Consider the following 57,671-nt stretch of genomic DNA (forward strand, 5'->3'; position numbering starts at 1 on the left):
TTTAGGAATTCAAAAAGGATCTGGAAATAAAAAAGAAGGCACACAAGATGCTCATGAGGCTATCCGTCCTACTTCTACGATTAGAGATCCAAAATCACTAAAGGAAGTTTTGTCTCGTGATCAATTTCGCTTATATAAATTAATTTATGAACGATTTTTAGCAAGTCAAATGGCTCCAGCAATTATGGATACGATAACAGCCCATTTAGAAAATAATGGAGTTGAATTTCGGGCAACTGGTTCTAAAATTAAATTCAGCGGTTTTATGAAGGTATATGTTGAAGGAACTGATGATAAGAAAAAGGATGAAAATAAATATTTACCTAATTTAGAAGAAGGAGAAATTGTGGATGCGAAAGAGATTACTCCAAACCAGCATTTTACGCAGCCACCACCTCGATATACAGAAGCTCGATTAGTACGAACCATGGAAGAGAAGGGGATTGGGCGTCCTTCAACATACGCACCTACTTTGGACACCATTCAGCGCAGGGGTTATGTAAGTATTGATAATAAACGTTTTATTCCTACTGAATTAGGTACGATTGTAGTCAATATGGTTAATGAATTTTTTCCGGAAATTATTGATGTTGGCTTTACTAGTAAAATGGAGAGTGACTTAGACTCTATTGAAGAAGGAAAATCAGAATGGATTAAAGTAATAGATGATTTTTATCAAGACTTTCAAAAACGTTTGGAAGTTGCTGAAGAGGAAATGGAGAAGGTGGAAATCAGGGACGAACCTGCCGGGATTGATTGTGAGAAATGTGGGCATGAAATGGTTTATAAAATGGGACGATATGGCAAGTTTTTAGCGTGTTCTAACTTTCCAGACTGCAGGAACACAAAGCCTATTTTAAAGGAAATTGGAATAAAATGTCCTAAATGTAAAGAAGGCAATGTAGTTGAAAGAAAGTCAAAAAAGAAACGCAAATTTTATGGGTGTGATCGTTTCCCAGAGTGTGATTTTGTATCATGGGATAAACCAATAGCAAGGTCTTGTCCAAAATGTGAATCATTATTAGTCGAGAAGAAAACTAAAAAAGAATCACAAGTAAAGTGTACGAATTGTGATTATAAAGAAGAAGCCCAAGGTTAACATTGAACTGCTCGTGGTTGGTACGAGCAGTTTTTTAGTGGAAATATTTTATTCTTTCTAAAGTTTTAAAAGGGGAACAAAAGGGAATTAGCTTTTACAGAAGGAGGTTATTATCATGACAGAGAGAAAAAGCTATTTTGTTACTGTTGATAAGGATGATATAAGAGAAACCTCGGTAAAAGATGGGATAGAATATGAAATTTACGCGTCTCCAGAGGAATTGAATGAAATCAAAGAATTGTTTGATGAAAAAGACAATGATGTAAAAAATACTGTGAAATATTTGGCAAAACCTTTTAATGAACGGGGAGCAGATGATGAGCGGAATAACTATGATTATCATCTGTTAACTATATATCGCCGGATTTATGACTTAGGAACCGTAGAAACAAAAGCAGAAATTAAAGCATTAGGAATATTTAATTGAAAAGTTGTCCATAAATAATAAGGATACCAAAATAGGGAAGGAAAGCTTACACAAGAGGTTTTGAAGGAGGAAGTGAAAGTTTTTAAAATAGTTGAACTGTGTTGGTTGACTATTTAATCTATAAAAGATATAATTACGCCTTGGTAAGTATAAAACCTTTACACAGCGATGTTCACCATTTTCTCAATACAATATCAATCCGATGCTTGTTTCTGAATTTTGTTACAATTTTGTTAAATTTATTGATTTACGATTTATTGTATGATATGATTTATTCGCTGTTCAGTGAGGTGTAGATTTGAATAATCGAACTTATCATTATAATTCTTTTGTTGAATACTTGCAAATTGAAAAAAACGCATCGCCATATACCATTAAGTATTATCTGAATGATCTGGAAATAATGTTTGCGTTTTTGGAAAAAGAAGGAATTAGTAATTTAAATGATATTGATCATAATGTTGTACGATTGTTCCTAACAGATCTTTATCATCAACAATTGAGCAGGAGATCTGTATCAAGAAAAATATCTAGTTTGAGAAGTTTTTTTCGATTTTTAGAAAGAGAAAATCAGGTAAATAAAAATCCATTTATGCAAATAACGTTACCAAAATCAGATAAACCAATTCCGGAATTTATATATATGGAAGAGTTGGAGAAACTGTTTAAGGTTAACGACCTAAGTGATCCAATCGGTCAAAGAAATCAAGCTATTTTAGAAATACTATATGCAACAGGTATGAGGGTTAGTGAATGTCAGGGTCTCCTGCTTGAAAATATTGACTTTTCATTAAACATATTAAATGTGCAGGGAAAGGGACGAAAAGAACGCTACATTCCCTTTGGACACTTCGCAGAAGAAGCCTTAAGAGTTTACATAAATGATGGCAGAACGAAGCTATTGAAAAAAGCACATTCGTTGACCAACACAGTCTTTTTAAATGCCAGAGGGAATCCTTTAACAGCAAGAGGAATTCGGTTAATTTTGAATAAAATGGTGGAAAAAGCGGCATTGACAATTCATGTGAATCCACATAAATTACGACACACTTTTGCGACACATATGTTAAATGAGGGTGCAGATATTCGGTCTGTGCAGGAATTATTAGGTCATGAAAACTTGTCATCAACACAAATTTATACACATGTAACAAAGGATCGTTTGAAAAGTGTCTATATGAAAAGTCATCCAAGAGCAACAACTGATGATCATTAAAATCAGGTTAAAAGAGGTGAGAAATGTGGCAAATCAAATGCATGCCACAACTATTTTTGCGATTAGGCATAACGGGCAAGCCGCAATGAGTGGAGATGGCCAGGTTACTTTAGGAAACGCGGTTGTTATGAAACATAAAGCAAAAAAAGTACGGACATTATTTAATGGGCAAGTTCTGGCAGGATTTGCTGGTTCAGTTGCAGATGCATTTACTTTATTTGAAAAGTTTGAAGGGAAATTACAAACATTTAATGGGAATTTAACAAGAGCATCTGTTGAGTTAGCCCAAGAATGGCGTAGTGATAAGGTTTTACGCAAACTGGAAGCGATGCTTATTGTCATGAATAAAGACAATATGTTTTTGGTATCCGGAACAGGCGAAGTAATAGAACCAGATGACGGTATATTAGCGATCGGATCTGGCGGAAATTACGCCTTAAGTGCTGGCAGAGCATTGGTGAAACATTCGAATGATTTAACTGCAAAAGAGATTGCCCAGTCAGCATTAGAAATTGCTGGGGAGATATGTGTGTACACGAATAATCATATAACTTTAGAAGTACTTGAATAAAAGGAGGTTTTTGAATAGGATGGCAATCAATTATACTCCAAAACAAATAGTAGAACAATTGGATCGCTATATCATTGGTCAGCATGATGCAAAAAAATCAGTTGCTGTTGCCCTGCGTAACCGATATCGCCGAATGCAGCTTGATGAATCAATAAAGGACGAGATTGTCCCAAAAAACATTCTAATGATCGGACCAACAGGTGTAGGAAAGACAGAAATAGCAAGAAGGTTAGCGAAATTGGTTGGTGCACCTTTTGTAAAAGTAGAAGCAACAAAATTTACAGAAGTTGGTTATGTTGGCCGTGATGTTGAATCAATGGTTCGTGATCTAGTTGAAATGGCTATGCGAATGGTGAAGGAAGAAAAGATGAGTAAAGTCATGAGCAAGGCTGAAACTGAAGCAAATAAAAAGCTAGTAACATTACTTGTTCCCCAGGCTAAAAAACATCAATCTTCCATTAAAAACCCATTTGAAATGATATTTTCTAGCCAAGACAATGATAAAGATGAAAACAATGATACTGAAAAAGATGAAGAGATAAAAAATAAACGAAAGCGGACGGAACATTTATTAGCTCTTGGGGAATTAGAAGATCATACAGTCACTGTAGAAATAGAAGAATCTCCACCTTCGATGTTTGATATGCTCCAAGGGTCGGGCATGGAACAAATGGGTATGAATATGCAGGATGCCTTAGGTCAGTTTATGCCTAAAAAGAAAAAAAAGCGTAAACTTCCAGTATCTGAAGCAAGAAAAGTTATAACTCAACAAGAAGCACAAAAATTAATAGATATGGAAGAAGTAGTACAAGAAGCTGTAGAACGCTCAGAACAATCAGGAATTATCTTTATTGATGAGATTGATAAAGTTGCAGCAAAGCAAGAAAATGCAGCGAATGTTTCACGAGAAGGTGTGCAACGCGATGTTTTACCGATTGTTGAAGGTTCAACAATCGTTACAAAACATGGTCCAGTAAAAACTGATCATATGCTATTTATAGCGGCTGGTGCTTTTCATATGGCAAAGCCCTCTGATTTAATACCAGAATTACAGGGACGGTTTCCAATTCGTGTAGAACTTGAAAAACTAGTTGTAGAAGATTTTAAACGAATACTAAATGAACCTTCCAATGCATTATTAAAACAATATCAAGCGTTATTAAAGACAGAAGGTATAAATGTTGTTTTTACAGACAAAGCTATAGAAAGACTGGCAGAAATAGCATATGAAGTAAATCAAGATACTGATAATATTGGTGCGCGCAGACTTCACACAATATTAGAAAAGTTATTGGAAGATTTGTCATTTGAAGCAACAGATATAAATATGGAGACAATCGAAATTACTCCAACGTATGTAGATGAAAAATTAAGTACAATTGTAAAAAATAAAGATTTAAGTCAGTTTATACTCTAAGGGAAAAGGAACATTAAAACGTATTATAATCTCGAATATTGAATGGAGGATCATTTATGGAACTATTAAATCGTGCAAGAAAAATTAATGCAATGTTACAAACAACTACAGGTAAATCAGTGAATTTTAACGATATGTCTGCAACACTAAGGGATGTTATCAAAGGAAATATTTTTATTTTAAGCCGTAGGGGAAAACTATTAGGATATGCTATTAATCAGGAAATAGAAAACGAGCGAATGAAAAGCATGCTTGAAGAAAGAAGGTTCCCTGAAGAATACACGAAAGGTTTATTTAGTATTCAAGAAACAACAGCGAATTTAGATATTGACAGTCAATATACTGTTTTTCCTGTTGAAAATCGTGAGCTATTTCAAAATGGTTTAACAACAATCGTGCCAATTATAGGCGGGGGCGAACGTTTAGGAACTCTTATTCTAGGAACGTTAACAGATGAGTTTAATGAAGATGACTTGCTTCTTGCAGAATATGGTGCTACCGTTGTTGGCATGGAAATATTACAAGAAAAATCAGCAGAGATAGAAATGGAAGCAAGAAGTAAGGCTGTTGTTCAAATGGCTATAAGCTCCTTGTCATATAGTGAGCTTGAAGCAATCGATCATATTTTCGAAGAATTAGATGGTAACGAAGGCTTGCTTGTTGCAAGTAAAATTGCTGATCGAGTAGGTATTACAAGATCTGTTATTGTTAATGCATTAAGGAAATTAGAGAGTGCTGGTGTAATCGAATCTCGTTCACTTGGTATGAAGGGGACTTATATCAAGGTGTTAAATGATAAATTCCTAGTAGAATTAGAAAAATTACGTACAAGGTAATATATAAGGAAAAAAAGCTAGCCGATAAGGTTAGCTTTTTTTTGTGTTTTAATGGGTTTAAAGTCCCCTTTTTTTATAAAATATTTGTGAGTAAGGTAATATCTGTCAAATTCAATAGACTTTAATCCTCATATAAATTATAATAATTGGTAGTAAAATACATATTTCGACTTATATAGAATGGGACAAAAAGAGGAGTGATCCATGTGGATTTATTTGGCAGTACCGTACGGATGCTAGAAGGCTCGCTAGACTATTCAGCAGTCAAAAATCAAACAATTTCTAATAACATTGCAAATATCGACACACCAGGATATAAGTCAAAAGATGTTGTTTTTAGGAATGTTTTGAATGATGAATTGAACAGCGCTTCTAAGATGAAAAGGACCCATCCTAAACATATGCCATTCGATAACGGATCTGCAAGTCGCTCGTTTCAAACAATTACTAAAATGAATTCGAATTACAACCATAATGGAAATAACGTGGATATTGATAAAGAGATGGCTGAATTAGCAAAAAACCAAATTTATTATCAAGGATTAGTTGATAGACTTAATGGCAAGTTTCATACAATACAAACAGTGATTAGAGGAGGTAAATAGTTTTGTCTATATTTAATGCTTTCAACTCAAGCGCGAGTGCATTAACAGCAGGAAGATTACGGATGGATATCATTTCTTCTAATATTGCTAATGCTCAGACTACTAGAGCCACTATGAACGAGAATGGAGAATATGAGGCCTATAGACGAAAAATGGCGGTAGTGACACCAAAGAATAAAAGCTTTCAATCATTATTAGACAAAGCTACTAGAACTCACTATAATGCGGGATCTGGTGTTGAAGTATCCAAAATAATGGAAGATGAAACTCCTTTTAAATATGTATATCAGCCTACACATCCTGATGCTGATGAGGAGGGATATGTACAACTCCCTAATGTTGATCCACTAAAAGAAATGGTGGATTTAATGAGTGCAACACGATCATATGAAGCGAATGTAACAGCTTTAAATGCTAGTAAAAATATGTTGATGAAAGCATTGGAAATTGGAAAATAATTAACAAGGAGTAGTATAAAATGAATCTAACAACGAGCAATATATTAGAGCCAATATCACCTCTTTCATCGTCATCAAGACCAAAATACTTGCGTGAGGCATCGCAAAGTTTGGATTTTTCAAATACATTGAAAAAAGCACTAAATAAAGTGAACGATGCTCAAAAAGAGTCGGATAAGAAGACGGAAGCATTAGCTATGGGAGAAATTCATAATTTGCATGATGTAATGATAGCTGCTCAAAAAGCAAGTGTTACTCTTGAGACAACTGTACAAATTCAACGAAAAGTTATTGATGCCTATAATGAAATAATGCGTATGCAAGTTTAAATAATATAAAAGAAAATAAATATGTAGAATGAAGAACGTTTTTGGATTTGGCGGGGGAATTTATGAAGGAAAAAATTAAAAGCTTCCAAAATGCAGCGAAAAATGTGTGGATGGAGCGAACAAAATCTCAGAAGTTAATTTTTATTGGATCATTCTTGATTATTTTGATCATAATACTTGCTATAATTTTTTATCAGTCGAATAAAAAACTCGTTCCCTTATATAATAATTTATCCCTACAAGAGGTCGGACAAATTAAAGATGAACTTGATACGCGAGGAATTACATATGAATTAGAAGAGGCTGGCACTACGATTACTGTACCAGAAGATGATGTAGATACATTGCTTGTTGATCTTGCGGGGCAGGGATTGCCAAACAGTGGTAATATCGATTATTCATCCTTTAGTGAAAATTCCTCTTGGGGGGTTACTGACAATGAATTTAACGTTATGAAACTCGACGCAATGCAGACTGAATTAGCCTATTTAATGAAAGAAATTGATGGTATTGAAGATGCAAAGGTAATGATTAATATGCCTGAAGAACCTGTGTTTGTCAGTGATAATTCAGAGGAAGCTAGTGCTTCAATTGTATTAAATACAAAGCCGGGTTATGAGTTTAAGGGGAACCAAATCGATTCACTTTATCATTTAGTTTCAAAAGCTATTCCTAACTTACCAGCTGAAAATATCGTAATTATGAATCAATACTTTGAGTATTTCGATAAAAACACACGAAATGCTGGTGGTAATGAAGATAAACATTCTTATCAGCAGATGGTAAAAAAAGATATAGAGAAAGATATTCAAAAAAGACTTCAACAAATGCTTGGTGCATTAGTGGGAACAGAAAATGTGATTGTTTCAGTGATAGCAGATGTCGATTTCACGGAAGAAAACCGGACTGAGGAACTTGTTCATCCAGTTGACATGGATAATATGGAAGGACTGCCAGTAAGTATTGAAACAGTTCATGAAACATATTCCGGAACCCCTCCTGTTGGTGGAACAGCCGGTACTGGAGATGAAGATATACCTACATACCAAGGTACGGAAGATGATCCAGAGGGTCAATATGAATTAGATAAAGAAACGGTCAACAATGAATTTAATCGAATTCGAAAAGAAATTATCGAAAGCCCATATAAAGTTCGAGATTTAGGTATACAGGTGGCGGTAGATCGTGTGAAAAATGGGGATGGGAAAGCTATTCAATATTTATCTCAGCAGGATCAGAATGCTGTTAAGGAAGGGATTAATTCTATTTTAAATTCTGTTGTTAGTACCTCAATAGATAAGGATTATGGTGAAATTGATCCTGAAGAAAACATATCTATTGTTTTTCAGGAATTCAGTGATAATCAGCCATTTTCCGAAACCGCTCATCCTTTTATTCCTGTCTGGATGTACGTTATAGGAGCCATTCTGCTAATTATTATTACCATTTTAATCATTTTATTATTGCGAAATAAAAAGAAAAACGCAGAAGATGAACCAGTTTCTGAAACAATTTCAACGGAAACACAACCGGAGATTCCCCGCGTTAATGTTCCGGAACTGGATGAACAACCAGAAAGTGAATTGATCGTCCGCAGAAAACAGTTAGAGAAGATGGCAAAAGAGAAACCAGAAGAATTTGCGAAGCTTTTAAGAAGCTGGATTAGCGAGGAATAGGAGGATTGCATATGACAAAATATAAAAGATTAACAGGAAAACAAAAAGCAGCAATTCTCTTAATTACGCTTGGTCCAGATGTATCTGCACAAATTTATAAGCATTTAAATGAAGAAGAAATCGAGAAATTAAGTTTAGAAATATCCTCCGTGAAAAAAGTAGATTCCAGACAAAAAGAGGATACATTAGAGCAATTTTATCAAATAGCTTTAGCACAAGACTATATTTCGCAAGGGGGAGTTGGATATGCTAAGACGGTTCTAGAGAAGGCTTTTGGCAAACAGGAAGCAACAAATATTATTAATCGTTTAACGTCTTCATTACAGGTAAGACCATTTGAATTTGCCAGAAAAGCCGAACCTCAACAACTATTAAACTTTATTCAAACAGAACACCCGCAAACTATTGCACTCATTTTATCGTATTTGGATTCGGAACAGGCGGGTCAAATATTATCTGATCTGCCACAAGAAATGCAGGCGGATATAGCAAAACGTATTGCAACAATGGATTCTACCTCACCTGAAATTATAAGTCAGGTGGAACAAGTGTTAGAACGAAATGTCGCAACTTCCTTAACAGAAGATTATACACAAACTGGAGGCATTCAAGCAGTAGTTGAAGTATTAAATGGGGTTGATAGAAGTACAGAAAGAACTATTCTTGATGCATTAGAAGTTCAGGATCCTGAATTGTCAAATGAAATTAAAAAACGGATGTTTGTTTTTGAAGATATCGTTATTTTAGACAACCGTGCGATTCAAAAAGTGATACGTGAAGTCGAGGACAAAGATTTACAACTATCTCTTAAGATAGCGAGTGACGAAGTAAAAGAAATTATATTTAAAAATATGTCTGAGCGGATGGCGGAAACATACAAAGAAGATATGAAGTATATGGGTCCAGTTCGATTAAAAGAAGTGGAGGATGCGCAAACAAGTATTGTATCGGTTATCCGAAAACTAGAGGAAACAGGAGAAATTGTAATTGCTCGAGGTGGAGGTGATGACATAATTGTCTAAGCTCTATTCTTCCAGCCCTTTAAAATTAACAGAAAGAGTAATTAAAATAAAACCAATTGAACTTATTAAGGATAAAGCACAGATTCATGAGGGGGAATCCTGCGATAGTGAATACCAAGCGATACAAGAGGAAATGCAAATAGGATATGAAAAGTTACAAAAACTTAGAAAACAACAACAAGATATTTTAAATGAAACAAAGGCTAAGATTGAAAAGGAAAAAGAAATTTGGGAGATCGAAAAACAAAGTTACTTGGAACAAGCAAAAGAAGAAGGATATCGTGCGGGCTTTGAATTAGGCAGGCAAGAAAGTGTCCAACAATATGAGCATTTATTAGAAAAGGCAAATACGATAATAGACGCAGCTATTGTAGATTACCATCATACAGTGGAACAAAATGAAGATATGATTTTAGCAATCGCTATTCAAACTGCGGAAAAAGTGTTGAAACAAAACCTATCGACAAATCCTGAAGCATTTTTAATCATTGTTAAAGAGGCGATCAAAGAATTAAAAGATCAAACAGATATTATTATGTATTTAAATCCCGATGACTACGTAAATGTTTTACAACAAAAAGAGGAATTAGAATATATTTTTGAAAATAAAAAAGATATTACATTGCATATCGATAAGAATGCAGAAAAAGGCCATTGTTTAATTGAACATCCCTTTGGACAAATAGACGCAAGTATTGATACACAATTACAACAAATACGTAATACTCTGCTTGAATTAGTGATGGAGAATAAACAATGAATATAGACCATTTACTTACTGCCATTGACAAAGTAGATCCATATAAGCGGTATGGGAAGGTTTTAAGAGTAGTTGGAATTATGATTGAATCGCATGGACCAAGTGCCAATATTGGAGAAGTATGTCATATACATGTATTAAAAAACTGTAAAGCTCCCGTTCTCGCTGAAGTGGTTGGTTTTGATCGTGAAAAAATTATACTTATGCCGTATACAGAAGTAGTAGAAATTGGACCAGGTTGTTTAGTAGAAGCTACAGGAAGATCGCTCACAGTGAAAATTGGACAAAGACTAATTGGCGAAGTAGTAGATTCATTAGGGCAAATACTTGATCAATCTCCACTTCCTGAAGGTCTATCAAATTACATAACTGAACAATCGCCACCGAACCCAATGTTACGCGCGCCGATATCAGAACCAATTCAAGTAGGGATAAGGGCGATTGATTCATTGTTAACAGTTGGACAAGGACAGCGAATTGGTATTTTTGCGGGAAGTGGGGTAGGAAAGAGTACACTACTTGGAATGATTGCACGTAATAGTAGTGCGGATGTAAATGTAATAGCTTTAATTGGTGAGCGAGGACGGGAAGTTAGAGAGTTTATAGAAAAAGACCTCGGTGAGGATGGTTTGAAAAAAACAATTGTTGTTGTAGCTACTTCAGATCAACCGGCACTTATGCGTATAAGAGGAGCTTATACAGCAACAGCAATTAGTGAATATTTTCGTGATTTAGGTTATCAGGTTAATTTAATGATGGATTCCGTTACTAGGGTAGCTATGGCACAAAGAGAAATTGGGTTGGCAACTGGAGAGCCTCCGACAACAAAAGGATATACACCATCTGTATTTGCTATATTACCAAAATTATTGGAACGTAGTGGTTCTAGTGAAAAGGGAACGATAACGGCCTTTTACACAGTTTTAGTAGATGGGGATGATATGAATGAACCAATAGCAGACACAGTACGGGGGATTTTAGATGGGCATTTTGTGTTAGATCGAAAGTTGGCTGAGCAAGGACAATTTCCAGCGATCAATATATTGAAATCAATTAGTCGTGTAATGAATCACATAACGGATCAAAAGCATCGTGAAATGGCAAAACAAGTACGTACATTAATGGCTACATATGAGGAAAATAGTGAATTAATTCATATTGGTGCTTATAAAAAAGGAACTGATTATGAGATAGACAGATCAATAGCTTACTATCCAAAAATCCAAGCGTTTTTAAAACAAGATATATTTGAACAGGAAACACTAGAAAATGCAATTGAAAAAATGCAGATGTTATTTAGTGAGGGGATGGATTAATGGCTGAAACGATCGCGTTATCTAAAATTTTACGTGTATACGAAAAAGAAAAGACAGATGCACAAAAAGCATTTAATCAATCAATAACCTTATTCGAAGAGGTTGCTAACCAGTTATATACACTATTAAAAAGAAAAGAAGACGCAGAAAGCTTTTATGATAGCAATGTAGAGAAAGAAGTACCGATTGAAAAGATTAGGGAGCAGATGATCTATATTGAAAGATTAAATAAACAAATTATCAATCTACAAGCAGAGGTTAACAAAGCAAGGAATGTAATGAATTTCAAGCAAATGAAACTGAAAGATGCACATATTGAAATGAAAAAATTTCAATCCATTCTAAAGCATCGAGAAATGTCTAAAAAAGAAAAAGAAAAGAAAGATGAAAATTTAGCAATGGATGAAATTTCAATTCAACAACATATTCGAAGTTAATCAGGTGAGGGATATGGCTAAGTCGATGAATAGTAAAAATAATAAAAAGAATACAGTACGATGGTTTTTTTACGCCATCATTATTCCCTTTATTCTTGTTACATTGATAACCATTGTTATCTTATCCGTTGCAGGTTTCAATGTAATTGACTGGGTGGAAAAATCTAGGATTAATTTACCAGTAGTTTCCTCTCTCGTTACTTCCTCTAAAAAGGAGAATGCAATGAATAATACAGAGAGGATAAAAACAAAAATTGCTAATAAAGATAAGGAGATTGAACAGTTAAATAAAAAAATTGATGATCTTGAAAGTACCATTGATCAATTAGAGCAAGATTTGATAAAAGAGAAAAACAAAAATAAAAGCGGAAAAACTGTTAAGGAAGAAGAAAAAACGAAAGAGCTAGAGAAGAGAGATACAATAAAAACCGTTTCAGCCTCTTTTAAAAAGATGGATGAGACACAAGCAGCCCTGATATTTCAAAAATTAGATAAGGAAGTAGGTCTTGCTGTTTTAGAGCAATTACCAAATGATGCGCGTGGTAAAATTTTTGAAGCAATGGATCCTAGCTTAGCAGCGGAATATACACAGCTCTTGATTAACATTAGTGAATAGATACATATTTGAGAGGGGGTGCAGAGATGCATATTCATCCACTAACCCGAGAAAATTATTCTTCAAGTTTTACGAAAGATAATATAAATGAGAATGAAGAGAGAGGTAACTTTTTTCACCAACTATTCAATAACCAGAAAAACGTTGATGATGAAATGAGTAATGAAAAAAGAAGAAAATTTGAAAAAGACTCAAGAAGGACTGTTAATTTTCACCATGATTGGTTCACAAGACCTAAAAAAATCCTAGAAGAAGGGGAAGAACCCCAGTCCTCTATTCCCCTCGTTGTTCAAAAGAAAGGTAAATCTGATTGGGATTCGAATTTAATACCTAGTTTTCAAGAACAGATGTTTTCATTAGATCTCTCGTCAATATCTCCATTTCTTAGAATAAGAGATAAGGAAGGAGAGGAATTAACGCAAGTTTCTAATGAACAAGATTTCAACAAAACGATAAAAGCGGAACTTCTAGCATTGAAGCAATCGGAAACAATGAATAAGGATTATTATAGCGAAAGCGAAATAACAGAAATGAAAATGATAAACGGGGTTCTTAAAGAAAATAAGAATTGGAAGGCATTACATACTGCACATAATAAACGAAACCAATCCACTATGGTCCAGGATAATACTCACGCAGATGTCGCCAAAATAGTTTATAAAATACCAAGTATACCTCTTAATCATTTAAATGACCAGAAAGATATAAAAGTCAATTCTGATCATTTTTTTGAGGGTATAAAATCTTTTATCGGCAGTTATAAAGACGCCAAACCTCAAAAAGTAATACAAGATAATTTAGGAAGAACAGATGTAGAAATCAAAAAGTATTTTACAGAAATAGTACAAAAGGCCGAGAAGTTAATTGCTCAAGTTTCAAGCAACCAAGAAATCAAAAAAATAGCACCAAAGCTTTTAGCATTCATTGAACAATGGATAATGTTAGAAAAGAAGTATGATGCGAAGGAAAACCAAATTAAACCACAAACGAACGAAGATACAATAGAAACGAAAATCTGGAGAAGCTTACTAGACGTCTTTCAAAGAAAGCATCAGTTTGCCCTGCAACAATATGGTGATTTGGATTCTGATGTGACAGAGTCTAACATTGTTAATTTTGTTCAAAAAGTAATGAATAATAATTCCTTTGGGTATAAACCTGCTGGATTAGGTAGTTCTTTTTCAAGCATGTCAATATCTAAGCTGGAGCAATACGCGATTTATGTGAATATGTCACAGATACAAGGTTCTTATCCAGTTGATCAGGATATCATGGATCAATTTCAAAACATAATAAGGAGAAGTAAATTTTTAGCAAAATCTAATGGGATAAACCAACTATCCATTGCACTTCGTCCTGATACTTTAGGAGAAATAAGGCTTCGATTAACACAGGTTGGTGGTGACATGACAGTAAAAATAATTGTTACGTCCCAGGCAACAAAAGAGATATTGCAATCTAATATACATCAGCTTAAAAGTATGTTCTCACCACATCAGATTACCATTGAAAAACTAGATGTGAATTTTCAATCCAACCAAGAATTATATGAAAAAGAGAGAGAACAGGAGCAAGCAAATAAAGAGGATCAAAATCATCCTGGACAATCAAAGCAAAATAAGCAATCAAATGAGGATACAGAGGTCCATTTTCATGAGTTATTAATGAATGAGAAAGTGTAGGTGTTAAAAATGCCCACGATAGATACAACGTTATATTTAAAAAATCAGTCTACATCTAGAAGTCCAGGAAACCAACTTGGAAAAGATGAATTTATGAAAATTTTGATGACACAATTGCAAAACCAAGATCCATTAAATCCAATGGATGATCGTGAATTTGTTTCTCAAATGACTACTTTCTCCTCGCTGGAACAGTTAATGAATATGACGTCTTCCATAGATAATCTAGTGGAGAGTCAGCTAATATCGCCAGTTATTAAATACAGTCATCTGGTGGGTACCAATGTTTCCTATCCAACGTTTGATGAAGAAACTGGAGAAAAATTAGATGTTGAGACTAGTAATGTAATAGCTGTAAGTCAAAAAGATGGCTGGGCTATCTTAGCATTAGAGAATGGGGAAGAAGTATATGCAGACTCTATTTTGCAAATAAACGATACAACTGCTGAAAAAGACTGACAATAAAATGAGTGCATGCCAAAAATCTCAAAGCCATTGATGGTAGAGATAAAATCAAATAAAAATAAGGGGGAAAATAAAATGTTACGTTCCATGTATTCAGGTATATCAGGTATGAAAGGATTTCAAACAAAATTAGACGTAATAGGTAATAATATTGCAAACGTAAATACAACTGGTTTTAAAAAAGGAAGAGCAACTTTTCAAGATGCTATGAGTCAAATGTCATCTGCTGCACAAGGACCTACCCCAAACCGCGGAGGTGTCAATCCAAAACAAGTGGGAACAGGTGCGCAGCTTGGTACGATTGATAACATACATACACAAGGTTCCAAACAAACAACGGATAGAACACTAGACCTACAATTAGAAGGAGACGGAATGTTTGTACTGGACACGGGAGATGGTACGAAGGCATACACACGTGCCGGTAATTTTTATTTAGACAATGATGGTTTCATTGTGAATGCAGATGGACACAAACTTGTTGGAACAAATGGAAATGTTCTTCAAAGTATTCCAGAAAATGCATCAAATTTTAATATACAAACCAATGGTGATGTAACTTATGTTGAAAATGGTAACCAGGAAAGTGCAGGTCAAATCGGTTTAGCTATGTTTTCTAATCCAGGTGGTCTCGAAAAGGCCGGAAATAGTTTGTATTTGGAAACAACTAATGCGGGTTTTGGAGGAATTGTTGCACCAGAAAGTGGGAATGCTGAAACATCAATTGTCAGTGGTGCACTAGAAATGTCAAACGTAGATTTATCAGAGGAGTTTACCGAAATGATAACAGCTCAACGTGGTTTTCAGGCTAATACGAGAATTATTACAACTTCTGATGAGATTTTACAAGAGCTAGTTAATTTAAAGAGATAAACTAAGTAAATAGGAAAAGGGTGATAAGCCATTATTCTACCTAGATACTGATTATCTCATGAAGTAGGTGTGAATGTTGAGTAAGTTAGTTAAAACAATGATTATTTTTCTTTTTTTACTTTTGGTTGGAGTAGTTATATTCGCTGTTTTTATCTACATAAAGGAGAAACCTGAAAAAAGTGAAGCGCAATCGATTGATAAAATGGTTGAATATTCGTATAAAACACCTGAGATAACCACAGATTTAAAGGATGGAAGTTTTGTTCGGATCCAATTCCAAATTTTAACCGATAGCGAAAGTGCGAAGGAAGAAATTACAACACGTGAATTTCAATTGAAAAATATATTAATAAAAGAATTAACTAAAATGGATGAGGGTGATGTGAGGACAAATTTATCCGAATTAGAAAAAGATATTCAATCAAAAGTAAACGATGTAATGTCAGAAGGTAAAATAACAGATGTGTATACAATCAGTAAAATTTTACAATGACTGTATCATTCATCAATAAATGTAAAACTCCAATATGTAGGTGATTTTTTTGGTAGATGAAGTTCTTTCGCAAAATGAAATAGATGCGCTTTTATCTGCAATTACGTCTGGTGAAATGGATGCAGAAGAATTAAAAAAAGAAGAAAATGAAAAAAAAGTGCGTGTCTATGATTTCAAACGAGCCCTAAGATTTTCAAAAGATCAAATTCGAAGTATAAGTCGAATTCATGAAAATTATGCCCGCTTATTGACTACTTTCTTTTCTGCTAAATTACGTACTTATGTTAATATTTCGGTCGCGTCTGTCGATCAAATACCATTTGAGGAATTTATTCGCTCGATACCCAAAATGACAGTGTTAAATATTTATAGCGTGGCACCTCTTGAAGGAAACGTTTTAATGGAAGTAAATCCGAATATTGCCTATGGATTACTTGATCTAATTCTTGGCGGAAAAGGAAACAGTGTCAATAAGATTGATAATTTAACAGAAATAGAAACCATCCTTATGTCACAACTTTTTGAAAAGGCAATTTATAAATTAAAAGAAGCCTGGTCAACGATTGTAGAAATTAATCCTGTTTTAGAAGAATTTGAAGTCAACCCCCAATTTTTACAAATGGTATCACCAAATGAAACAGTAGTTGTTGTCTCATTAAATACGGAAATTGGGGGAACGAGTGGAATGATTAATATTTGTATTCCCCATATCGTATTGGAGCCAATCATATCGAAATTGTCAGTCCATTATTGGATGCAAACAAATACTAAAAAAAGAGATCCGGAAGCTTTTGAAAAGCTATCTAAAAATATTCAACATGCCCAAGTAGAAGCAAAAGCAATTTTAGGGGAAGCAACGATTACGATTCAGGAGTTCATAAACCTAAGTAAAAGTGATGTTATTGCTTTAAAGAATCCAATAGATCATCCGCTTACTCTAACTATAAATAATGAACCGAAGTTTTATATTCAACCGGGAAAATATAATAATAACATGTCTGTACAAATATTGTCAGAAATAAAGGGGGAGAAATAAATGCCGGATAATACGCTTTCCCAAGATGAAATTGATGCTCTTTTAGAAATAAGTTCGGATAAAGATGAGAATGGGTCAGAATCAAATGTTGGTGATTATTTATCAACGATCGAAATAGATACATTAGGTGAAATAGGAAATATTTCTTTTGGCAGTTCCGCTACAACACTTTCAACATTACTGAAACAAAAAGTGGCGATTACGACACCGGTAGTTTCAATAATTAATAAGGAAGAAATCTATGAGGAGTTTTCTTTTGAATATGTAAGCATTCGGGTGAACTATATAGAAGGATTTAAAGGAAAAAACATATTCGTTATTAAATCAGAAGATGCAGCAATTATTTCAGATATTATGCTTGGTGGAGATGGTACTTCTCCAACTAAAGAGTTAAATGATATACATCTAAGTGCTGTACAAGAAGTAATGAATCAAATGATGGGAGCGGCTGCGACTAGTATGTCCACTGTTTTTGATAAACGTGTTGATATATCACCACCTTCTATTAAACTAGTAAGTTCAGAGGAGACAGAAGAGGGCATGAGGCCTGATGCACAGGAAGAAGTTTTTGTAAAGGTTTCTTTTCAATTAAAAGTTGGTGAATTAATAGATTCCAATATTATGCAGCTTATACCGATTCCATTTGCAAATGAATTGGTGAGTCATTTGTTACATGGACCGACGATGGATACTAACAATGAAGCCGCATTAACAGTGGAACAATTTGAAAAACCAGCTCATGAAAAACCAATCAATATCCAAGAGCCGATGCAGGATCAGGAAAAAAGTCATACAGCACCGCAATATATCGGAAATGCTATTGATAGGGAACATGCCACAATTCAACAAGCTTCATTTTCCGAATTTAATCATGTAGAGCTAGATCAAAATGCACAGAAAAATTTGGATATGCTTTTAGACATTCCTTTAAATATCACAGTAGAGCTCGGTAGAACAAAGAGGACCATTAGGGAGATTTTGAATGTATCATCAGGCTCGGTCATTGAACTTGATAAGTTAGCTGGTGAACCAGTGGATATATTAGTTAATGGTAAACTAATTGCTCAAGGAGAAGTTGTTGTTATTGATGAAAACTTTGGTGTCAGAGTAACAGATATCATAAGTCAAACAGATCGTATTATGAAACTTAAATAGAAAGCAGGGGAAAGATAGAATGGGAAAAAGTATTTTGATTGTAGATGATGCAGCATTTATGAGGATGATGATCAAAGACATACTCGTAAAAAATGGTTTTACTATTGCAGGAGAAGCGCAGGATGGTTTACAAGCAGTTGAGAAATATAAGGAACTTATGCCCGATCTTGTGACAATGGATATTACCATGCCAGAAATGGACGGGATAGCCGCTTTAAAACAAATTAAAGAAATTAATCCAAATGCAAAAGTACTTATGTGTTCAGCGATGGGCCAACAGGCAATGGTTATTGATGCCATTCAAGCGGGTGCTAAAGATTTTATTGTGAAACCTTTTCAGGTTGATCGTGTCCTGGAAGCTATACAAAAAGCCTTAGGTTAAGAATCGAGTGGGTATTAATGAAAAAAGTTTGTTTAAGCACCTTATTTTTAAGTATCTTCTTTTTGATTAACTTTTCTGAATATGCTGCAGCAAAAGAATCCAATGTGGCTGATTGTTTGGAAAATCACGCTAATTGTTCAGAAGAGGAAAAAGAAAGCTTAAATAATTCAGAAATGGAACAAGAGGGAACTGGATTTAAAGAAAGAAGTACCGGAACAATCATCATTGATTTGTTAAAAATGGTACTTGCTTTATTTTTAGTTTTGGCACTAATTTATCTGTTCGTTAAGTTTTTAAATAAAAGAAATAAATTATTTCAACAAGTAAAGTCTCTTGAAAACCTTGGTGGTGTTTCTGTAGGCCAAAATAAATCAGTTCAAATCGTACGTATTGGAACAAAATTATATTTAATCGGGGTTGGTGATAACGTTGAAATGCTGCATGAAATTACAGATGAAGAAGTAAAAAAGGATTTGATTCGGAAAGAAGAACGAACGGATCTACAAACATCGTCTTGGCTTTTGTCCATATTTCCAACATTAAATAAAGACACGAATAAAGAAAAACAATCAGAAAAAGAGTTTAAAAAGCTATTTTCTACGGAACTTTCTAAACTTAAACAAACCAAAGATCAATTTATAAGAAACAAAACTCAAGAGGAAGATAAGTATGAATGAGTTCGTAGATATGTTTTCTAATTCTGATCCTTCATCTGTTTCCACGTCAGTAAAATTATTATTATTGTTTACGGTGTTATCGCTCGCACCTGGCATTTTAATTTTAATGACTAGTTTTACACGAATTATTATCGTTCTATCTTTTGTGCGTACATCACTTGCGACACAACAAATGCCACCTAATCAAGTTTTGATTGGGATAGCTTTATTTTTAACGTTTTTTATTATGTCCCCTGTTTTTGGAAAAGTTTATGACGATGCATTACAACCGCTTTTTAGTGAGGATATCACACTAGATGAAGCATACGATAAAGCGAGTGTCCCAATGAAAGAATTCATGGCAAAACATACTAGGCAAAAAGATTTGGCATTATTTATGAACTACCGGAAGATGGACGAACCTCAGAGTATTCAGGATATTCCAATTACGACTCTAGTGCCAGCTTTTGCTATCAGTGAATTAAAAACCGCTTTTCAAATGGGTTTTATGATTTTTATACCTTTTTTAATTATTGATATGGCAGTGGCAAGTGTTTTGATGTCAATGGGGATGATGATGCTGCCACCAGTTATGATCTCATTGCCATTTAAAATTTTACTATTTGTTTTAGTTGATGGCTGGTATTTAATAACACACTCATTATTAGATGGGTTCCAATAAATGAAGTTGCTCTTTGAACAAGGGAAGGTGTATGTGCTTGAGTAGTGAATTTGTCTTAACGTTAGCGGAAAAAGGGATTTATACGATTTTACTAATTTCGGGGCCATTGCTTATTTTAGCACTTGTCGTAGGTCTGATTGTAAGTATTATTCAAGCAACAACACAAATCCAAGAACAGACCCTTGCCTTTATTCCGAAAATTGTAGCTGTTTTAGTTGGTTTGGTTTTCTTTGGACCTTGGATGTTAACAAAAATGGTTGAATTTACGGCAGAAGTATTCCAAAACTTAAATCGATTTGTAGGTTAAAACGATGTTACTCAATATGACTAACTTAGCTAATATTCCTGTTTTCCTGCTTTTATTTATACGTATTACTTCCTTTTTTGTTACATTACCACTATTTTCATATCGTACGATTCCTATGCCCTTTAAAATTGGCTTTAGTTTTTTTCTGGCTATAGTAATGTTCCCTGCTATCAATGCAGCGGGAATACAGGTAGATGAATTATATTTCTTATTGCTTATGAAAGAGGTTTTTGTCGGGGTTTTAATAGGATTAACTGCTTCTATGATCCTTTCAGCAGTCCAAATCGCAGGTGGATTCATTGATTTTCAAATGGGTTTTGTAATTGCTAATGTAATTGATCCCCAGACGGGTGTACAGAGCCCATTAACAGGTCAATATTTCTACATTATCGCACTCTTATTTCTTTTATCGGTCAATGGGCATTATTTATTAATAGATGGAATCTATTATAGTTACCAATTCATTCCGGCAGATGCTTTTATTCCATTTAAAGATGGTAACATTGCTGAATTTATCATTACTATTTTTAATAAAGCTTTTCTTATCGCATTTCAAATGGCAATACCAATTGTCGGTTGCTTGTTTTTAGTGGATGTGGCGCTTGGAATAATCGCCAGGGCGGTTCCGCAACTAAATGTATTTGTTGTAGGTTTACCATTAAAAATATTCGTGAGTTTTGTAGTTATTTTATTTTTTCTTAGTCTGTATATCGTATTAGCAAAAAGTTTATTTGAAACAATGTTTGATACGATGCAAGGATTGATGAAACTATTTGGAGGTGCTTAGCTTGCAGTTAAAATTAGATTTGCAGTTTTTCGCAGGTGAAAAAACAGAAAAAGCTACTCCGAAAAAAAGACAAGATGAACGAAAAAAAGGAAAAGTTGCAAAAAGTCAGGACATAAATACGGCGATTATTTTATTATTTTCATTTACAACGTTAATTTTCTTTGGAAATTTTATGAAAAGCAAAATGATAAGATTATATGAACATTCCTTCACAGAGTATATTCATTGGGAGATCACAGAAAACGCAGTACACCAGTTATTTATAGAGGTAACATTAGTAGCGGCACAAATGATTATTCCGATTATGGTAGTGGTAGCAGTCGCAGGGGTGGCGGCTAACATGATTCAAATTGGTTTTTTGTTTACAGCAGAGTCAGTGAAAGTCGACTTAAAGAGAATTAGCCCAATTCAAGGTGCAAAAAAGATATTTTCGCTGCGTGCTGTCGTAGAATTGCTAAAATCACTATTAAAAATAGCATTTATAGGAACAATTACTTTTATGTCCATCTGGTTTTATAAGGATGACATACTGATGTTATCTTTTAAAGATATTGACAATGCTTTGACATTTTTTGGCAATGTCACTATCAACATGGGGATTATGGCCACGATAGCATTATTATTTTTAGCTGTATTTGATTATGCTTATCAACGATATGACTTCGAGAAAAATATGAAAATGTCTAAGCAAGACATAAAAGATGAGCATAAAAACATGGAGGGAGACCCTCTGATAAAGTCAAAAATGAAAGAAAAACAAAGACAGATAGCAATGCAGCGGATGATGAGTGAGGTTCCAAAAGCAGATGTAGTAATTACAAATCCAACACATTATGCAATTGCAATAAAATATGATGAAAAAAAAGCAAACGCCCCTTATATCCTAGCGAAAGGAGTGGACTACACAGCATTAAAAATAAAAGAAATCGCAAAAGAAAATGATGTAGTCACAGTTGAAAATAAGCGGCTTGCAAGATCCCTATATCCTGTAATTGATATTGGTGATGTAATACCTGAACATTTTTATCAAGCTATCGCTGAGGTGCTAGCTTATGTTTATCGCTTAGCAGACAACGAGAAAGGTGTTACATAATTTTAAAGTTATGCAATAAGGAGAAAAATGATGAAGGCACGCGATCTTTCTGTACTTTTAGGTGTTATATTAATTATTATTATGCTAGTTATTCCCTTACCTGGATGGTTATTAAGTATATTAATTTTGTGCAATATATCCCTTGCACTTATTGTTATATTAGTTTCGATGAATACGCAAGAAGCCTTGCAATTTTCTATATTTCCTTCTCTTTTATTGCTTTTAACATTATTTCGTTTAGGGCTTAATGTCTCAACAACGAGATCGATCCTATCAGAAGCAGATGCAGGAGGGGTGGTAGAAACATTTGGAACATTTGTTATTGGAAACAGCCCGCTAGTCGGTTTTGTTGTATTTATTATTCTTGTCATTATTCAATTTATTGTAATTACAAAAGGATCAGAACGTGTTTCTGAGGTTGGGGCACGTTTCACGCTTGATGCAATGCCGGGAAAACAAATGAGTGTGGATGCAGATTTAAACGCTGGTCTAATTTCAGAACAGCAAGCGAAGGAAAGGCGCGAAAAGATAGAAAACGAGGCAGACTTTTATGGAGCAATGGATGGAGCTAGTAAATTTGTAAAAGGTGACGCAATTGCAGGAATAGTGATTGTCCTTATCAATATTATCTTTGGTCTTCTTATCGGTATCGTCCAAATGGATTTCACATTTCAAGAGGCGATTGATATATATATGCGACTAACGATAGGAGATGGACTGGTTAGTCAGATTCCCGCATTATTAATCTCTACTGCAACCGGAATTGTTGTTACTAGAGTATCTACGAATGGTAATTTAGGCAGTGATGTAACTGGTCAGTTATTACAATTCCCTAAACTATTATTTATTGCAGCAGGAACTATTTTTTTACTTGGATTAACACCGATCAACTTTTTTTTGACTACGATTCTATCAAGCCTACTTGCACTTAGTGGATATCTATTATTAAAACAGACACAAGAGAAAGAAGAAATGAATGATGAAGATGAGGTAGAAGCCGAAGGTTCAGCTATGAATACTCCAGAAAATGTAGTTAATTTATTAAACATGGACCCAATTGAATTCGAATTTGGTTATGGACTCATCCCAATAGTAGATGCAAATCAGGGAGGAGATTTACTTGAGAGGATCGTTATGATTCGCCGTCAATTAGCAATCGAATTAGGAGTTGTTATCCCCGTTGTTCGAATAAGGGATAATATCCAATTAAATCCGAACGAATACCGATTGAGAATAAAAGGAAATGAAATTACTTCTGGAGAACTTTTGTTGGATCATTTTTTAGCAATGGCACCAGATATAGATAATGATGATTTAGATGGGATTGATACAAAGGAACCAGCATTTGGGTTGCCGGCAAAATGGATTAGTGAAAATAATAAGGATGAAGCTGAATTGTCTGGATATACAGTTGTTGATCCCCCGTCTGTTGTATCTACACATATTACCGAGGCAATTAAGCAGCACGCTCATATATTACTCGGACGTGAGGAAACAAAACAACTGATTGACCATTTAAGAGAAAGCTATCCAATTTTAACAGAAGAAGTTACACCGGAGCCGTTATCAATTGGTGAAATTCAAAAAGTGCTTTCAAAATTACTGAAGGAGAATATATCCATACGTAATTTACCGATTATCTTTGAAACACTAGCCGACTTCTCGAAGTTAACAAACGATACCGAATTACTTGCTGAATACGTTCGGCAGTCCTTGTCTTCCCAAATAACAAAACAATATGCCAATGAAAAAATGTCTTTAAAGGTTATTACTGTATCAGGAAAAATCGAAAAAATGATTGCTGAAAATGTACAGCAATCGGAACATGGGAATTATTTATCGTTAGATCCGGATACACAGGAGGCAATTATCAAAAACATCCATGCTGAGGTAGAAAAGCTAACAATTCAAGAAGAAATATCTGTTATATTGTGTTCCCCAGCTATTAGAATGTATTTAAAACAGTTGCTAGACCGCTTTTTACCTCAGGTTGTGGTATTATCCTATAATGAATTAGAGCCAGATGTTCATGTTCAAAGCGTGGGAGTGGTGAATGTAGCATGAAAGTAAAAAAGTATGTAGGGCCAAGCATGCCACAAATAATGAATACAATTCGTAAAGAACTAGGATCCAGAGCGATTATATTAAATTCCAGGGAGGTAAAACGAAGAAGCATTTTGGGATTGTTCAAGAAAAATAAAATAGAAGTTATTGCTGCCCTTGACCCTGATCCTTTACCTACAACAAGGAAGAAAATATTGAAAACCCCCTCCGTATCTGGGGAAACCAAAACAGCCAGTACGCACACAAATCAGGATGTGTTAATGGAGGTGAAGCAGCTTAGAAACTTAATTGTGCAAGATACAGCACGAAATAATAGTAGGTTTTTATCGAATTATCAATTAATATATCAATATTTATTAGATCAAGAAATAGATGCTGATCTTTCAGAAGATCTCCTGGATTCAGCAATTGAACAACAAGAAGAGGGAAAAGAGAATTTATCTGCTAATCTGATTATGCACAGCATTAAAAAAGAAATCGAAAAAAGATTATGTGCTTGTTCTTTTCAAGACGTAACTGAAGAAAGTAAAATTATTCATTTTGTTGGACCTACAGGAGTAGGGAAAACGACAACAATAGCTAAAATAGCAGCAAAAGATGTACTAAAATCCCATAAGAAGGTTGCTTTTATCACCACTGATACGTATCGTATAGCAGCGGTAGATCAACTAAAAACGTACGCACGAATATTAGATATTCCACTTGAGGTGGCCTATACAGCAGAAGACTATCGAAAAGCAATTAAAAAATTTGAAAACTATGATATTATCCTTGTCGATACAGCTGGTCGTAATTTCCGGGACGATAAATATATCAGTGAACTAAAAAACATGATTGATTTTGATAGTCATGTAGAAACTTTCCTTGTTTTATCTCTAACCTCAAAAGCTAAAGATATAACGGAACTAAAAGAACGGTTTAATGATTTTCCTATTAATAGGGCCATCTTTACTAAACTCGATGAAACAAAGCAATATGGGAGCATATTAAACATGGTTTTAAATTATAATATCGAGATTGCTTATTTGACCAATGGACAGGAAGTGCCAGAGGATATTATTCATCCTGCGCCTGAAGAAATTAGTGGGTTAATTTTAGATGGTTATCCGTATGAATGATCGAGTAGCAGGCGCATGCAGTTTGAAAGGTAAGTATTTCTATGACCACAAAATAGCTAGTTAAAAATGATTTAGCCAATTCAACGAGGGAGAGTTTCTTATGGAAAAAAACAGTACGAAAAGAAAAATTATTGTCTTTCAATTAAAAGATGAAGAGTATGCTATTTCCATTGATCAAGTTGGTTCGATCGAACGAATGCAACCAATTACCAGGATCCCGCGAGTAGCAGACTTTATAAAAGGCGTTATTAACCTTAAAGGTGTAGTGATTCCAATTATTGATTTACGGGTTCGTTTTGGTATAGAACCAGCAATTAATAATGAAGCAACTCGAATTATTATTGTCTACATGGATGATGTGGAAGTAGGGCTGATCGTAGATAGTGCCAATGATGTGATTGATATACCCGAAGATGCAATTGAGCCAACACCAGAAGTGGTAGGTGCTATCGGAGTTGATTATATTGAAGGAGTTGTAAATTTGGAAAGTCGACTACTTATTTTACTTTATTTACAAAAGATACTAACACATGATGAGATGGATGAGTTAAAAATGGCGGAAGGATAATAAAATGCAAGTTACTAATCTATCTAGTATACAAAAGGATGCCTTACAGGAAATAGGTAATATCGGGGCAGGAAATGCTATAACATCTATGGCTAAAATAATGAACAAAAAAATCAATATGCAAGTGCCTTCAGTTAAAATCATTACTTTTGATGAAATGATGGATATGATAGGGGGACATGAAAATGTAATTGTTGCTATTCTTTTTCGTATTCATGGGGAGATTTCTGGGACAATGTATTTTATTTTTTCAATTGAGGAAGCGGAGCACTTAGTAAGTCAAATGGTTTCAGATATTGAAATAGATTTTTTAAATACGAAATCGCCGAATGAACTAGCAATATCAGTTTTGCAAGAATTAGGAAATATTTTGGTCGGATCATATCTAACCGCTTTATCGGATTTTACAAATACCAACATGAAGCCTTCTATTCCTTATCTAAGTATAGATATGGCTGGGTCAATCGTAACGATTGGTTTACTTGAACTATCACAAGTTGCTGATTATGCGATTACTATTGATACAAAAATAAATGAAGACGGTACAAATAATGGCATTACTGGATACTTATTTTTATTACCAGAAGTAGAGGCAATCCAAAAACTATTTTCTTCACTAGGAATAAAAAATGATGAATAATTCGCAAGGCATAGTTAAAGTGGGTATAGCAGATTTAAATTTTGCTAAAGCTCCAAATATCATTCGAACATCCGGCTTAGGTTCATGTGTTGGCGTTGTGATATATGATTTATCAAAACAAATAGCTGGCTTAGCGCATATCATGCTTCCTGATTCCAATCAAAACAAACAAAAAAAACGTAATGAGTACAAATATGCAGATACAGCAATAGATATATTAATTTCGCTGTTATGTATAAATGGAGCAAGGAAATATACATTACAAGCAAAGCTAGCTGGTGGAGCGCAAATGTTTTATTTCTCCAAGGGTTCTGATTTTATGCGGATAGGCCCCCGAAATGTTGAAGCGGTAAAGGTGAAGTTAAAAACGCTTCAAATTCCTATAGTTTCAATGGATGTAGGTGGAAGCAGCGGAAGAACGATTGAATTTGATCCATCCACAGGAAAATTGAAAATACGGACAGTGAATAAAGGGGAAGTATTTATATAGAACAGATAAGGAGGAGCATGGATGAAAACAAACAACTCTCCTCTAATGAAAAAGTTATGGAAGAATTGGATGGATAAAGAGGATAATAACGCAGCGAATGAATTAATTCAACACTATATGTATTTAGTCAGCTTTCATGTGGAGCGAATAGCCACGCATTTACCCAATAAAATTAATAAAGATGATTTGAAAAGTTTCGGTTTAATGGGACTGTACGATGCTTTAAATAAATTTGAAACCAAACGTAATTTGAAATTTGATACGTATGCTTCATTTCGTATTCGTGGAGCAATTATAGATGGACTACGCAAAGAGGATTGGCTACCTAGATCGCTCAGAGAAAAAACCAAAAAGATTGAAAATGCTTCGGAAAAGTTAGAACAAAAATATCAAAGGGAGCCTACTTCAGAGGAAATTGCAAAACAGTTAGGAATCACTTCTCAGGAGGTTGAAAAACTTATAAACGCTTCTCTATTTGCTAATGTTTTGTCCATTGATGAAACCCCAAAGGGTTCCACCGCTGAGGGAATTGGTTATTCAATTCCAGATAATATCTCAGTTTCACCCGATGAACGTCTCGTAAAAAATGAAAAGATAAAGGAATTAATAGCAGGAGTGAAAGAATTAAACAAAAATGAACAAATGATAATAAGCCTTTTTTATCATGACGAATTAACATTTACAGAAATCGGTCAAGTATTAGGTTTAACAACTTCGAGAATCTCCCAAATTCATAAAAAAGCAATATTCAAACTGAGAAAAATACTAAAGGAAATATAATAAATAGAAGGGATTATATGACAATACTCTTACTTATAGTAAGCTTCATGTTACATTTAATGGCTTTGATTGCGATTTATCAACTATCCAAGCAAATACAAATGAAAAAACAGGTGAGCACAGGTGATATTTTTGCTCTATTTGAAACGTATCTAAATGAAATTAAAGATGAAAATAGACGTTTACAACAAGCATTAAATGCACATACACCAAAAAGTGAGGGCGCCCCTCCCGCTTCTTCAGATAATATAGCTATACAGAATCAAAATGCTACCAAACCGAAAGAAGTATTATGTGATAATAAACTTGATAGCTATGAGCCATCCTTAAAAGTTCAAGTCCTTCATCGCTACCACCAAGGCTCTACAATAGAAGATATAGCTAGGGAATTGAATTGTGGAAAAACAGAAGTAGCCCTGATGATAAAGTTACATAAAAAAAATAACAGATATACTTGCTAGGTCTTAACGCATATGATATATTTATTTATGGTGTAAACGCAATGTTCGTTATCATATGAGCATTAACAACACACGTTTAGTGATTTATATTTGTGGTGCCATGGAAATGGTCGTAGTATAAAAAGGATCTAAACGGAGGTAAAAAACCATTTAGGAGGAAAAGTATATGTCAGTAATTTCAATGAAGCAATTATTAGAAGCTGGTGTACATTTCGGACATCAAACTCGCCGCTGGAATCCAAAGATGAAAAAATACATCTTTACTGAGCGTAATGGTATTTATATCATCGACTTGCAAAAAACAGTTAAAAAGGTTGACGAAGCATACAAGTATGTAAAAGAAATTGCAGCAAATGGCGGTACGGTTCTGTTCGTAGGTACAAAGAAACAGGCGCAGGATTCTGTCCGTGACGAAGCTACACGTTCAGGTATGTTTTATGTTAATCAACGTTGGTTGGGTGGTACGTTAACAAACTTCCAAACAATCCGTAAACGTATTAATCGCCTTAAAGATATTGAACGTATGGAAGAAGATGGCACATTTGATGTGCTACCGAAAAAAGAAGTAGTTAATTTATTAAAAGAAAAAGATCGTTTAGTGAAGTTCTTAGGTGGAATTAAAGAGATGAATAAGCTACCAGATGCTTTATTTGTTATCGATCCACGTAAAGAACGAATTGCGATCGCTGAAGCACATAAATTAAACATTCCGATCATCGCGATGGTTGATACAAACTGTGACCCTGATGAGATCGATTATGTTATCCCCGCAAACGATGATGCAATCCGTGCAGTTAAATTAATGACTTCAAAGATGGCCGATGCTATTTTAGAAGTGAAACAAGGGGAAGAAGTAGAAGAGGTAGAAAAAGAAGAAACAGAAGAAGCTACCCAAGAAGAATCTGGTGAGAAAGTAGAAGCAAGTAAAGAGTAGATTTACAGAAACAGGTGATAAGGGGGATAAGCCTTTTATCACCTTTTTTAAAGGAACATTACGATAAAGGAAGCATTTTATTTAATTAGGAGGATGTATAATGGCTATTACTGCGAAAATGGTTAAAGAATTACGTGAAAAAACAGGTGCAGGAATGATGGACTGTAAAAAAGCTTTACAGGAAACGGATGGGAATATTGACAAAGCAATTGATTTCTTGCGTGAGAAAGGAATTGCAAAAGCTGGAAAAAAGGCTGATCGTATAGCGGCAGAAGGAGCCACATATGTTGAAATAGATAATAACACTGCGGTTCTGTTAGAGGTGAATTGTGAAACAGATTTTGTTACAAAAAACGACCAATTCAAAAAACTATTAGCTGAACTTGGCAAGCATATTGTTAAACAAAAGCCTAACGATGTTGAAGAAGCTCTACAACAACCGTTACATGGTGAAGGAGATACGCTTGAAACATATATTAAATCAGTTGTTGCTACAATTGGAGAAAAAATTTCTCTACGTCGCTTCACTTTATTAAATAAAACAGACAATGATGCTTTTGGTGCATATCTGCATATGGGCGGACGTATCGGTGTACTTACAATGCTTGAAGGAACTACAGATGAAAATGTTGCAAAAGATGTTGCAATGCATACGGCAGCAGTAAATCCACGCTATATCTCACGTGATGATGTACCATCAGAAGAGGTTGATCGTGAGCGTGAAGTATTGAAAACACAAGCCCTAAATGAAGGTAAACCAGAAAACATAGTAGAAAAAATGGTTGAAGGACGTTTAGGTAAATTCTTCGAGGAAATTTGTTTGTTAGAACAAAACTTTGTTAAAGATCCTGATATGAAGGTGAAGAAGTTTGTTGCAGATAAAGGAGCTACAGTAAAATCATTTGCGCGTTATGAAGTTGGAGAAGGAATGGAAAAACGTGAAGATAACTTTGCAGAAGAAGTTATGAACCAGATGAAAAAATAATGCCATAAATAGGGAACGTATTGTTCCCTATTTCTAAACCATTATAGAAATCTCTGTTTTTAAAATTGTCATTTTCAAAAAACAAGATAAAGTTTTTATGGAGGTTATTATGACAGCAGCGCAATACCGTAGAATCGTATTAAAATTAAGCGGAGAAGCTTTGAGTGGTGAACAGGGATATGGTATCGAGCCAGCAATTATTCAATCGATAGCGTCCCAAGTCAAAGAAGTAGCTAAACTAGGAGTAGAAATAGCCATTGTAGTAGGCGGGGGGAATATTTGGCGCGGTAAAGTTGGAAGTGAAATGGGTATGGACCGTGCAACCGCTGATTATATGGGTATGCTGGCAACGGTCATGAATTCACTTGCACTTCAGGATAGCTTGGAAACAATGGGTATCCCGTCCCGTGTCCAGACTTCAATAGAAATGCGTCAAGTCGCTGAACCATATATAAGGAGGAAAGCAATCCGACACCTGGAAAAGAAACGTGTAGTCATTTTTGCTGCAGGCACAGGGAATCCATATTTTTCAACAGATACAACTGCTGCATTAAGAGCTGCAGAGATTGAAGCAGAAGTAATCTTGATGGCGAAAAATAACGTTGATGGTGTATATACGGAGGATCCAAAGATTAATAAGAATGCACAAAAATATAGTAGTCTTTCCTATATGGATATGTTAAACGAAGGACTTGGGGTTATGGATTCAACTGCCTCTTCATTGTGTATGGACAACGACATTCCATTGGTTGTGTTTTCAATTACTGAGAAAGGTAATATAAAAAGAGTCGTGCAAGGTGAATTAATTGGAACAACTATTAGGGGGAAATAAAAAATGTCAGATTCAATTATAAAACAAATGCGTGATAATATGAAGGATGCAGTGCAGGCGTATTCCCGAAATTTAGCTACTGTAAGAGCTGGCCGAGCAAACCCAAATATTTTAGACAGTGTCGTTGTTGAATATTATGGAGCAGCAACACCATTGAATCAATTAGCTACGGTTTCGGCTCCGGAAGCAAGATTACTCGTTATCACACCCTTTGATAAATCCGCAATAAATAATATTGAAAAAGCTATTCAAAAAGCTGATCTTGGATTGGCTCCTTCAAGTGATGGAAATGTCATTCGTATCAATATACCAGCACTAACGGAAGAAAGAAGAAAAGAGTTAGTAAAAGTAGTAGGTAAATACGCAGAAGAAGCACGTGTACAAGTACGTAACCAGCGTCGTGAAGCAAATGATCAGCTGAAGAAGATGGAAAAAGATAGTGAACTCACTGAAGATGAATTACGCAATTCACAAGATATAGTACAAAAGGAAACAGACTATTTCGTTGGCGAAATTGATGATCTGGCTAAAACGAAAGAAAATGAAATCATGGAAGTGTAATTCGAATGAAAATTTTTTTTATACTTTTTATGTTGAATTTATGAATACTAAAAGTGTAAAATAGGAATGAACAGCCCTCTTGTTTAAGGGGGCTTTTATTTCTTATGAGTATAAATGATTTTAATGATTTATCCTAAACAGAAAAAGCAGTTATATAATTTTACTACAATCATAAAAATAGTAAGTGAAGAGAATCGTATATAAGGATAATCAACATATTCGGAGGACAAAATGAAACTTCCATTTTTTAAAAAAAAACAGGTAAAAATAGAAGAATCTCAATTTGATAATATACCAAACCATGTCGCTATTATAATGGACGGGAATGGACGCTGGGCAAAAAAACGAGGACTCCCAAGAATAGCTGGTCACAAAGAGGGTATGGATGTTGTGAAAGAAATTGTGGTAGCTGCATCTACTCTTGGAATTAAAATTCTTACCCTATATGCATTTTCTACAGAGAACTGGAAGAGACCTAAATCAGAAGTTGACTTTCTGATGAAGCTTCCAAAAGAATTTTTACATATCTATTTACCAGAGATGATTGAGAATAATGTGAGAATCGAAACAATTGGTGAATTTAATGCATTACCAACCCATACAAAAGAAGCTATAAACTATGCGAAGGAGAAAACGAAAAATAATAATGGATTATTATTAAACTTTGCTTTAAACTATGGGAGTAGGTTTGAAATAGTACGTGCAATAAAGCATATTATGTCCGATATAAATACATCAGATATTACAGCTGAAACATTAGATGAAGAAACTGTTTCCCGGTACTTATACACGGATGGTTTAACAGATCCGGATTTATTAATTCGGACGAGTGGCGAGCAACGTTTAAGTAATTTTTTATTATGGCAGCTTGCTTATTCTGAATTTTGGTTTACTGAAGTACTATGGCCGGATTTTAATAAAGAAATATTTGAAAAAGCTCTCCATGATTATCAGCAACGCAAACGAAGATATGGAGGCATATAAGGTGTTGAAATTATAGATGAAACAGCGAATTCAAACAGCAATCTTGGCTCTTATTGTGTTTTTACCCTTAGTTATATATGGAGAATGGCCATTTACATTATTTGTTTATTTTTTGTCTACGCTAGCTTTAGTTGAGCTAATACAAATGCGAAAGCTATCTGGCCACGTTATTCCATTTATTTTAGCGACAGCTCTTGTATGGATTATTTTATTACAGATGCCTAGCGGTGCTATACCCGGAGTATGGTTTACAATAATAGAAGCTATCGTCTTAATTGTTGTGCTATTATTAGGGTATACGGTACTTGCAAAAAATACATTTACTTTTGATGATGCCGGTTTTATGCTGCTCGCAGCTATATATGTTGGTATAGGATTTAACTATTTAATTGAAACACGTGCTGCAGGTTTAAATTATATATTCTTTGTATTATTCATTATTTGGGCGACAGATACAGGTGCATATTTTTTTGGTCGTGCATTTGGAAAAAGAAAACTATGGCCAATTATTAGTCCGAATAAAACAATTGAAGGTGCTATTGGCGGCGTCATCAGTGCATGCATTGTTGGTGTTATATTTCATTTAATTTATCCATTTGACTTCTCTATGATCATTATTCTTGGAGTTACAGTGTTTATTTCTGTTTTTGGACAAATAGGCGATTTAGTCGAATCCGCATTTAAACGTCACTACGATGTGAAAGATTCAGGTAAAATATTACCTGGACATGGTGGTATTTTAGATCGGTTGGACAGTTTATTATTTGTTTTACCTTTGATACATTTCATCCATTTTGTAAGCTAAAAAGGAGATATTCTTGAATGAAACTAAATAATAGAGTTAAAATAAAGGAATGGTACATATATTTATCAATCGAAAATGTATAGATAAATAGCAGATGAGAAGAAAATTTTTCCTACACTGAATAAAGGAAGGTGCTTCTTTTGAACACAGTTATTGCATTTGTATTTATGTTTGGGCTACTTGTGTTTATTCATGAGTTCGGCCATTTGATATTTGCAAAACGTGCGGGAATGCTGGCACGAGAATTTGCTATCGGCTTTGGTCCGAAAATATTTTCTTTTACGAAAAATGAGACTGTATATACAATCCGCCTGTTGCCTATTGGAGGATATGTGCGTGTTGCAGGGGAAGACCCTGAAATTGTTGAATTAAAACCTGGACATCATATTGGGCTTGAATTTAATGACGAAGGCAAAGTGAAGAAAATAATAGTAAATAATAAATCCAAACATCCAAATGCGCGAGTAATAGAAGTAGAACACGTAGATCTAGACCATCAATTAGTTATTGAAGGTTACGAAATTGATGAATATGATGAAAAGTTGAGTTTTAAAGTGGATGAGAAGGCCTTTTTTGTAATGGATGAAATGGAGACTCAAATTGCTCCTTATGATCGACAGTTTGCATCAAAAAGTGTAGGAAAAAGGGCGATGCAATTATTTGCAGGTCCAATGATGAATTTTCTGCTAGCGATTGTTATCTTTATTATATTAGGACTCATTCAGGGGGTTCCTGTTGAAAATGCAAAACTTGGTGAGGTACAATCAGGAAGTCCAGCAGAGGAAGCAGGCTTTCAAGATGGTGACGAAATTATTGAAATAGAAGGTAATTCCATTTCCACTTGGGAAGAATTTACTACGATTGTAAGAGAAAGTCCCGAAGAAGAGTTGGATATGACGTTAGAACGCAATGGCGAAGCGATAACAACGACCGTAACACCAAGACTAAATGAAATTGAAGATATGGAAATTGGCCAAATTGGCGTTTATCAAGCCTTTGAAAAGTCATTTTTTAAAACATTTAAGTACGGTTTTGAACAAACATATGAAACAACAAAATTAATATTAACAAATCTCGGTATGCTGATCACTGGCCAGTACTCTCTTGATATGTTATCAGGTCCAGTAGGGATTTATGATGCTACAGACCAAGTTGTTCAAACCGGATTTATGAATTTCTTAATGTGGACAGCAATGTTAAGCATTAATTTAGGAATCGTTAATTTAGTTCCTTTGCCAGCATTAGATGGAGGACGACTGCTGTTTGTTGGATTAGAAGCGGTTCGGGGTAAACCGATCGATCCACAAAAAGAAGGTATTGTCCATTTTATCGGGTTTGCCTTATTAATGCTTTTAATGCTCGTTGTCACATGGAACGATATACAACGGCTATTTTTATAAAGGAAAACTAGAAGGAACCCTTGTCGTTATAAAGACAAGGGTTTTATAATTAATGATGGTTAGAGTAATAAATACAAAAAAATGCTCTTTTATTTTATACTTATTTGTAAGCTGTAACAGGAGGAAAATAAATGGATATAACAAAAAAAGAAAAAATGAATTTGTTGTTAAAACAGCTGCAAGTATCTGAAGAGTTGGTAGAAAAACACTTCAAATCCAGTGAACTTATAAAGCTTGAGGTATATAAGGAAACCAAAACATGGCATTTTCATATTCATATAAAGCAAATACTACCAGCCCATGTTTATCAAATAATTATTTTAAAACTTCAAGAAACATTTCAGCAAATTGCAACAGTGGACTTGTCATTATATACGGAAGACAAATCTTGCGATGAACAAACGATAAGTGATTATTGGCAATGTTTTATTCAATCAATATCCAATTTATCTCCGGCCTACAAAGATTTAGTTCAAAATCAGATCCCGAAAGTTAATAATAATAACATTATGTTAACAGCGAGAAATGAAGCAGAAAGTGCAGCCTTAAAAAAACGATTGGAAAAACCATTTCGTGCTTTTTGTAAAAAAATTGGGGCTTCTAATTATTTGCTGGATATTACGGTGAAAACAGAGGAGATTGATATTCAGAAATTTAGAGAAAAAACCGCATTAGAAGACCAGCAATTAGTGTTAAAAACAGTTCAAGAAAAAGAAAAGCGTGATCAAGAAAAGGCTAAAAATGACAGTAAAACGAAAAATCTTATGCTTGGATATAAAATTAATGATGAACCTTTTCAAATGGAAGAAATTCAAGATGAAGAACGTCGTGTGACTGTGCAAGGGTATGTTTTTGATGTTGATATACGAAAGTTACGCTCAGGCAGAAGTTTATTAATTGTAAAAGCGACTGATTATACAGATTCACTGCAAATTAAAATGTTTTCAAAAGGCGATGAGGATGCGGCCGATTTTGAACTTGTTAAAAAAGGGATGTGGATCAAGGCTAGAGGAAGTATCCAAACGGATATGTACACGAATGAATTAGCAATGATGGCTAATGATATTCATGAAGTAAAGGTGGAACAACGGCAAGATACTGTATCCGAAGATAGTAAAAGAATAGAGTTACACGCTCATACAACAATGAGCCAATTAGACGCAGTTGTTTCACCGACCCGCCTTATTGAACAAGCAGCTCAATGGGGGCATAAAGCAATAGCAATTACAGATCATGCTGCAGTACAAGGTTTTCCTGAAGCACACAATGCAAGTGAAAAAAATAACATAAAGGTAATTTATGGGGTAGAAGCGAATTTGGTCGATGATGGTGTGCCAATTGCTTATAATGAACATGATATTGACTTAAATACAGGCACATATGTCGTTTTTGACGTGGAAACAACAGGACTCTCTGCTGTTTACGATACGATTATTGAACTTGCTGGTGTTAAAATACACCAAGGAGAGGTGATAGATCGTTTTGAGTCATTTGCTAACCCACATCATCCATTATCAGAAACGACAACAGAATTGACAGGAATTACAGATGATATGGTTAGAGATGCGCCAGAGGTTGATGAAGTATTAAAAGATTTTCATGCATGGATGGGAGAAAGTATATTAGTTGCTCATAATGCGAGCTTTGATATTGGCTTTCTAAATCAGGGATTTAAAAAAATAAATTATGAAAAAATAGAAAATCCTGTAATTGATACATTAGAATTAGCTAGGTTTTTAATTCCAGAATTAAAAAATCACAGGTTGAATACGTTGTGTAAACATCTTGATATTGAATTAACACAGCATCACCGTGCTATATATGATGCCGAGGCTACAGGTTATTTATTGTGGAAGTTAGTCCAGCGACTGCTAGAAAAAGAAATAACAAATCATAATCAATTAAATAAACATATAGGTGAAGGAAATGCATACCAGCGCTCACGCCCTCATCATTGCATTTTACTTGCTAAAAATCAGGAAGGTTTAAAAAACCTTTATAAACTTGTTTCTTATTCTCATATTAATTACTTTTACCGTGAACCACGAATCCCACGGTCTTTATTGCAAAAATTACGCAGTGGCATTCTTGTTGGTTCTGCATGTGATAAAGGGGAAGTATTTGAAACAATGATGCAAAAATCAGCTGAAGAGGCAGAAAAAGTAGCTGAATTCTATGATTATATCGAAGTACACCCTCCAGCTAATTATATTCATTTAGTTGAAAAAGATCTTGTACAAAACGAAGCTCAAATTTTAGATATAATTACTAAAATAGTAGCAATGGGCAAACGATTGAATAAAACTGTTGTAGCAACCGGGAATACACATTATATAAATTCTCATGAAAAATTATATCGGAGAATATTAATTGCATCCCAGAAAGGAAATCCGTTAAATAGGCAAACACTTCCTGATACACCATTTTATACGACAAATGAAATGCTGGAATGCTTTAAATTTTTGGGTGAAGCGTTAGCAGAGGAGATCGTTGTAAAAAATACACACCATATAGAAACGCTAATTGATGAGGTATCGCCTGTAAAAGAAGATCTATATACACCGAATATCGAAGGTGCTGATCAAGAAATCCGTGATCTTTGCTATGGAAATGCAAAAGCAATTTACGGGGAAGAAGTGCCGGAAATTGTTACACAGCGTTTGGAAAAGGAATTATCAAGTATTATTGGCCATGGGTTTGCCGTGATTTATTTGATTTCGCATAAATTGGTAAAAAAATCTTTAGATGATGGTTACCTAGTAGGTTCTAGGGGGTCTGTCGGATCTTCTTTAGTAGCTACACTGACGGAAATAACGGAAGTCAATCCTTTACCGGCTCATTATGTTTGTTCACACTGTCATTATAATGAGTTTTTTACAGATGGCTCGGTAGGTAGCGGTTTTGATTTACCTGATAAAAATTGTCCAAATTGTAACCATGCTTTAACAAAAGATGGTCAAAATATTCCATTTGAAACATTTTTAGGGTTTAAAGGGGATAAGGTCCCGGATATTGACCTTAATTTTTCTGGCGAATACCAGCCAAGAGCACATCATTATACAAAAGAATTGTTTGGTGAAGACTATGTGTACCGTGCAGGAACAATAGGCACGATTGCTGAAAAAACGGCTTATGGATATGTGAAAGGGTATGCTTCAGATAAACAACTTGTTTATAAAAATGCTGAAGTTGATCGATTAGTACAAGGATGCACAGGGGTTAAACGGACGACTGGACAGCATCCAGGTGGAATCATCGTTGTTCCGGAAAATAAGGAAATTTATGATTTTACACCGATACAATACCCAGCTGATGATCGCAAGAGCGAGTGGAGAACAACCCATTTTGATTTCCATTCCATTGATAATAATTTATTAAAGTTAGATATCCTTGGGCATGATGATCCTACGGTAATTCGTATGCTTCAAGATTTAAGCGGTATTGATCCGAAAACAATACCAACGGATGATCCAGAAGTAATGAAAATATTTTCCAGCACTGAATCGCTTGGCGTTACGCCAGAACAAATTAATTGTAAAACAGGAACGTTAGGTGTACCTGAATTTGGTACACGATTTGTACGGCAAATGCTTGAAGATACAAAACCGAATACATTTGCAGAGCTAGTCATCATTTCTGGTCTATCACATGGTACGGATGTGTGGCTGGGAAATGCACAGGAATTAATTAATGATGGTATCTGTGAACTGCCAGATGTTATTGGTGTACGTGATGATATTATGGTCTATCTTATGCAAAAAGGATTAGATTCCTCCTTAGCGTTCAAGATTATGGAATTTGTGCGTAAAGGAAGAGGACTGCAAGATGAATGGATTGTTGAAATGAAGAAGCATGATGTTCCAGATTGGTATATCGAATCATGCAAAAAGATAAAATATATGTTCCCAAAAGCCCATGCTGCGGCATACGTTTTAATGGCCGTTCGTATTGCATACTTCAAGGTTCACCATCCGATTCTTTTTTATGCGGCTTATTTTTCTATCAGAGCTGGTGATTTTGAATTAGATACAATGGTGAAAGGTTCAGATGCTATTAGACAGCGAATTGAAAATATCATAGCAAAAGGGAATGACGCACCTCCCAAAGAGAAAAGTTTGCTAACCGTATTAGAGGTTGCATTAGAAATGTGTGAACGCGGTTTTTCTTTTCAGCGTGTGGATTTGTATAAGTCAAAGGCTACAGAATTCATTGTGGAGGGAAATACACTGATTCCACCATTTAACGCTGTTGATGGTTTAGGAACAAATGCAGCAATCAACATTGTGAAGGTTAGAGAGGATGGAGAATTTTTATCGAAAGAAGATTTGCGAGAGCGAAGTAAAATTTCGAAAACAGTTCTTGCGTTTTTAGATAAACATGGATGTTTAGAAGGAATGGCAGAAAAGAACCAGCTGTCTCTATTTTGATCAGCCTTTGCTTATATCTTATTTGATTACTTATCAATTTCAGATAGCTGTAAACTTTCAAACCGTCCGTCTTGCATCTGCCCTTTTCTTATGATATAGTTTTATTGGTAAGTAATGAAACGGATTTATAAGAGTGGGCGGACCCCACTCTTTCTTGATAGGAAGCTTTGAGTCACCCCTTGCCACGAATTACGGCAAGGGTTTTATAATTAAAAAATACTTATATGAAAATTTACTTTGATGTACATAATAGATACTAAACAATTAAATAAAGGAGGATAACAGTTGTCTTCGAAAGTAGTCGAAATTACTGAAGAGTTGGTGCAGCCTATACTAAAGGAACATAATCTTGAGTTAGTGGATATTGAATATGTAAAAGAAGGAAAAGACTGGTTTTTGCGCGTTTTTATTGATAAAGAAGGTGGTATTGATATTGCGGAATGTGGAGCTGTATCAGAATTATTAGGTGAAAAATTAGATGAAAAGGATCCTGTAAAAGATGCTTATTTTTTAGAAGTATCATCTCCTGGTGCAGAACGTCCATTAAAAACGAAGGAAGACCTTGCAATGAATATAAATAAAAACATTCATGTGAAACTATATGCACCAATCAATGGTGAGAAAGAATATGAAGGTTTATTGAAGGAATTTTCAAATAACTTAGCTACAATCGAATATAAAGATAAAGCAAAAAAAAAGCAAGTTGAAATACCGTATGAAAAGATTGCTAAAGCAAGATTAGCTGTAGCATTTTAAAGGGGGAAATTACTGTGAGCAGTCAATTGTTTGAGGCAATAGATTATTTAGAAAAAGAAAAAGGGATTAATAAAGAAATCTTGTTAGAAGCACTGGAAGCAGCTTTGATTTCTGCTTATAAGAAAAATTTTAAATCTGCTACAAATGTTCGAGTTGATCTTGATGAGGAAGCGGGTACGATGCGTGTATACTCAAGAAAAACCATTGTTGAAGAAGTAACAAATTCACAAGAAGAAATCTCCTTGGATGAAGCGAAAAGATTAAATCCGAATTATGAAATTGATGATATCATTGAGGTTGAAGTTACTCCGAAAAATTTCGGAAGAATCGCTGCTCAAGCAGCAAAGCAAGTTGTAACCCAGCGTGTGAGAGAGGCAGAACGGGGAGTTATTTTTAATGAGTATGCTGATCGTGAAGAAGATGTAATGACTGGAATTATTCAACGCAAAGATTCCCGCTTTGTTTATGTTAATCTCGGTAAAATTGAAGCGAAATTAGCCGAGGCCGAACAAATGCCCAATGAAGAATATCATATTCATGACCGTCTAAAAGTTCTTGTTACGAAAGTGGAAAATACTAGCAAAGGTCCACAAATTTATATATCAAGATCACATCCGGGACTATTGAAACGATTATTTGAAATGGAAGTTCCGGAAATTTATGATGGTATTGTAGAAGTTAAGTCAATTACGAGGGAAGCTGGCGACCGATCCAAGATCTCTGTTTATGCACCTGATCCAGAAATTGATCCAGTTGGTTCATGTGTAGGACAAAAAGGACAGCGTGTTGAAGCAATTGTTAATGAACTAAAAGGTGAAAAAATTGATATTGTAGAGTGGTCAGAGGATCCAGTAGTGTATGTGTCCAATGCATTAAGTCCTTCAAAGGTAGTCGAAGTATTAGTTGATGAGGAAGAAAAGGCAACAACCGTTGTTGTACCTGATTATCAATTATCTTTGGCAATAGGTAAACGAGGACAAAATGCTAGACTTGCCGCCAAATTAACAGGTTGGAAAATAGATATAAAAAGCGAATCAGAAGCATTAGAGCAAGGTCTTATTGCGGAAAAAGAAAAGGTTACAGAAGAAGAGGTTTCAAATGATGCAGTTGCAAATGATGTAGAGGATCTATTTGAATAACGGGGGGTTTCATATGGCACGAAAAAAAAAGGTACCTCAAAGAAAATGTATCGTCACAAATGAAATGAAACCGAAGAAAGAATTAATTCGTATTGTACGAAATAAAGAAGGAGAAGTTTATGTAGACCCCACCGGAAAGAAAAATGGGCGTGGGGCTTATTTAACTATTGATCCTAAAGTAATTGATAAAGCACAACAAATGGATATTTTAAGTAAACAGTTAGATGCCCAGATTGATGCATCTATTTATGAAGAATTAAAAGTACTTGCAGATGGTAAACAAAATGAAAAATAACTATCTGAATATAGTCGGGTTAGCCTATCGTGCAAGAAAATGTACTTTAGGTGAAGATGCAATTGTGAAAGATATTCAACAAAAACAAGCAAAGCTAGTCCTTTTAGCAAATGATATAGGGCCACAAACATATAAAAAAATAACGGATAAATGTCATTCATATAAAGTACCATTTTTAATAGCAGATGATAGAGAAACGTTATCTCATGCTGTTGGAAAATCACAAAGAGTAGCTATTGCTATTTTAGATGCAGGATTTGCCGCTAAGATTACAACGTTACTCGGGTAAATAAATTCGGGGGTGGACGTATGAGTAAAATGCGTGTATATGAATATGCAAAACAAAATAACTTAACAAGTAAAGCTGTAATCCAAAGTTTAAAGGAATTAAATATCGAAGTATCAAATCACATGTCAACAATCTCGATCGATACAAAATCAAAGTTAGATGAAAAATTTAATCATAAACAATCTAGCAATACTAAAAAACAAGAACAGACTAAGCCACAATCTTCTTCTAAGAATGAACAAAATAAAGATTCTAATCAGCAGCCGAATAAAGGTAATAATAAAAATAAAAGAAAAGCACAAGGGGAACTAAAGCCTAAAAACAATAAAAAACAGCATAAAAAACAGCAAAAAGGTAAAAAAGGGAAAAACAATAAAAAAAATGCTGATCAGCCACCTGAAGTAAAAGCAACACCAAAAGAAATTGTGTATAGTGGAACATTAAGTGTAAGCGACTTAGCAGAAAAACTGAATAAAGATACATCTGAAATTATTAAAAAGTTAATGTTTTTAGGCGTTATGGCAACGAAGAATCAAGATCTTGATGATGATGCAATAGAATTAATATGTGATGAATTCGGAGTAGAAGTTAAAAAAGAAATCGTATTAGAGGATACTGATTTAGAAAAATACAAAACAGAGGATAAAGAAGAAGAACTTATAGAACGTCCAGCAGTTGTTACCATTATGGGGCATGTTGACCATGGAAAAACAACGTTGCTTGATGCCATTCGTCACACAAAGGTTACTGAAGTAGAAGCAGGAGGAATTACACAGCACATTGGGGCTTATCAAGTTGAAAGCGATGAAAGAAAAGTAACATTTTTAGACACACCCGGCCATGCTGCATTTACAAGTATGCGCTCAAGAGGTGCACAAATAACTGATATTGCTATTTTGGTTGTAGCTGCTGATGATGGAGTTATGCCGCAAACTGTTGAAGCAATTAATCATGCAAAAGCCGCAGAAGTACCAATCATCGTTGCAGTTAATAAAATGGATAAAGAGACTGCAAACCCTGATAGGGTTATGCAAGAATTAACAGAATATGAACTTGTACCAGAAGATTGGGGCGGAAATACAATTTTTGTTAACCTTTCTGCTATGAAACGGGAAGGTATTGATGATTTATTAGAAATGATTTTACTTGTTTCCGAAGTAGAAGAATTAAAAGCAAATCCTGATAAAAGTGCTTTTGGTACAGTAATTGATGCTCAACTTGATAAAGGCCGGGGCTCTGTAGCAAGTTTATTAGTACAAAATGGCACGCTTCGAGTAGGCGATGCACTTGTGGTTGGAAATACTTTTGGCCGTGTCCGTGCAATGCTTAACGACCTTGGTAAGCGGGTCGATGAGGCAGGACCATCTACTCCAGTTGAAATTACGGGATTAAATGATGTGCCTCAAGCAGGAGATCAATTTTTAGTATTTGAAGATGATAAAAAAGCTCGACAAATTGGTGAAGCACGCCAGCAAAAATATATTCAAGAAAATCGTAGTGAACAGACAAAAGTGAGCTTAGATGACTTGTTTGAACAAATAAAACAAGGTGAAATGAAAGATATTAACATTATTATTAAAGCTGACGTTCAAGGTTCTGCAGAAGCTTTAGCTTCATCCTTACAAAAAATTGAAGTAGAGGGCGTTAATATAAAAATCATTCATACAGGCGTTGGTGCAATTACTGAATCAGATGTTATCTTAGCGTCTGCTTCAAATGCAATTATTATTGGCTTCAATGTTCGTCCGGCAGCCAATGCAAAAAAAGCTGCGGAATCGGAAAAAGTTGATATGCGTCTGCATCGTGTTATCTACAAAGCAATTGAGGAAATAGAAGCAGCTATGAAGGGAATGCTTGATCCTGAGTATGAAGAAAAAATTATCGGGCAGGCAGAAGTACGGGAAATCTTCAAAGTTTCTAGAATTGGAACGATTGCAGGCAGTTATGTCACTGATGGTAAAATCACCCGTGATTCAAATGTTCGCTTGATTCGAAACGGCGTTGTTCAATTTGAGGGTGAAATTGATGCATTAAAACGTTTTAAAGATGACGCAAAAGAAGTAGCCCAAAACTATGAATGTGGTATTACAATTAAAAACTTCAATGATATAAAAGAAGGCGACATTATTGAAGCATTTATAATGGTGGAAATTGAAAGAACATGATTATTTATGCTGAAGTAGAGTGTAAATTTTATGAAGGACGGTCATTAAAACAAAAACGTTCTGTCATAAAACGCTTAATTGCTAAACTTCGTAAGGATTTTAATGTATCTGTTACAGAACTTGCTTACCATGACTTATGGCAACGAACAAAATTAGGAATTGTAACGATTTCCAATAATAAAATTCATGCTGAACAAATGATGCAAGAAGTTTTGAAAGTGATAGATACGTACCCAGAATTAGAACGTACGATAACAGAAGTAGAATATTTATAGTTTAACATTTCTGGGGGAAGTGCAGACTTTGTTCTTATAGAGGTGACTTAAATGAGTGATTTACGTGCAAATCGAGTAGCTGAACAAATGAAAAAAGAACTGGGGGATATTCTTACCCGAAAAATAAAAGATCCAAGGGTGGGTTTTGTCACCGTTACAGACGTTGAAGTAACAGGGGACTTGCAACAAGCTAAAATATTTATCTCTGTTCTTGGTAATGAGGAAGAAAAACAGGATTCTCTTTTAGGATTAGCTAAAGCGAAAGGGTTCATTCGTTCTGAAATCGGAAAACGGATCCGCCTAAGGAAAACGCCAGAGTTAATGTTTGAGTATGATGAGGCACAAGAACACGGAACAAGAATCGAAAAACTTTTACGTGATTTAAAAGAATAAATACGTGAAACAATCTGACTCGTTTGATGATTAAACAGGGTCAGATTTTTCCGTATGCGTTAAAGGAATGTACAAAACGTTTTATTTTGGAGGTTACACAGATGAATGGTATATTACCATTGTGGAAGCCAAAAGGATTGACATCACATGATTGTGTGATGAAAATTCGACGCTTATTTCATACGAAAAAGGTGGGGCATACAGGAACCCTGGATCCGCAAGTAGAAGGGGTATTACCAATATGTATCGGTCAAGCAACGAAAATAGTTCCTTACTTAATGGAAACAAAAAAAACGTATATTGCAGAAGTAATGCTAGGAACTTCAACGGAGACGGAAGATAGAGAGGGCAGGGTTATTGAACAAAAAGAGATAACTTCCCCGCCATCGAATCAATCAATTGAAAATACGCTGAAATCTTTTGTAGGAGATATCATACAAATACCTCCTATGTATTCTGCAGTTAAGGTGAAAGGAAAAAGACTATATGAATATGCGAGGGCGAATGAAACAGTAGAACGTCCCTCAAGACAAATCACTATTCATGAAATAAAGAGAATACCATCAAGTAAAGAAACAAATCATTCTTTTCGGATTCAAGTAATTTGTTCGAAAGGAACGTATATACGAACATTATGCGTAGACATAGGCAAACATTTAGGTTACCCAGCTCATATGAGTGATTTAGTCCGGATTCAAACAGGTTCATTTACGAAGGATGAAGCAGTAACCTTTAAAACAATAGAGCGAGCATCTTTAATGGACAAACAAAATCAATTATTATTACCAATCGTTAAAGGTTTGCTGCATTTAAATTGTCTAAATGTTGATGAAACAATGAAAAAAGCTATTCAATTCGGACAAAAACTTCCCAGACCTGAACAAATTGTAGATACTGATCCATTTATCGTTTTGTTCCATAACCAATTGTTAGCAATATATCAAGTACATCCAGAAAAGCCTAACCTAATTAAACCGGTTCGCGTTTTTAATGGATGAAAGAAATGTAGGTGAAATAATATGAGAACGATTGAATTATCTTATCCTCATACATTAGTTTTAGAGGAGCTACCCGAAACAGTAAGCGCTATAGGATTTTTTGATGGAATACATAGAGGACATCAAAGAGTAATTCAAACTGCTGTCACAGAAGCAAGAAAGGTGAATATGGAAAGTGCAGTCATAACGTTTCATCCACATCCTTCTGTTGTCCTGCAAAAAGAAAAAAAACAAATTCAGTATATCACTCCACTGCGTGAGAAAAAGGAAATATTACAGCGTTTGAACGTTGACAGACTTTATATCATTACATTTAATAAAGAGTTGTCTATGTTATCACCGCAAGAATTTATTGATCACTTTATTATTGGGTTGAATATAAAGCATTTAGTTGCAGGGTTTGACTTCTCCTATGGCCATAAAGGGAAAGGTGATATGAATACGATTCAATCACAATCAAGGGATGCATTCATGTTTTCCACAATTGATAAAATAGAAGCAAACGGTGAAAAAATTAGCTCTACCCGAATACGAAAACTTCTTGACGCAGGAAATGTTGAACGTGTTAACGATTTACTTAACAGGCATTTTTCCACTTACGGAATTGTGATTGATGGGGATAAACGTGGAAAAACAATTGGTTTTCCTACAGCCAATCTTAGAGTTAACCCTGAAGCATTATTACCAAAAACAGGTATCTATGCCGTGAAAGTTCTCTATAAAAATGAAGTATACGAGGGAATGGCAAATCTTGGCACAAACCCCACATTTACGCCAGATCTATCCCAGCCAAGAATTGAGGTAAACATATTTGATTACAATAATGATCTCTATGGTGAAGAACTGCAAATAGAGTGGCATGCATTTATTCGTGACGAAGAAAAATTTGACCAAGTCGATCAGCTAGTTAAACAAATAGAAAACGATGAAAAAAAAATACGTCACTATTTTTCAATACAAGAATAAAGTGAAATAATGTATTTTCCACTTGCAATTTCCATGAAAAACATGTAACCTAAACAAGTGAACCATCGCTTGGCAAATCGATGCTCCGACGTTTGCGAGGGGAATGGGGATATATATATAAGTAGGAGGTGGCTTGAAATGGCAATGACAAAAGAACGTAAAAATGAAATTATTAATGAGTTTAAAGTTCATGATAATGATACGGGTTCTCCAGAAGTTCAGATAGCAGTTCTTACGGAGGAAATTACTACATTAAACGAACATTTACGTTTTCATAAAAAAGACCATCATTCACGTCGCGGACTTTTAAAAATGGTTGGTAAACGTCGTAATTTACTTAACTATTTACGTAAAAAAGACGTTACTCGCTATCGTGACCTGATTAAAAAATTAGGCTTACGCCGATAATATTTAAAAAAGCAGGAGAAATCCTGCTTTTTTTATACTTTAAACACTTTATTTACATTCATGGCTATAAACTATAAAATGTAGGATAGAATGTTAATGAAAGGAGATAAAATAGTAATGGCAGAAGAAAAACACGTATTCTCCACAAAACTTGGCGGTAAACAATTCATCGTTGAGATTGGAGAATTGGCAAAACAAGCTAATGGTGCTTGTATGGTCCACTATGGTGATACATCTGTATTATCTGTAGCTACAGCATCAAAAGAACCAAAAGATTTACCTTTTTTTCCTTTAACAGTTAATTACGAAGAACGGTTATATGCGGTAGGTAAAATTCCCGGAGGTTTTATTAAGAGAGAGGGCAGACCGAGTGAAAAAGCAATTTTATCATCTCGGTTAATTGACCGACCAATACGGCCACTATTTCCTGATGGGTTTCGAAATGAAGTACAGGTTATCAGTACGGTTATGAGTGTTGATCAGGATTGTTCTTCTGAAATCGCCGCTATGATCGGCTCATCGATTGCACTTAGTATTTCGGATATTCCATTTGAAGAACCGATTGCAGGGGTTAATATAGGAAGAATTGATGGAGAATTCGTCATTAATCCAACGATCGAGGAACAAGAGAAAAGTGATATCGATTTAACAGTTGCCGGTACGAAAGATGCGATTAATATGGTGGAAGCTGAGGCACAGGAAATTCCTGAAGAAATCATGCTAGATGCAATTATGTTTGGCCACAAGGAAATTGTTCGCTTAGTAGAATTTCAAGAAGAAATGATTCGTGCGGTTGGTCTTGAAAAATTAGATGTTCCCTTATTTGAAAGCGACCAAGAATTTTCAGCAAATGTGAAATCAAAAGCTGAAAAAAAGTTAGTTGAAGCTATACAAGTTCAAGAAAAACACGCTCGGGAAGAAGCTATTGATAAAGTAAAAGAAGAAATTTTAACAGAATATGATGAAGAAGAGGAAGAAATAATTCAACAAGTTAAATCTGTTTTAGATAAGATGGTCAAGGATGAAGTCCGCCGTCTGATCACGCAAGAAAATGTACGCCCAGATGGACGTAAGCTTGACGAAATCCGCCCGCTTTCTTCACGCGTGGGTATTCTACCACGGACACATGGCTCCGGATTATTTACACGTGGACAAACCCAAGCATTAAGTGTATGTACACTTGGCGCACTAGGTGACGTACAAATATTGGATGGGCTTGATTTAGAAGAATCAAAGCGTTTTATGCATCATTACAACTTCCCTCAATATAGTGTAGGTGAAACAGGACCAATTCGGGGACCAGGTCGTCGCGAAATTGGCCATGGTGCACTTGGGGAACGTGCTCTTGAGAAAGTAATTCCATCGGATAAAGAATTCCCGTACACAATTCGTCTCGTTTCCGAAGTATTGGAATCCAATGGTTCCACATCTCAGGCTAGTATTTGTGCAAGTACGTTAGCAATGATGGATGCTGGAGTTCCGATTAAAGCGCCAGTAGCAGGAATTGCTATGGGTCTTGTTAAAACAGGAGAAGATTACGCTATTTTAACGGATATTCAAGGAATGGAAGATGCACTAGGAGATATGGATTTCAAGGTAGCTGGGACTGCAAAAGGTGTTACCGCACTACAAATGGATATTAAAATTGACGGTTTGTCTAAAGAAATATTGGAAGAGTCATTAAGTCAAGCTAAAACAGGCCGGATGCACATCCTAGATTCAATGCTTGCAACGATTAAAGAACCGAATGCAGAACTGTCGGAGTATGCACCAAAAATATTAACGATGAAAATTAAACCCGAAAAAATTCGTGATGTTATTGGACCAAGTGGAAAGCAAATTAATAAAATAATCGAAGAAACTGGTGTCAAGATTGATATTGAACAAGATGGAAGTATATTTATCTCATCTGCAGATGCCGAGATGAATGAAAAAACGAAAAAAATTATTAATGATCTTGTACGAGAAGTTGAAGTTGGTGAGATGTATTTAGGTACAGTGAAGCGAATTGAGAAATTTGGCGCTTTTGTTGAATTATTTAAAGGCAAAGACGGTTTAGTCCATATTTCTGAATTAGCCGAAGAACGGACGAAGAAAGTGGAAGATGTTGTATCTATTGGCGACCAAATTATGGTTAAAGTAAAAGAAATTGATAATCAAGGTCGAGTCAATCTTTCCCGTAAAGCTGTTTTAAAAGAGGAAAGGGAAAGACAAGAAAGATCCAAATCATAATAATTAACGAAACAAGAAGCTGCAATGTCAGTTTCTTTTTTAATGTTTTAAACGAGTAGCTGTCAAGGTAGGATACATACTTTTGGTTTAAACTGTATTACATATGTCTCATATCTTGTCCTTCTTTTTCATATGAATATGTATGAGAGGAGGGCTATAATGTATCGATATCGCAAGATTGTTCAATTATGTGTATTCATACTAATTGTTCTACTGGCTTTTGACATAGACTATAATCCATTTGTTAAAAATGATGTTGGAAAATTATCCCATCAAGTTGTTCATGTTACAAAAACAAAGGATCCATTATATCAAGAAATAAAACAAAAAAAATCCAAGTATTCTAAAGAACCGCAGAATGCAACCGTTGATAAAATCTGGAAAAAAACACCGGGGAGAAATGGGGTAGAGGTAGATGTTGAGGAGTCATATAAACAAATGAAAAAGGAAGGAAATTTTGATGAATCAAAACTTGTTTATAAGCAAATCCCTCCAAAAGTACAATTTAGGGAATTACCGGCTTCACCTGTTTATCGAGGTCATCCCGAAAAGGAAATGGTGGCATTTTTAATAAATGTATCATGGGGAGAAGAACATATTCCTGAAATATTAGATACTTTAAATGAGCATAACGTAAAAGCGACATTTTTTATTGAAGGGGAATGGGCGAAAAAAAATGCAGATCTTGTTAAAATGATAAATGAACAAGGACATTTAATAGGAAATCACGCTTATAATCATCCTGATATGGCTCGTCTATCGAATCAAGAAATCATCCAGCAGATAACCCAAACCAATACAATTATTGAAGCTATTATTGATAAGACTCCAAGGTGGTTTGCTCCCCCTAGTGGAAGCTTTAAGAATAATGTTGTAAAAACAGCACATAATTTAAAAATGGAAACAATACTTTGGACAGTTGACACAATCGATTGGAAGAATCCTTCTGTTTCTGTTATGATGAATCGGGTAATGACTGATATTCATCCTGGAGCAACTATTTTAATGCATCCAACTTCTTCTGTTGTAGAAGGACTGTCACCATTAATTAAGGATATAAAAAAGAAAGGATACAAAATTGGAACTATTGAGCAACTGCTAAACGAAGAAAGAGAAATATAAATTAATTACATTACATACAATTGATTTAGGAGGCAATATTTTGATAGAGAAGCATACTTGCAACAATGGACTACGAATCGTATTGGAAAATATACCGGCTGTCCGTTCTGTAACAATAGGGATTTGGGTATTAACTGGATCCAGAAATGAAACAACAGAAAATAATGGAATATCCCATTTTTTAGAGCATATGTTTTTTAAGGGGACAAAAACGAGATCAGCACAGGATATAGCAGAAGCTTTTGATTCCATAGGCGGCCAAGTAAATGCATTTACATCGAAAGAGTATACATGTTTTTACGCGCGTGTGCTAGATACACACAAGGATTACGCTTTGGAAATCTTAGCTGATATGTTCTTTCACTCTTCTTTCGATGAAGAAGAAATGGAGCGTGAGAAAAAAGTTGTTCTTGAAGAAATCAAAATGTATGAAGATACACCGGATGATATTGTTCATGATTTATTAGCAAAAGCTTCTTACGGGGAACATCCATTAGGGTATCCTATTCTTGGAACAGAGGAGCACCTGAAAACGTTTAAACCAGAAACGTTACGCAATTATATGAAAGAGTGCTACACTCCTGAAAATATAGTTATTTCTGTTGCCGGCAATACAGATACGTCTTTCATTCGTAAGGTTGAAAGCTACTTTGGGCACTTTCAGTCCAAAAATCAGCAAACAAACATGTTGAAGCCAACTTTTCTGGCAAATAATATTGTAAGGAATAAAGATACAGAGCAAGCTCATTTATGTTTAGGGTATGATGGCTTGCCAATTGGCAACAGTAATGTATACAGTTTGATTATTATGAATAATGTTCTTGGCGGGAGTATGAGTTCAAGATTATTTCAGGAAGTCCGTGAAAAACAAGGACTTGCTTATGCGGTCTTTTCCTATCATTCTTCATTCTTGGATAATGGATTATTAACAATATATGCCGGAACAGGAAAGGATCAATTACCTGTTTTGCAAGACACGATTTATCAAACGGTTGATCAGCTAATTAAATCCGGTTTGACAGATAAAGAACTAAATAATAGTAAAGAGCAATTAAAAGGAAATCTCATGTTAAGTCTAGAAAGCACGAATAGCCGTATGAGCAGAAACGGAAGAAATGAGTTATTGCTGCATCGACACCGTACATTAGATGAAATGATACAGGAAATTGATGCTGTTAATCATGAATCTATTCACAATGTAATTACAAAAACATTTAAGCAGACATCTTCGAAGGCTTTAATAGCACCACAGGAAGCGAACTAACCTATGTTTTTATACATAGGTTTTTTTAATGTTCATATATATATATTAATCCCTTTTTCAGACTGGAGGCGATGGGAATGCGTTATAAAGAAATTAGCGGAAAGGAAATAGTAAATGTAAACCATGGGTCGAGATTAGGAATATTAGGACAAACGGATTTAGAAATAGATATTCATTCAGGGCAAATTAAATCATTTATCATACCGAACTATAAGTGGTTTGGTTTAAAAAAGGAAGGTGAAGAAACGAGAATTTACTGGGAAGATATTCAAAAAATTGGAGAAGATATGATTATGATTGATGCAGAATAACTTAAAATTGCATGAAAAGGTCTACATAAGGACGATTACCGTTTACGAAGGTACTCGTCCTTTTTTCGTGCGCCCTGCATGGACGAATACTTGGTGGTAAAAGTCCACTACAGGCTTAGCAGTAGGAACTGTTAGCGAAAGGCAAGGTGGCTATCGTAAGGCTGAAGGAAGCTGGACGCAAAAGGAAATATAAGAGGCTTACCTGTCACAAGAAAAAGGCAGAACACTTTTTGGGTAGAATTGCAAAACAAAATCCCAAGTTCTTTAAACACTGGGAAGTAGGTGAGAAACTCAAACGGATCACCAAGCGCAACCGTGGCCGTCAACCCGAAGCGATTCTAGAAAATCCGGCACAAGCCATATTCACCACCGTTCATTGACAGATAAAGAACTGGCATCAAGAGGATATAAAGATATCGCTCTACAATACCAGCTCCTACACTCAAACTATTGAACCGCCGTATACGGAATCGTATGTACGTACGGTGGTGTGAGGGGCGAAAAGTTACTTAACTTTTCCCTCTACTCGATTTTTTATCAAATAACTAATCACTAATAGCCTATCAAAACATAAGCTATAAAGTAATCAGAGCAAAAAAGAAATAAAGTATATTTGGAGGGTGTATACAATCATGGATCGATTAATAGCCATAATAGGTGGTGACGGAAGATATTTAGAATTAATTCGTCAATTAAAAGCTCTTCCTAATACGACTACTATTCTTGTGGGTTTTGACAAATTAGAGCAAGGATTCACTGGTTTAAAACAAATTGATTTCAAAGATCTAAAACAATCCAATTTAGATGTCATCATCTTGCCAATTACAGGCACAGATGATACCGGTAACGTTGATACTGTATTCTCAGATCAGCCAGTACAATTAACAAGAGAGTGGTTCAAAAAACTTAAGAGATCCTCCCTTGTATTTACAGGAATAACAAACGAATATTTAACCGATGCAACAAAAGAGGCAGATGTATCATTAATCCCTTTATTAAACCGTGATGATGTGGCCATTTTTAACTCCATACCAACTGCAGAGGGAGCAATTATGATGGCCATTGAGAATACGGATTATACGATCCATTCATCACGGATTATTGTAGTTGGTTTTGGACGTGTAGGAAATACTGTTGCAAATAAATTTTCTGCTTTTGGGGCTAAAGTGTCAGTTAGTGCTAATAACATCACTGATTTGGCAAGAATTACCGAAATGGGTCTAACAGCTATTCCTTTACATGAGTTACATGAACACACAAATCAGTGTGATTTACTAATTAATACAGTCCCAGCTCCTATTATCAATAAAAACTCTATTGGTAATTTACCAACGCACGGACTGATTATTGATTTAGCTTCAAAACCTGGAGGAACAGATTTTGAATTTGCCAAAAAACGGGGAATTAAAGCAATTTTAGCCCCTAGCTTACCTAGTATTGTAGCACCCAAAACATCTGGAAAAATCTTGGCGGATGTTATTAAACAAATTTTGCAAGAAGAAAGGGGAAAATAGCATGTCGTTAGAAGGAAAAAGAATTGGTTTTGGAATAACTGCTTCTCATTGCACCTATGATGAAGTGTTTCCACAGTTACAAAAGTTAATCGATGCAAAGGCAGATGTAGTTCCAATTGTAACTTACTCTGTAAGAACCACCAATACTAAATTTGGTAAGGCTGCAGATCATATAGCAACAATTGAATCCATTACAGGAAAAAAAGTAATTACAACAATGCCTGAAGCGGAGCCATTAGGTCCTAAATATCCCCTGGATTGTATGGTGATAGCGCCATTAACTGGAAATACACTAAGTAAAATGGCAAATGCACAGACAGATTCACCTGTGTTAATGGCAGCAAAAGCTACACTCCGAAATCAAAGTCCAGTTGTACTCGGAATTTCCACAAATGATGCACTTGGATTAAATGGTGTTAATTTAATGCGCTTAATGGCAACAAAACTTGTATATTTTATCCCATATGGTCAAGATGATCCCTACAAAAAACCCAATTCTTTAGTTTCTAATATGGAATTAATCCCTGATACGATTGAATCAGCTCTTGAATATAAACAAATTCAACCTGTTATCATTCCGCATATTGATGAAAGTATGATAGAATAAGAAACTAGGAATATTTTAAAGATGATGAAGGTAATAAGATATCCATTGTGAAAGGAGTTATTAAAATGTCAGGAAAAAAAGCATATAATGTAGCGATTGTAGGAGCAACAGGTGCTGTAGGTGGAAAAATCTTAACCATTTTACAGGATAGGCAATTTCCCATTGAATCTTTAAAACTCTTATCCTCTAAAAGATCAGCTGGGAAAAAGATCTTGTTTAACAATGAGGAGGTCACTGTGGAGGAAGCTACTCCAGATAGCTTCACTGGAGTAGATATTGCCTTCTTCTCAGCCGGGGGTTCTATTTCAAAAAAATTAGCAAAAAAAGCAGTAGACGCTGGAGCAGTAGTTGTTGATAACACAAGTGCGTATCGAATGGATGAAGGAGTACCGCTTGTTGTACCAGAGGTAAATGAAGGTGATTTAAAAAATCATAAAGGATTAATATCCAATCCAAATTGTTCAACAATTCAAATGGTGGCAGCATTAAAACCTATTCAATCAGCATATGGTTTAAATCGTGTTATCGTTTCAACATATCAAGCTGTGTCAGGTGCAGGTAATGCAGCATGTAATGAATTGGAAGAGCAATCAAAGCAGTATTTGAATAATGAAGAAATGAAGGCAGAATTGTTGCCAGTTGGGGGAGATAAAAATCATTACCCAATTGCATTTAATGCTCTTCCACAGATCGATGTATTCGGTGAAAATGGTTATACTTTTGAAGAAATGAAAATGATTAATGAAACAAAGAAAATCATGCATGCACAAGAATTACCTGTAGCAGCTACTTGCGTACGACTGCCATTCTTTACCTCACATGCAGAAAGTGTTTATATAGAAGTTAATCAAGATGGGTTAACAGTTAATGATATATGGAAAGTTCTAGATGGAGCCGAAGGGGTTATTTTAGAAGATAATCCTAGCACACAAACATATCCAACTCCGTTAAGTGCTGCAAACAAGGATGAAGTTTTTGTAGGAAGAGTTCGAAAAGACTTGGATAATAAGAAAGGTTTCCATCTTTGGGTAGTTTCAGATAACCTAGTAAAAGGTGCTGCTTTAAATACAGTACAGATCGCAGAAAGCTTAATTAAAAATAATTGGTTATAATGAGATTCATAAAAGGGTAGAGGTGTTCACACATTGCAGATTTTAATTCAAAAATTCGGGGGAACTTCTGTACAAACTGAAGAAAACAGAAATCATGTAATTAAACATATAAAAGATGCTTTAATGAAAGAGTATAAACTTGTTGTGGTTGTTTCAGCATTAGGTAGGAAACCTGATCCTTATGCAACAGACACATTATTGGATTTAGTCGATTTTCCAGCAAATCAAAATTCTAATCGGGAGATTGATTTGTTGATGTCTTGTGGTGAAACAATATCTTCTGTTGTCTTGTCCAACGAATTACAAAAACACCATATCTCTGCGACGGCTTTAACTGGTGCGCAAGCTGGATTTGTAACGAATGATGATTTTACACAGGCCAAAATTAAAAAGGTCAATCCAGAAAGGATTCGAAAAGAATTTGAAGACCATGACGTTGTAGTTGTTGCGGGATTTCAGGGGCAAACAGAATCTGGTGAAATAACAACTATCGGACGTGGAGGCAGTGATACGACTGCCGCAGCCCTTGGTGCTGCACTGCAAGCAGAGCGTATTGAGATTTTTACGGATGTCAACGGAATAATGACTGCAGATCCGCGGGTTGTGAAATCAGCAAGACCTTTAAATGTTGTTACGTATACTGAAATTTGTAATTTAGCGTATCAGGGAGCAAAAGTAGTTCATCCACGTGCTGTTGAAATCGCCATGCAAGCGAAAATCCCTATGCGGGTAAGATCGACCTATTCCTTTGATGAAGGAACTTTGGTTACGGCCTCAAGAGTACAGGAAATGGGTGTGGATATACCAGATCGTCTAATAACAGGAATTGCGCATATTTCCTCCATCACACAACTTAGGGTCCAGACAAAAGAAGGTGTTTATCGGCTTCAATCGGATGTCTTTAAGGCAATGGCTGAAGCTGGGATTTCGGTGGACTTTATCAATATATCGCCTTCTGGCGTTATTTATACGGTACCAAAAGAATTTACAGAAAAAGCGGTTCATATATTAGATACATTAGGTTTTCAAGCCGAGGTTACAGAAAATTGCGCAAAAGTATCTGCAGTTGGTGCTGGCATGACGGGAGTGCCAGGTGTGGCTTCAAGAATTGTTCAAGCTTTGACAGAGGCTAATGTACAAATTTTACAGTCTGCAGATAGTCATACAACAATTTGGGTTCTTGTCCATGAAAAAGATTTAAAAAAAGCGGTGAATGCTTTGCATGAAGTGTTTGAACTAAGCAACAGTAAATCTCTCGTATAAGATATTACGGGAGAAAGGAGCGATTTGATGGATTTTGGTAATGTATTAACGGCAATGGTAACGCCATTTGACCTTGAGGGAAATATCGACCTCGAGAGAACAAGTATTTTAATTGACCATCTTCTTAAAAGTGGGACTGAAGGTTTAGTAATTGCTGGAACAACTGGTGAATCAGCTACTTTGTCACAAGATGAAAAGATTAAGCTGTTCAAACATGTAGTTAATATTGTAAACAAACGAGTCCCCGTACTTGCTGGTACTGGAACGAATAATACTGCTGCCTCCATTGATCTTACAAAAGAAGCAGAGGCATGTGGTGTTGACGGTATCATGCTTGTATGTCCTTATTATAATAAACCTAGTCAACGTGGGCTTTATGAACATTTTACTGCAATAGCACAAGCGACAAGTTTACCAATTATGTTGTATAACATTCCAGGGCGATCTGTTGTTAATTTAAGTGGAGAAACAATTATTCAATTAAGTTCAATTGAAAATATTGTTTCCGTAAAAGAAGCAAGTGGTGACCTTGATCAAGTTTCTGACATCATTGAAAATACAGATGATCATTTTTCTGTATATGCTGGTGATGATGGGATGACATTACCAATGCTCGCGCTTGGAGCAGATGGTGTAGTTTCTGTCGCTTCTCATATTATTGGAAATGAAATGAATCAAATGGTCCATTCATTTCGAAGGGGAGATGTAAATGCTGCAGCCTCTTCGCACCGAAAATTACTTCCTGTTATGAAAGGGTTATTCACGGCACCATCCCCCACTCCTGTGAAAGCAGCTTTGGAAATGAAAGGTATTCAGGTAGGAGGAGTTCGATTACCATTGGTACCGTTGACAAATCAAGAAAAAAGTGGCTTGAAAGCATTAATAAATGACTAAAAATATCGGCGATTTATGCCGATATTTTTATTTTGCTCTAATTGTTGTATGTAATACTTCCAATTGTTCATACTATTTATAGGCTATAAATATACAAGAGGGAGTGTTTTTGTATGGATAAAGATTCAGAAAGAAAAGGGCAAACAGAAGAGGATAAGTCCAATTCTTCCTCATTGGTTCAAAAAATACAACAGTTAGGACAATCGAATGTACCACAAGCCCC

Annotated in this window: 62 protein-coding genes (2 of these 62 running past the window's edge); all 62 read left to right on the forward strand. The window is 35.1% G+C overall.

Annotation, left to right across the window (positions count from 1 at the left end; genetic code table 11):
• Positions 1 to 1,099: the 3' portion of a type I DNA topoisomerase gene (gene topA, locus J2Z81_RS00595; protein ID WP_029269775.1), read on the forward strand. 983 nt of this gene lie to the left of the window's left edge; 1,099 of the gene's 2,082 nt are visible here — the last part of the coding sequence; its start codon lies beyond the left edge, outside the window; the stop codon is at positions 1,097 to 1,099.
• Between the two features lie 115 nt (positions 1,100 to 1,214).
• Positions 1,215 to 1,526, forward strand: coding sequence for a hypothetical protein (locus tag J2Z81_RS00600; protein WP_029269772.1), 312 nt, complete (start codon positions 1,215 to 1,217; stop codon positions 1,524 to 1,526).
• 298 nt (positions 1,527 to 1,824) lie between these two features.
• On the forward strand, positions 1,825 to 2,742 hold the full coding sequence (gene xerC / locus J2Z81_RS00605) for a tyrosine recombinase XerC (protein WP_029269770.1): 918 nt from the start codon (positions 1,825 to 1,827) through the stop codon (positions 2,740 to 2,742).
• A gap of 25 nt (positions 2,743 to 2,767) precedes the next feature.
• On the forward strand, positions 2,768 to 3,313 hold the full coding sequence (gene hslV / locus J2Z81_RS00610) for an ATP-dependent protease subunit HslV (RefSeq protein ID WP_318842382.1): 546 nt from the start codon (positions 2,768 to 2,770) through the stop codon (positions 3,311 to 3,313).
• Positions 3,314 to 3,332: 19 nt separating this feature from the next.
• Entirely contained in the window at positions 3,333 to 4,730 is a 1,398-nt protein-coding gene (gene hslU / locus J2Z81_RS00615; protein ID WP_029269766.1) for an HslU--HslV peptidase ATPase subunit, read from the forward strand.
• Positions 4,731 to 4,786: 56 nt separating this feature from the next.
• Complete coding sequence (gene codY / locus J2Z81_RS00620; RefSeq protein WP_029269763.1) at positions 4,787 to 5,566, forward strand: GTP-sensing pleiotropic transcriptional regulator CodY; 780 nt, start codon at positions 4,787 to 4,789, stop codon at positions 5,564 to 5,566.
• Between the two features lie 206 nt (positions 5,567 to 5,772).
• Positions 5,773 to 6,171: a flagellar basal body rod protein FlgB gene (gene flgB, locus J2Z81_RS00625; RefSeq protein ID WP_029269761.1), complete on the forward strand. Its 399-nt coding sequence runs from the start codon at positions 5,773 to 5,775 to the stop codon at positions 6,169 to 6,171.
• A 2-nt stretch (positions 6,172 to 6,173) separates the two neighbouring features.
• Positions 6,174 to 6,629 carry a flagellar basal body rod protein FlgC gene (gene flgC / locus J2Z81_RS00630; protein WP_226370501.1) on the forward strand — a complete coding sequence of 152 codons (456 nt, stop codon included), beginning with the start codon at positions 6,174 to 6,176 and terminating at the stop codon, positions 6,627 to 6,629.
• Between the two features lie 20 nt (positions 6,630 to 6,649).
• On the forward strand, positions 6,650 to 6,958 hold the full coding sequence (fliE, locus tag J2Z81_RS00635) for a flagellar hook-basal body complex protein FliE (protein WP_029269757.1): 309 nt from the start codon (positions 6,650 to 6,652) through the stop codon (positions 6,956 to 6,958).
• 62 nt (positions 6,959 to 7,020) lie between these two features.
• On the forward strand, positions 7,021 to 8,634 hold the full coding sequence (gene fliF, locus J2Z81_RS00640; protein ID WP_226370502.1) for a flagellar basal-body MS-ring/collar protein FliF: 1,614 nt from the start codon (positions 7,021 to 7,023) through the stop codon (positions 8,632 to 8,634).
• An 11-nt stretch (positions 8,635 to 8,645) separates the two neighbouring features.
• Positions 8,646 to 9,656, forward strand: coding sequence for a flagellar motor switch protein FliG (fliG, locus tag J2Z81_RS00645; RefSeq protein WP_029269753.1), 1,011 nt, complete (start codon positions 8,646 to 8,648; stop codon positions 9,654 to 9,656).
• Positions 9,649 to 10,416: a flagellar assembly protein FliH gene (gene fliH / locus J2Z81_RS00650; RefSeq protein WP_226370503.1), complete on the forward strand. Its 768-nt coding sequence runs from the start codon at positions 9,649 to 9,651 to the stop codon at positions 10,414 to 10,416. Before fliG ends, fliH begins: the two co-directional genes overlap by 8 nt.
• Entirely contained in the window at positions 10,413 to 11,732 is a 1,320-nt protein-coding gene (fliI, locus tag J2Z81_RS00655) for a flagellar protein export ATPase FliI (protein WP_029269749.1), read from the forward strand. The genes fliH and fliI overlap by 4 nt, the downstream gene beginning before the upstream one ends.
• A complete protein-coding gene (fliJ, locus tag J2Z81_RS00660) occupies positions 11,732 to 12,169 on the forward strand; it encodes a flagellar export protein FliJ (protein ID WP_029269747.1) in 438 nt (145 codons plus the stop codon). Before fliI ends, fliJ begins: the two co-directional genes overlap by 1 nt.
• A 13-nt stretch (positions 12,170 to 12,182) precedes the next feature.
• The gene (locus J2Z81_RS00665; protein WP_029269745.1) at positions 12,183 to 12,785 is read left to right on the forward strand and encodes a MotE family protein; all 603 of its coding nucleotides are present in this window, start codon (positions 12,183 to 12,185) and stop codon (positions 12,783 to 12,785) included.
• Between the two features lie 26 nt (positions 12,786 to 12,811).
• Positions 12,812 to 14,467 carry a flagellar hook-length control protein FliK gene (locus J2Z81_RS00670; protein ID WP_226370504.1) on the forward strand — a complete coding sequence of 552 codons (1,656 nt, stop codon included), beginning with the start codon at positions 12,812 to 12,814 and terminating at the stop codon, positions 14,465 to 14,467.
• 9 nt (positions 14,468 to 14,476) lie between these two features.
• On the forward strand, positions 14,477 to 14,926 hold the full coding sequence (flgD, locus tag J2Z81_RS00675) for a flagellar hook assembly protein FlgD (protein ID WP_226370505.1): 450 nt from the start codon (positions 14,477 to 14,479) through the stop codon (positions 14,924 to 14,926).
• 81 nt (positions 14,927 to 15,007) lie between these two features.
• A complete protein-coding gene (flgG, locus tag J2Z81_RS00680) occupies positions 15,008 to 15,805 on the forward strand; it encodes a flagellar basal body rod protein FlgG (RefSeq protein ID WP_226370506.1) in 798 nt (265 codons plus the stop codon).
• A 73-nt stretch (positions 15,806 to 15,878) separates the two neighbouring features.
• Entirely contained in the window at positions 15,879 to 16,298 is a 420-nt protein-coding gene (gene fliL / locus J2Z81_RS00685; RefSeq protein WP_226981174.1) for a flagellar basal body-associated protein FliL, read from the forward strand.
• Between the two features lie 49 nt (positions 16,299 to 16,347).
• Complete coding sequence (fliM, locus tag J2Z81_RS00690) at positions 16,348 to 17,334, forward strand: flagellar motor switch protein FliM (protein WP_226370507.1); 987 nt, start codon at positions 16,348 to 16,350, stop codon at positions 17,332 to 17,334.
• A complete protein-coding gene (gene fliY / locus J2Z81_RS00695; protein WP_226370508.1) occupies positions 17,335 to 18,489 on the forward strand; it encodes a flagellar motor switch phosphatase FliY in 1,155 nt (384 codons plus the stop codon). It abuts the gene before it with no gap.
• Positions 18,490 to 18,508: 19 nt separating this feature from the next.
• The gene (locus J2Z81_RS00700; RefSeq protein ID WP_029269734.1) at positions 18,509 to 18,871 is read left to right on the forward strand and encodes a response regulator; all 363 of its coding nucleotides are present in this window, start codon (positions 18,509 to 18,511) and stop codon (positions 18,869 to 18,871) included.
• A 17-nt stretch (positions 18,872 to 18,888) separates the two neighbouring features.
• Positions 18,889 to 19,548 carry a flagellar biosynthetic protein FliO gene (locus J2Z81_RS00705; RefSeq protein WP_226370509.1) on the forward strand — a complete coding sequence of 220 codons (660 nt, stop codon included), beginning with the start codon at positions 18,889 to 18,891 and terminating at the stop codon, positions 19,546 to 19,548.
• Positions 19,541 to 20,209, forward strand: a complete 669-nt coding sequence (fliP, locus tag J2Z81_RS00710; RefSeq protein WP_029269730.1) for a flagellar type III secretion system pore protein FliP — start codon at positions 19,541 to 19,543, stop codon at positions 20,207 to 20,209. The genes J2Z81_RS00705 and fliP overlap by 8 nt, the downstream gene beginning before the upstream one ends.
• A 37-nt stretch (positions 20,210 to 20,246) precedes the next feature.
• Positions 20,247 to 20,516, forward strand: a complete 270-nt coding sequence (gene fliQ / locus J2Z81_RS00715) for a flagellar biosynthesis protein FliQ (RefSeq protein WP_226370510.1) — start codon at positions 20,247 to 20,249, stop codon at positions 20,514 to 20,516.
• Between the two features lie 16 nt (positions 20,517 to 20,532).
• Positions 20,533 to 21,303: a flagellar biosynthetic protein FliR gene (gene fliR, locus J2Z81_RS00720; protein ID WP_029269726.1), complete on the forward strand. Its 771-nt coding sequence runs from the start codon at positions 20,533 to 20,535 to the stop codon at positions 21,301 to 21,303.
• 1 nt (position 21,304) lies between these two features.
• Positions 21,305 to 22,396: a flagellar biosynthesis protein FlhB gene (gene flhB, locus J2Z81_RS00725; protein ID WP_226370511.1), complete on the forward strand. Its 1,092-nt coding sequence runs from the start codon at positions 21,305 to 21,307 to the stop codon at positions 22,394 to 22,396.
• Positions 22,397 to 22,426: 30 nt separating this feature from the next.
• A complete protein-coding gene (gene flhA, locus J2Z81_RS00730) occupies positions 22,427 to 24,460 on the forward strand; it encodes a flagellar biosynthesis protein FlhA (RefSeq protein ID WP_226370512.1) in 2,034 nt (677 codons plus the stop codon).
• Positions 24,457 to 25,578 (forward strand): flagellar biosynthesis protein FlhF, encoded by a 1,122-nt coding sequence (gene flhF, locus J2Z81_RS00735; protein WP_226370513.1) that lies wholly within the window; start codon positions 24,457 to 24,459, stop codon positions 25,576 to 25,578. The genes flhA and flhF overlap by 4 nt, the downstream gene beginning before the upstream one ends.
• A 100-nt stretch (positions 25,579 to 25,678) precedes the next feature.
• Entirely contained in the window at positions 25,679 to 26,146 is a 468-nt protein-coding gene (locus J2Z81_RS00740; protein ID WP_029269717.1) for a chemotaxis protein CheW, read from the forward strand.
• Between the two features lie 4 nt (positions 26,147 to 26,150).
• Positions 26,151 to 26,786 carry a chemotaxis protein CheC gene (locus J2Z81_RS00745; protein WP_029269715.1) on the forward strand — a complete coding sequence of 212 codons (636 nt, stop codon included), beginning with the start codon at positions 26,151 to 26,153 and terminating at the stop codon, positions 26,784 to 26,786.
• Entirely contained in the window at positions 26,779 to 27,276 is a 498-nt protein-coding gene (locus J2Z81_RS00750) for a chemotaxis protein CheD (protein ID WP_226370514.1), read from the forward strand. Before J2Z81_RS00745 ends, J2Z81_RS00750 begins: the two co-directional genes overlap by 8 nt.
• A gap of 21 nt (positions 27,277 to 27,297) precedes the next feature.
• A complete protein-coding gene (locus J2Z81_RS00755) occupies positions 27,298 to 28,056 on the forward strand; it encodes a FliA/WhiG family RNA polymerase sigma factor (RefSeq protein WP_226370515.1) in 759 nt (252 codons plus the stop codon).
• A 17-nt stretch (positions 28,057 to 28,073) separates the two neighbouring features.
• Positions 28,074 to 28,517 carry a DUF6115 domain-containing protein gene (locus tag J2Z81_RS00760; RefSeq protein WP_029266517.1) on the forward strand — a complete coding sequence of 148 codons (444 nt, stop codon included), beginning with the start codon at positions 28,074 to 28,076 and terminating at the stop codon, positions 28,515 to 28,517.
• A 166-nt stretch (positions 28,518 to 28,683) separates the two neighbouring features.
• Entirely contained in the window at positions 28,684 to 29,451 is a 768-nt protein-coding gene (gene rpsB, locus J2Z81_RS00765) for a 30S ribosomal protein S2 (protein ID WP_029266519.1), read from the forward strand.
• Between the two features lie 100 nt (positions 29,452 to 29,551).
• Entirely contained in the window at positions 29,552 to 30,436 is an 885-nt protein-coding gene (gene tsf, locus J2Z81_RS00770; protein ID WP_226370516.1) for a translation elongation factor Ts, read from the forward strand.
• A 109-nt stretch (positions 30,437 to 30,545) separates the two neighbouring features.
• Complete coding sequence (pyrH, locus tag J2Z81_RS00775; protein WP_029266523.1) at positions 30,546 to 31,268, forward strand: UMP kinase; 723 nt, start codon at positions 30,546 to 30,548, stop codon at positions 31,266 to 31,268.
• 3 nt (positions 31,269 to 31,271) lie between these two features.
• Positions 31,272 to 31,829 carry a ribosome recycling factor gene (frr, locus tag J2Z81_RS00780; RefSeq protein WP_226370517.1) on the forward strand — a complete coding sequence of 186 codons (558 nt, stop codon included), beginning with the start codon at positions 31,272 to 31,274 and terminating at the stop codon, positions 31,827 to 31,829.
• A 231-nt stretch (positions 31,830 to 32,060) separates the two neighbouring features.
• The gene (locus J2Z81_RS00785) at positions 32,061 to 32,813 is read left to right on the forward strand and encodes an isoprenyl transferase (RefSeq protein WP_226370518.1); all 753 of its coding nucleotides are present in this window, start codon (positions 32,061 to 32,063) and stop codon (positions 32,811 to 32,813) included.
• 16 nt (positions 32,814 to 32,829) lie between these two features.
• Complete coding sequence (locus J2Z81_RS00790) at positions 32,830 to 33,618, forward strand: phosphatidate cytidylyltransferase (RefSeq protein WP_029266528.1); 789 nt, start codon at positions 32,830 to 32,832, stop codon at positions 33,616 to 33,618.
• 140 nt (positions 33,619 to 33,758) lie between these two features.
• A complete protein-coding gene (gene rseP / locus J2Z81_RS00795; RefSeq protein WP_029266529.1) occupies positions 33,759 to 35,018 on the forward strand; it encodes an RIP metalloprotease RseP in 1,260 nt (419 codons plus the stop codon).
• Positions 35,019 to 35,149: 131 nt separating this feature from the next.
• On the forward strand, positions 35,150 to 39,445 hold the full coding sequence (locus J2Z81_RS00800; protein ID WP_226370519.1) for a PolC-type DNA polymerase III: 4,296 nt from the start codon (positions 35,150 to 35,152) through the stop codon (positions 39,443 to 39,445).
• Positions 39,446 to 39,730: 285 nt separating this feature from the next.
• Positions 39,731 to 40,201 carry a ribosome maturation factor RimP gene (rimP, locus tag J2Z81_RS00805; RefSeq protein WP_029266535.1) on the forward strand — a complete coding sequence of 157 codons (471 nt, stop codon included), beginning with the start codon at positions 39,731 to 39,733 and terminating at the stop codon, positions 40,199 to 40,201.
• Between the two features lie 14 nt (positions 40,202 to 40,215).
• Positions 40,216 to 41,340 (forward strand): transcription termination factor NusA, encoded by a 1,125-nt coding sequence (nusA, locus tag J2Z81_RS00810; RefSeq protein WP_226370520.1) that lies wholly within the window; start codon positions 40,216 to 40,218, stop codon positions 41,338 to 41,340.
• Positions 41,341 to 41,353: 13 nt separating this feature from the next.
• A complete protein-coding gene (gene rnpM, locus J2Z81_RS00815; protein WP_029266539.1) occupies positions 41,354 to 41,635 on the forward strand; it encodes an RNase P modulator RnpM in 282 nt (93 codons plus the stop codon).
• Complete coding sequence (locus J2Z81_RS00820; RefSeq protein ID WP_029266540.1) at positions 41,625 to 41,924, forward strand: L7Ae/L30e/S12e/Gadd45 family ribosomal protein; 300 nt, start codon at positions 41,625 to 41,627, stop codon at positions 41,922 to 41,924. The genes rnpM and J2Z81_RS00820 overlap by 11 nt, the downstream gene beginning before the upstream one ends.
• 20 nt (positions 41,925 to 41,944) lie before the next feature.
• Entirely contained in the window at positions 41,945 to 44,089 is a 2,145-nt protein-coding gene (infB, locus tag J2Z81_RS00825; RefSeq protein WP_226370521.1) for a translation initiation factor IF-2, read from the forward strand.
• On the forward strand, positions 44,086 to 44,364 hold the full coding sequence (locus J2Z81_RS00830; RefSeq protein WP_226370522.1) for a DUF503 domain-containing protein: 279 nt from the start codon (positions 44,086 to 44,088) through the stop codon (positions 44,362 to 44,364). Before infB ends, J2Z81_RS00830 begins: the two co-directional genes overlap by 4 nt.
• 51 nt (positions 44,365 to 44,415) lie before the next feature.
• Positions 44,416 to 44,757: a 30S ribosome-binding factor RbfA gene (gene rbfA, locus J2Z81_RS00835; RefSeq protein ID WP_029266546.1), complete on the forward strand. Its 342-nt coding sequence runs from the start codon at positions 44,416 to 44,418 to the stop codon at positions 44,755 to 44,757.
• 101 nt (positions 44,758 to 44,858) lie between these two features.
• A complete protein-coding gene (truB, locus tag J2Z81_RS00840; RefSeq protein WP_226370523.1) occupies positions 44,859 to 45,755 on the forward strand; it encodes a tRNA pseudouridine(55) synthase TruB in 897 nt (298 codons plus the stop codon).
• 21 nt (positions 45,756 to 45,776) lie between these two features.
• A complete protein-coding gene (locus J2Z81_RS00845; RefSeq protein ID WP_029266550.1) occupies positions 45,777 to 46,721 on the forward strand; it encodes a bifunctional riboflavin kinase/FAD synthetase in 945 nt (314 codons plus the stop codon).
• Between the two features lie 138 nt (positions 46,722 to 46,859).
• Positions 46,860 to 47,129, forward strand: coding sequence for a 30S ribosomal protein S15 (gene rpsO, locus J2Z81_RS00850; protein ID WP_029266553.1), 270 nt, complete (start codon positions 46,860 to 46,862; stop codon positions 47,127 to 47,129).
• A gap of 117 nt (positions 47,130 to 47,246) precedes the next feature.
• Complete coding sequence (gene pnp, locus J2Z81_RS00855) at positions 47,247 to 49,361, forward strand: polyribonucleotide nucleotidyltransferase (RefSeq protein ID WP_029266556.1); 2,115 nt, start codon at positions 47,247 to 47,249, stop codon at positions 49,359 to 49,361.
• Between the two features lie 159 nt (positions 49,362 to 49,520).
• The gene (locus tag J2Z81_RS00860; protein ID WP_226370524.1) at positions 49,521 to 50,483 is read left to right on the forward strand and encodes a polysaccharide deacetylase family protein; all 963 of its coding nucleotides are present in this window, start codon (positions 49,521 to 49,523) and stop codon (positions 50,481 to 50,483) included.
• A 40-nt stretch (positions 50,484 to 50,523) separates the two neighbouring features.
• Positions 50,524 to 51,747 (forward strand): M16 family metallopeptidase, encoded by a 1,224-nt coding sequence (locus J2Z81_RS00865; RefSeq protein ID WP_029266558.1) that lies wholly within the window; start codon positions 50,524 to 50,526, stop codon positions 51,745 to 51,747.
• Positions 51,748 to 51,824: 77 nt separating this feature from the next.
• Positions 51,825 to 52,058 carry a YlmC/YmxH family sporulation protein gene (locus tag J2Z81_RS00870; RefSeq protein ID WP_029266560.1) on the forward strand — a complete coding sequence of 78 codons (234 nt, stop codon included), beginning with the start codon at positions 51,825 to 51,827 and terminating at the stop codon, positions 52,056 to 52,058.
• Between the two features lie 632 nt (positions 52,059 to 52,690).
• Positions 52,691 to 53,572, forward strand: coding sequence for a dipicolinic acid synthetase subunit A (gene dpaA / locus J2Z81_RS00875; protein WP_029266564.1), 882 nt, complete (start codon positions 52,691 to 52,693; stop codon positions 53,570 to 53,572).
• 1 nt (position 53,573) lies between these two features.
• Positions 53,574 to 54,179 (forward strand): dipicolinate synthase subunit B, encoded by a 606-nt coding sequence (gene dpaB / locus J2Z81_RS00880; RefSeq protein WP_029266566.1) that lies wholly within the window; start codon positions 53,574 to 53,576, stop codon positions 54,177 to 54,179.
• 65 nt (positions 54,180 to 54,244) lie between these two features.
• Complete coding sequence (gene asd, locus J2Z81_RS00885) at positions 54,245 to 55,291, forward strand: aspartate-semialdehyde dehydrogenase (RefSeq protein WP_029266568.1); 1,047 nt, start codon at positions 54,245 to 54,247, stop codon at positions 55,289 to 55,291.
• Positions 55,292 to 55,324: 33 nt separating this feature from the next.
• Positions 55,325 to 56,554, forward strand: coding sequence for an aspartate kinase (gene dapG, locus J2Z81_RS00890; RefSeq protein ID WP_226370525.1), 1,230 nt, complete (start codon positions 55,325 to 55,327; stop codon positions 56,552 to 56,554).
• A gap of 27 nt (positions 56,555 to 56,581) precedes the next feature.
• Positions 56,582 to 57,448 carry a 4-hydroxy-tetrahydrodipicolinate synthase gene (gene dapA, locus J2Z81_RS00895; protein WP_029266572.1) on the forward strand — a complete coding sequence of 289 codons (867 nt, stop codon included), beginning with the start codon at positions 56,582 to 56,584 and terminating at the stop codon, positions 57,446 to 57,448.
• Between the two features lie 113 nt (positions 57,449 to 57,561).
• Positions 57,562 to 57,671: the 5' end (the start) of a ClpP family protease gene (locus J2Z81_RS00900; RefSeq protein ID WP_029266573.1), read on the forward strand. It continues 622 nt past the right edge of the window; the window shows 110 of its 732 coding nt (coding positions 1-110); it begins with the start codon at positions 57,562 to 57,564; its stop codon lies off the right edge, out of view.

The sequence above is a fragment of the Virgibacillus alimentarius genome, from assembly GCF_017874635.1.
GTDB classification, from domain to species: Bacteria; Bacillota; Bacilli; order Bacillales; family Amphibacillaceae; genus Virgibacillus_B; species Virgibacillus_B alimentarius.

Excerpts from the sequence above, each read along its gene's own strand:
- J2Z81_RS00600 (WP_029269772.1), top strand. The coding sequence starts at position 1,215 with ATGACAGAGAGAAAAAGCTATTTTGTTACTGTTGATAAGGATGATATA.
- hslU (WP_029269766.1), top strand. The coding sequence starts at position 3,333 with ATGGCAATCAATTATACTCCAAAACAAATAGTAGAACAATTGGATCGC.
- codY (WP_029269763.1), top strand. The coding sequence starts at position 4,787 with ATGGAACTATTAAATCGTGCAAGAAAAATTAATGCAATGTTACAAACA.
- fliE (WP_029269757.1), top strand. The coding sequence starts at position 6,650 with ATGAATCTAACAACGAGCAATATATTAGAGCCAATATCACCTCTTTCA.
- fliF (WP_226370502.1), top strand. The coding sequence starts at position 7,021 with ATGAAGGAAAAAATTAAAAGCTTCCAAAATGCAGCGAAAAATGTGTGG.
- fliG (WP_029269753.1), top strand. The coding sequence starts at position 8,646 with ATGACAAAATATAAAAGATTAACAGGAAAACAAAAAGCAGCAATTCTC.
- fliI (WP_029269749.1), top strand. The coding sequence starts at position 10,413 with ATGAATATAGACCATTTACTTACTGCCATTGACAAAGTAGATCCATAT.
- fliJ (WP_029269747.1), top strand. The coding sequence starts at position 11,732 with ATGGCTGAAACGATCGCGTTATCTAAAATTTTACGTGTATACGAAAAA.
- J2Z81_RS00665 (WP_029269745.1), top strand. The coding sequence starts at position 12,183 with ATGGCTAAGTCGATGAATAGTAAAAATAATAAAAAGAATACAGTACGA.
- J2Z81_RS00670 (WP_226370504.1), top strand. The coding sequence starts at position 12,812 with ATGCATATTCATCCACTAACCCGAGAAAATTATTCTTCAAGTTTTACG.
- flgD (WP_226370505.1), top strand. The coding sequence starts at position 14,477 with ATGCCCACGATAGATACAACGTTATATTTAAAAAATCAGTCTACATCT.
- flgG (WP_226370506.1), top strand. The coding sequence starts at position 15,008 with ATGTTACGTTCCATGTATTCAGGTATATCAGGTATGAAAGGATTTCAA.
- fliL (WP_226981174.1), top strand. The coding sequence starts at position 15,879 with ATGTTGAGTAAGTTAGTTAAAACAATGATTATTTTTCTTTTTTTACTT.
- fliY (WP_226370508.1), top strand. The coding sequence starts at position 17,335 with ATGCCGGATAATACGCTTTCCCAAGATGAAATTGATGCTCTTTTAGAA.
- J2Z81_RS00700 (WP_029269734.1), top strand. The coding sequence starts at position 18,509 with ATGGGAAAAAGTATTTTGATTGTAGATGATGCAGCATTTATGAGGATG.
- J2Z81_RS00705 (WP_226370509.1), top strand. The coding sequence starts at position 18,889 with ATGAAAAAAGTTTGTTTAAGCACCTTATTTTTAAGTATCTTCTTTTTG.
- fliP (WP_029269730.1), top strand. The coding sequence starts at position 19,541 with ATGAATGAGTTCGTAGATATGTTTTCTAATTCTGATCCTTCATCTGTT.
- fliR (WP_029269726.1), top strand. The coding sequence starts at position 20,533 with ATGACTAACTTAGCTAATATTCCTGTTTTCCTGCTTTTATTTATACGT.
- flhA (WP_226370512.1), top strand. The coding sequence starts at position 22,427 with ATGAAGGCACGCGATCTTTCTGTACTTTTAGGTGTTATATTAATTATT.
- flhF (WP_226370513.1), top strand. The coding sequence starts at position 24,457 with ATGAAAGTAAAAAAGTATGTAGGGCCAAGCATGCCACAAATAATGAAT.
- J2Z81_RS00740 (WP_029269717.1), top strand. The coding sequence starts at position 25,679 with ATGGAAAAAAACAGTACGAAAAGAAAAATTATTGTCTTTCAATTAAAA.
- J2Z81_RS00745 (WP_029269715.1), top strand. The coding sequence starts at position 26,151 with ATGCAAGTTACTAATCTATCTAGTATACAAAAGGATGCCTTACAGGAA.
- J2Z81_RS00750 (WP_226370514.1), top strand. The coding sequence starts at position 26,779 with ATGAATAATTCGCAAGGCATAGTTAAAGTGGGTATAGCAGATTTAAAT.
- J2Z81_RS00755 (WP_226370515.1), top strand. The coding sequence starts at position 27,298 with ATGAAAACAAACAACTCTCCTCTAATGAAAAAGTTATGGAAGAATTGG.
- J2Z81_RS00760 (WP_029266517.1), top strand. The coding sequence starts at position 28,074 with ATGACAATACTCTTACTTATAGTAAGCTTCATGTTACATTTAATGGCT.
- rpsB (WP_029266519.1), top strand. The coding sequence starts at position 28,684 with ATGTCAGTAATTTCAATGAAGCAATTATTAGAAGCTGGTGTACATTTC.
- tsf (WP_226370516.1), top strand. The coding sequence starts at position 29,552 with ATGGCTATTACTGCGAAAATGGTTAAAGAATTACGTGAAAAAACAGGT.
- pyrH (WP_029266523.1), top strand. The coding sequence starts at position 30,546 with ATGACAGCAGCGCAATACCGTAGAATCGTATTAAAATTAAGCGGAGAA.
- frr (WP_226370517.1), top strand. The coding sequence starts at position 31,272 with ATGTCAGATTCAATTATAAAACAAATGCGTGATAATATGAAGGATGCA.
- J2Z81_RS00785 (WP_226370518.1), top strand. The coding sequence starts at position 32,061 with ATGAAACTTCCATTTTTTAAAAAAAAACAGGTAAAAATAGAAGAATCT.
- J2Z81_RS00790 (WP_029266528.1), top strand. The coding sequence starts at position 32,830 with ATGAAACAGCGAATTCAAACAGCAATCTTGGCTCTTATTGTGTTTTTA.
- J2Z81_RS00800 (WP_226370519.1), top strand. The coding sequence starts at position 35,150 with ATGGATATAACAAAAAAAGAAAAAATGAATTTGTTGTTAAAACAGCTG.
- rnpM (WP_029266539.1), top strand. The coding sequence starts at position 41,354 with ATGGCACGAAAAAAAAAGGTACCTCAAAGAAAATGTATCGTCACAAAT.
- J2Z81_RS00820 (WP_029266540.1), top strand. The coding sequence starts at position 41,625 with ATGAAAAATAACTATCTGAATATAGTCGGGTTAGCCTATCGTGCAAGA.
- infB (WP_226370521.1), top strand. The coding sequence starts at position 41,945 with ATGAGTAAAATGCGTGTATATGAATATGCAAAACAAAATAACTTAACA.
- J2Z81_RS00830 (WP_226370522.1), top strand. The coding sequence starts at position 44,086 with ATGATTATTTATGCTGAAGTAGAGTGTAAATTTTATGAAGGACGGTCA.
- rbfA (WP_029266546.1), top strand. The coding sequence starts at position 44,416 with ATGAGTGATTTACGTGCAAATCGAGTAGCTGAACAAATGAAAAAAGAA.
- truB (WP_226370523.1), top strand. The coding sequence starts at position 44,859 with ATGAATGGTATATTACCATTGTGGAAGCCAAAAGGATTGACATCACAT.
- J2Z81_RS00845 (WP_029266550.1), top strand. The coding sequence starts at position 45,777 with ATGAGAACGATTGAATTATCTTATCCTCATACATTAGTTTTAGAGGAG.
- rpsO (WP_029266553.1), top strand. The coding sequence starts at position 46,860 with ATGGCAATGACAAAAGAACGTAAAAATGAAATTATTAATGAGTTTAAA.
- pnp (WP_029266556.1), top strand. The coding sequence starts at position 47,247 with ATGGCAGAAGAAAAACACGTATTCTCCACAAAACTTGGCGGTAAACAA.
- J2Z81_RS00860 (WP_226370524.1), top strand. The coding sequence starts at position 49,521 with ATGTATCGATATCGCAAGATTGTTCAATTATGTGTATTCATACTAATT.
- J2Z81_RS00870 (WP_029266560.1), top strand. The coding sequence starts at position 51,825 with ATGCGTTATAAAGAAATTAGCGGAAAGGAAATAGTAAATGTAAACCAT.
- dpaA (WP_029266564.1), top strand. The coding sequence starts at position 52,691 with ATGGATCGATTAATAGCCATAATAGGTGGTGACGGAAGATATTTAGAA.
- dpaB (WP_029266566.1), top strand. The coding sequence starts at position 53,574 with ATGTCGTTAGAAGGAAAAAGAATTGGTTTTGGAATAACTGCTTCTCAT.
- asd (WP_029266568.1), top strand. The coding sequence starts at position 54,245 with ATGTCAGGAAAAAAAGCATATAATGTAGCGATTGTAGGAGCAACAGGT.
- dapA (WP_029266572.1), top strand. The coding sequence starts at position 56,582 with ATGGATTTTGGTAATGTATTAACGGCAATGGTAACGCCATTTGACCTT.